The following is a 57,251-nucleotide window of genomic DNA, read 5'->3' as shown; positions in this document are numbered from 1 at the left end:
TCGGCGAAGGTGGGATGGGGCCGGACGGGGGAGAGCATCTGCTCTGCGGTCAGCCCCAGGGTGACGGCGGTGTTGAGCTCACTGACGAGATCGGTGGCCCGGTGGCAGAGAAGCTGGGCCCCCAGCAGGACGTGGCTCTCCCCGTGGAAGACCACCTTGATGAAGGTGCGCCCGCCCCCCTCGATCACGGTGCGGCCGTTGCCGCCCATCACGTACTTGCCCACCAGGGTGGGGATGCCCTGGGCCTTGCACTCGTCGGCGGTCAGGCCGGTCTGGGCGATCTCCGGGGAGGTGTAGACGCAGGAGGGGATGGGGGAGGACACACGCTCGGGCACATGGCCGTAGAGGAGCTCCACGGCGCGGACGCCCTCGGCCTCGGCCTTGTGGGCCAGCTGGATGCCGCCGATGGCGTCGCCAATGGCCAGAATGCTGGGCACGGAGGTCTCATAGCGGTCATTGACCACCAGCATGCCCCGGTTGAGCTCCACCTCCACGCCATCGAAGAGCCCGGCGGTGTTGGCCCGGCGGCCCATGGCGGCCAGCACGGTGACGCCGGAGGCCGCCTTCTCCTCCTCCTTGTGGGTGAAGTGGACGGTGAGACGGCCGTCCTCCTCCGTCAGCCGGGAGACCATGGCGGAGGTATAGATCTCCACACCCTGCTTTTTCAGCTGCATGGAGACCGACTGGGAGATCTCCCGGTCCAGGTTGGCCAGAATGCGCTCCAGCGCCTCCACGATGACCACCTTGGTGCCCATGGCGGCCCAGACGGTGGCCAGCTCCACGCCGATGACGCCGCCGCCGATGATGACCATGGAGTCCCGGGGAGAGATGTCGTCCAGCAGCTCGTCGCTGGTCACCACCCCAGGCAGGTCCAGTCCCGGGATGGGAGGACGGGAGGGGATGGAGCCGGCGGCGACCAGGATATGCGCGCCCTCATAGGTGTTCTCTCCGGCCCGGACGGTCTGGGGGCCGGTGATGACGGCGTGCTCGGCGATCAGGTCGATCTTGTTGCCCTTGATGAGGGAGGCCATTCCGTCCCGCAGGGTGGAGACCACCTCGTTTTTCCGGGCGGCCAGCCCGGCCCAGTCGGGCTTTACGTCGCCCAGGGCGATACCGGGGATGCCCTCCTTCAGCTCCTGATAGCGCTGGGAGGTGTGCATCAGGGCCTTGGTGGGGATACAGCCCCGGTTGAGACAGGTGCCGCCGGGCTCCCGCGCCTCGAAGAGGGCGACTTTCTTTCCCAGCTGGGCGGCCTTGACGGCAGCGGCAAAGCCGCCGGGCCCGCCGCCGATGACGAGCAGATCATATTGCATGGGTGATACCTCCAGTCATTCAATAAAAGCGGCGCCCACCGAAGAAATAGATTCCGGCGTGTTCTGCGGCAGCGCTTGTCGTTTTTGAGAAGCGTGTCGAACGGGTTCGACACGCAGAAGCGGCGCCCGCCGGGAAGCGGACGCCGCCATGCGGTCAGATCAGGAATTGAAGTCGTAGCGCACCACGGGATGGCGGGCCGCCTTGGTCTCGTCGGGACGGCCGATGACCGTGTGGTGGGGCGCGGTGTGGCAGGCCTCGGGGTCCTCCTTGGCCGTCTTGAGGATCTCCGCCATGACGGCGCAGGCCTCGTCGATGGTCTCCCGGGACTCGGTTTCGGTGGGCTCGAACATGAGCGCCTCGTGGACGATGAGGGGGAAGTACATCGTGGGGGGATGGATCCCGTGGTCCAGCATGCTCTTGGCCACATCCAGCGCGGAGACGCCGGTCTCCTTCTTGAGCTGGGACAGGTCCAGCACAAACTCGTGCATGCAGATGCCGGGATAGGCGCAGACATAGCCGGCCTCTTCCATCTTGGCCTTCATGTAGTTGGCGTTGAGGACCGCGGTCTGGGCGGCCTCCCGCACGCCGGAGTTGCCCAGGGTCATCAGATAGGCCAGGGCGCGCAGGACCACCAGGAAGTTGCCGAAGAACATCTTGACCTGGCCCACGGACTGCTCTCCGCCGCCTCCGCCGATGGCCGAGCCGGGCAGGAAGGGCTTGAGGATGTTCTTGCAGCCCACCGCGCCGGAGCCGGGGCCGCCGCCGCCGTGGGGGGTGGAGAAGGTCTTGTGCAGGTTCAGGTGGCACACGTCAAAGCCCATGTCGCCGGGACGGGCCACGCCCATCACCGCGTTCAGGTTGGCGCCGTCGTAGTAGCACAGGCCGCCTGCGTCGTGGACGATCTTGGTGATCTCCAGAATGTTCTTGTCGATCTTGCCGATGGTGTTGGGGTTGGTCAGCATCAGGGCGGCCGTGTCGGGACCGACCGCGGCGCGCAGGGCGTCCAGGTCCACCATGCCGTCGGGCGTGGAGGGGATGGAGCACACCTCGTAGCCGCACATGGCCGCCGTGGCGGGGTTGGTGCCGTGGGCCGAGTCGGGGACGATGACCTTTTTCCGGGCGTAGTCGCCGCGGGAGTCATGGTAGGCCTTGATGAGCAGGATGCCGGTAAACTCACCGTGGGCGCCGGCGGCGGGCTGGAAGGTCATGGCATCCATGCCGGTGATGCCGCACAGGTACTTCTCGGCCAGGGCGTAGACCGTCTGGCAGCCGGAGACCGTGTGCTTGGGCTGGAGGGGATGGATGTCGGTGAACTTGAAGAGGTTGGCAATGACCTCGTTGATCTTGGGGTTGTACTTCATGGTACAGGAGCCCAGGGGATAGAAGCCGTCGCACACGCCGAAGGAGCGGCGGGCCAGGGCGTTATAGTGGCGGGAGAGATCGTTCTCGCTCACCTCGGGGAGACGGGGGGCCGAGCTCCGGCGGAAGGCGGCGGGGATCTCCACGGCGGGGACCTCCGCGGTGGGGTTGAGGTTCAGGGTGGTCTGATAGGGGGTGAGGACCTTGTTGCCGCGGCCGGGCTTGCTCAATTCAAAAATCAGTTTCATTTTCCGTACGCCTCCTTGATGACGGCCACAGCCTCGTCCAGGTCAGCCTTGGTGCAGTACTCGGTGACGCACCACAGCACGCCCTCCCGCAGGCGCAGGCCGCCCAGGATGCCCTTCTTCTCCAGCGCACAGAGGACCCGGTAGGTATCGGGCAGGGTGGTGACAAATTCATGGAAGAACTCGCCGGGGAACACCAGCTCGACGCCCTCGATCTTGCACAGCTCGGAGGCCAGATAGTGGGCCTTGGCGTAGCACTGGTTGCCCACCTCAGCCAGACCGGCGGGGCCCATCTCGGCCAGGTAGACCGAGGCGGTCAGGGCGCACAGGGCCTGGTTGGAGCAGATGTTGGAGCTGGCCTTCTCGCGGCGGATGTGCTGCTCGCGGGCCTGCATGGTGAGGACGAAGGCGCGCTCACCCTTGTCGTCGGTGGTCTCGCCCACGATCCGGCCGGGGAGCTTGCGCATCATGGCGGTGGTGCAGGTCATGAAGCCCAGGTAGGGGCCGCCCCAGGAGAGGGGCATGCCCAGAGGCTGGGCCTCGCCCACGGCGATATCGGCGCCGTACTCCCGGGGGCTCTTGAGCACGCCCAGGGTGGCGGGGTTGACGCCCATGATGTACTTGGCTCCGGCGGCGTGGACCGCCTCGCCCAGGGCGTCGCAGTCCTCCAGCATGCCGAAGAAGTTGGGCTGCTGCACGTAGAAGCAGGCGGAGTCCTCGCCCAGCAGGGACTTGAGGGCCTCCAGATCGGTGACGCCGTCCTTGGCGGGCACGGTGATCACCTCGGTGTTGGAGCCGTAGCAGTAGGTCTTGATGACGGCCAGCGCGTCGGGGTGGGTGGTCTCGGAGACCAGGACCTTGGTGCGCTTGCGCTCCTTGCACATGGCCACGGCCTCGGCGGCGGCGGTACCGCCGTCGTAGACGGAGGCGTTGGACACGTCCATACCGGTGAGCTCGCACATCATGGTCTGGAACTCAAAGATGGACTGGAGCACACCCTGGCTGACCTCGGCCTGATAGGGGGTGTAGGCGGTGACAAAGATCTCATTGCTGGTGATGCGGGAGACGGCGGCGGGGATGTAGTGGCGCTCGGCGCCGGCGCCCCGCAGGATGGTATGGAAGCGGGTGTTGTGTTCCGCCAGAGACTCCATGGTCCGGCGGATGTCCAGCTCGGACTTGGGGGCGGGCAGGTTGAGGGGGCCCTTGATCATGACCTCCTCCGGCACATCCACGTAGAGGTCGTCCATGGACTTCATGCCCAGGACCTCCAGCATGGCCTGCCGCTCTTCCGGGGTAGAGCACAGATAACTCGACATAGATTACTCCTTTTCCGCGGCGCAGTGGGCCTCGTAGGCGGCGGCGTCCAGCAGCTCCTCCACATCACTGACATTCTCGACCTTGATGAACCAGGCGCCATAGGGATCGCTGTTGACCTTGGCGGGATCGTCCATCAGCTCCTCGTTGACGGCCACGACGGTGCCGGAGACGGGGGAGAGGACGTCGGAGACCGCCTTGACGGACTCCACATCGGAGAAGGCCTCGCCGGCGGAGACGGCGTCGCCCTCCTGGGGCAGGTTGACAAAGACGATGTCGCCCAGCTCGTCCTGGGCAAAGTCGGTCAGGCCGATGACATAGGTGTCGCCCTCCTGGCGAACCCACTCGTGAGACTTGGCGTACTTCAGATCAGCAGGAAAGTTCATAATAATTTCTCCTTTATCGATATGATTTTTGATTTTTTATGTACATAGTTTTGGTTCAAAGGAAAGAGGATCACTGGGCCCGCTTGTAGAAGGGAGTCTTGATGACCTCGCACTCCACCTTGCGGCCGCGCACGTCCACCAGCAGCTTGGTACCGGGCTCCTTGTACTCCACGGGGACCATGGCCATGCCCACCGCGTAGCCCAGGTAGGGGCAGTGGGTGCCGGAGGAGACGAAGCCCACCTTTTCCTCGCCGGCGTATACGTCGCAGTGCTCCCGGATGATACCCCGTCTGGTGACCTTCAGGCCAACCTTGCGGCGGGAGACGGGACGGGCCTGCTCCAGAGCGGCCTTGCCGATGAAGTCGGGCTTATCCATCTTGACGAAGATGCCCAGCACCGCCTCGTAGGGGTTGATCTCGGCGGAGAGCTCGTGGCCGTAGAGAGGCATGCCGGCCTCCAGGCGCAGGGTGTCGCGGGCGCCCAGGCCGCAGGGGATGAGTCCCTCGTCCTTGCCGGCGGCCAGGAGCTTTTCCCACAGGGCGGGGGCATCGGCGGCGGCGCAGTAGATCTCAAAGCCGTCCTCACCGGTGTAGCCGGTGCGGGAGACCAGGGCCTGGATGCCGTCCACCTCGCCCTGGGCGATGAAGGTATAGTTGCCGGCCGGGATGGTCTTGGAGAGTTTGGAGAGGACCGCCTCGGCCTTGGGACCCTGGAGGGCCACCTGGGCCACGGAGTCGGAGATGTTCTCCATGGTGCACTCGCCGGAGAGATGCTCGGAGATCCACTGGGCGTCCTTTTCGCAGTTGGCCGCGTTGACGACGATGAGATAGGCCTCGTCCGAGCACTTGTAGACGATCAGGTCATCCACCACGCCGCCGCTCTCATAGCACATGAGGCTGTACCGGGCGTAGCCGGTCTGGAGGTCGGTGTAGTCGTTGGTCAGCAGGCGGTTGAGATTGGCCAGGGCGTCCTTGCCCCGGAGGACCAGCTCGCCCATGTGGGAGACGTCAAAGAGTCCGCAGGCCGTGCGCACCGCCATATGCTCGGCGACCACGCCGCTGTACTGGACCGGCAGCAGCCAGCCTGCAAAGGGGACAATTTTACCGCCTGCCGCCACGTGGCAGTCGTAAAGTGGGGTTTTTCGCTCCATGATCATGACCTCCTGTGATAATGTAAACTAGAAAAATTAGAAATTATACTGACGGTTACTGAATGGTATGAAAAAAGCGCATAGCAAATGCTATACGCTCTGTCATAACCTGAAAGTTTCCCTCACATAGATGAGGTTGCATCTTCGGTGCGAGGAAAAAACTTCCACGCTTTCCAGAGTCTCGTCAATGGCCGATCCGTTTGCCTGAGAGATTTTCTGATTCCCCTTCGGCGGCGACTGTCCTCGCACTCTCTCGGTCATGTCATCCGAACGATATAGAATTTTTCAATATAAGGAGTTTAAACTATTGAGTTTTATTTTGTACTTATAAGTATAATACAAATCCAAGAAAAGTCAACCGTTTTTTTGAAATTCCCCCGGAGAAATCGGAGGGGGGACTCCGGCTGCCCGGAGCGGGGGGGCAAAACGGGCCGATTTGCGCGGGGAAAAAGTTGTGGTATAATAGGAGGCAATCCCTTTGGATTCCGTTAAAAAGGAGGATGTCGCATTGCTTTTATCACAGCCGCAGGATCTGATCCATGCGTTTTTGACGCTGCCGGCCCGTTATCCCATGCTGGCAGCCTGGTTTACCTCGGTGGTCCGCTTTGTGTTCCCGGTGCTGGCGCTGGGGATTCTGGCCGGGGCCATCCGCTCCCTGTTAAAGGTCCCCCATCTGCCGGAGGTGTGGGCCTACCTGACCCTGCCCAACGGGGCGGAGGAGCCCCTGACCCACTGGGAGAACATTCTGGGGCGGGGAAAGTCCTCGGACGTAGTGCTCAACTACCCGGTGGTCTCCCGCCAGCACGCGGCGCTGATCCGTGCCGAGGATGACACCTGGACCGTCCACGACCTGGACTCCAAGGGCGGGGTACGGGTCAATGGAAAGCCGGTCCAGGGCAGCGCGCCGGTGACCTTTGGTGACGTGCTCAGCCTGGGCGGAGTGGAGACCGTGCTGCTGCCGGTCTCCCAGGAGGAGCAGGAGGAGCGGCGGCAGCGCCGCCGGAGGGTGGAGAAGCCCTCCTCGCCCTGGGGGCCGCTGGTGCTCCTGACGGTCTTTCAGGTCCTGGCCGCCCTCCAGCTGGTGGTAGCGGCGGGGGAGGAGGCCGAGGTCTCCCTGCCCCTGGCCTTCTTTACGCTGACCGCTCTGATGTGGATCTACTTCCTCACCCTGCGGGCACTGCGGCGAGTGGGCTTTGAGATGGAGCTCATTGCCTTTTTCCTGTGTACCCTGTCCCTGTCGGTGACCGCGTCCTCCGCGCCCCACGCCCTCTTCAAGCAACTGGCCGCCATGCTGCTGGGGCTGGTGCTCTTCCTGGTGCTGGGGATCTTTCTCCGGGACCTGGAGCGGGTGAAGAAGATCCGCTGGGTCATGGCGGTGGGGGCCATCTGCCTGCTGGGTCTGTCCCTGGTGGTGGGGCAGGTGAAATACGGCGCGGCCAACTGGATCAGCATCGGCGGCATCTCCTTCCAGCCCTCGGAGGTGGCCAAGATCTGCTACATCTTTGCCGGGGCCGCCACGCTGGAGCGCCTCTTCCGGAAGCGGAACCTGGGCCTGTTCATCGTCCTGACCGGAGCCTGTATGGGCTGCCTGGCGCTGATGAGCGACTTTGGCACCGCGGCCATCTTTTTCATCACCTTCCTGGTGATCGCCTATCTCCGCTCCGGAGACTGGGCCACCCTGGCCCTCATCTGCGGCGCGGCCGTCTTCGGCGGGTTCATGCTGCTCTCCCTCAAACCCTACATCCTGCGGCGCTTTGCCACCTGGGGGCACGCCTGGCAGTACGCCTCGGACGGAGGCTTTCAGCAGACCCGCACCATGTCGGCGGCGGCCTCCGGCGGTCTGGTGGGCGTGGGACCAGGCCGGGGCTGGCTCTACCGGGTCCCGGCCGCCGACACCGATCTGGTGTTCGGCATGCTCTGCGAGGAGTGGGGCCTCGTCATCGCCGTCCTGGCGGTGTGCTGTATCCTGACCCTGGCGGTCTTTGCGGTGCGGGCCTGCCGGGCGGGGCGGTCCAGCTTTTATATCATTGCCGCCTGTGCGGCCACCTCCATGATGGTGTTCCAGACGGCGCTGAACGTGCTGGGCGCGGTGGACATCCTGCCGCTGACCGGCGTGACCTTCCCGTTCGTGTCCAACGGCGGCTCCTCCATGCTCTCGTCCTGGGGCCTGCTGGCCTTCCTGAAGGCTACCGACACCCGGCAGAACGCCAGCTTTGCCATCCGCCTGCCCGGGCGGAGAAAGGGCCCTGAGCGGCAGGAGCACCTGGCCCGCCGCTCCACCCGGGGCCGGAGCAGAGTGATCCCCACCGGAGAGGACGAGGATCTGGTGGACTTTGATTTTGACTTTGGGCCCGGATACGGCGGATACGGAGCGGAGGCGGACGATGAAGAAGATTGAAAAACGGGCGGTAGTCTGCCTTCTGCTGGCCCTGGCCATGCTGCTGGGCCTGGGACTGTTCTGCGTGCGCTTTGCGCTCAGCGGCGGACGCTGGGCGGGCTTCGCCGCCAACCGCCATCTCTACAACAGCCAGGGACAGCTGGCCGTGGGGCGGGTCCTGGACCGGGACGGCGATGTGCTCTCCTGGGTGGACGAGGCGGGAAACCGCCGCTATTACGACAATGCCACTGTGCGGGAGGCCACCCTCCATGCGGTGGGCGACCCGTCGGGCAACATCGGCACCGGCGCGCTGGTGGCCTTTGCGGATAAGCTCTCGGGCTACAATCTGCTCACCGGCGCATACAGCCCCCTGGGCGAGGGAAACGACCTCTACCTCACCCTGGACGCCCGCTACAACTACATCGCCTACCAGGCCCTGGGCGGGAAAAAGGGGACGGTGGGCGTCTACAACTACAAGACCGGAGAGATCGTGTGCATGGTCTCCTCGCCCAGCTTTGACCCGGCCAATCCGCCGGTGATTGAGGAGGGGGACGAGCGCTATGACGGGGTCTACCTGAACCGCTTTCTCTCGGGGACCTTTACGCCGGGCTCCATTTTCAAGACGGTGACCCTGACAGCCGCCATTGAGGAGATCCCCGATCTGTTCAGCCGGACCTTTACCTGTACAGGCTCCACCCAGGTGGGGGGCGAGGTCATCACCTGTCCCCACGCACATGGGGAGATGGACATCTACGGGGCCTTTGCCAATTCCTGCAACGGGGTGTTCGGCCAGCTGGCCGCCGAATTGGGCGCGGAGACCATGGAGCGCTATGTGACCCAGGCCGGACTGACCAGCCAGTACAAGGTAAACGGGATCCCCACGGCGGCAGGCCGCTTTGACGTGGGGACCACCCCCAACCAGCTGGGCTGGGCCGGTGTGGGACAGTATAACGACCTGGTCAACCCCTGCGCCATGATGGTGTGGATGGGAGCAGTGGCAAACGGCGGGAAGGCTGCCGTCCCCCAGCTCATCCAGAAGACGGAGACCCCGCTGGGTACCCCCGCGTCCTTCTACCTGAAAAAACAGACCGCCTCTCTGGTGGACCGGGACACCGCCAGCCGTCTGGCGGATATGATGGCCAACAATGTGGCCCAGACCTATGGCAGCAGCCGTTTCCCCAACATGGACATCTGCGCCAAGTCGGGCACAGGGGAGGTGGGTGGCGGCAAGGCCCCCAACACCTGGTTTGCGGGTTTTCTCCGCAACGAGGACGCCCCCTATGCCTTCGTGGTCCTGGTGGAGGAGGGAAGCAGCGGCTCCGACACCGCCGGAGCTGTGGCCTCCAAAGTGCTGGATGCCATCGTCAACGGATATTGAAAAGAGCCGGTCCGGAGTTTTCTCCGGACCGGCTCAGCGTGTCGAACACGTTCGACACGCTTCTCAAAAATGCAGGCATTTTTTCGAGGGGATGCAGTCCGCTGCGCGCACTCGCTGGCGCTCGCACACTTGCGGCCTGAGGGGAGTGTTTTCCGACGTACACGCCGCCGGAAAACACGATTTTGACCTTCTTCCGCCGTCTGTGGACGGCGGAACTCTGCGAGGCTCTTGCAGCACAAAACGCAGAAACACACTTTAGCCGGTCCGGAAATATTCCGGACCGGCTTTTTGTATTTGGGTGCTCAGCCCGCAAAAAAGGCGCGGTTGCGCAGGACCGCCGGATCGTCCGGCCGGAATGCCCCGGCCCGCTCGTTCCAGGCCGCAGCCTGCTCCCGCTCCCCCAGACGGTGGTAACAGACGCACAGCTGCATGGCGGGGAGATAGCCGTAGCAGTCCGGCCGGACAAAGGCGCCCGAGCGGTCGTCCCGGGTACAGGAGAGGGCCTGCTCATACCAGCGGATGGCAGAGCGGTAATCCTCCCGCTCCAGAAAGAAATTGCCCAGGTCACAGCAGATCTCGGCCCGGGGCGAATCAAAGGCCAGGGACTCCAGCAGGGCGCGCAGGGCACAGCGGGGGCGGTGCAGGGCGCTGTAACAGGCCGATAGGACCCGGCAGGCCTCCAGATTGTTCTCCCGCCAGCCCCAGCCTACGGTCAGAAAGAGCTCCAGCTCCTGTACGGCGTCCTCATAGCGGCCGTGCTCGTAGAGCTCCCGGCCATAGTAGAACTGTTCCCGGGGGGAGAGGTTGCGCCCGGAGGCGCGCAGCCCCTCCAGGATGCGCAGATTCCGGTCCGGATCGCCGGGGCGCTCCTTCCGGTGGGTGACGGCCGCCTCGGTGTATACCACGCGGCCCAGCGGTGGGATGGCCTCGTGGACCGCGCCGCTCCAGCGCAGCCAGGGCACGTTGCGCACGATGCGCTCCCGGTAATAGGAGAGGACGGGGGCCCCGTCCGCGTCCAGAGTCTGATAGCGGGCCATGACCACATCGGCCTCGGGCAGGTCCTGTTCCTTCACGGCGAGAAAGGCGTCCCGGTCCTCCGGGAGCAGCACGTCGTCCGCGTCCAGCCACATACAGTAGGAGCCGGAGGCCCGTTCAAAGGAAGCATTGCGTGCGGCAGAGAAATCGTCCTGCCAGGGGAAGGAGAGGACCTGGTCGGTAAAGCGGGCGGCGATCTCCCGCGTCCGGTCCTGGGAACCGGTGTCTACCACGATCAGCTCGTCCCAGATCCCCCGGGCGCTGTTCAGACAGCGTTCCAGTACGGCCTCCTCATTTTTTACGATCATACACAGCGAGATGGTCTCCATCGGCGCGGCCTCCCATCCTGATTTACTCTATCCTATGCCGGGATGGGCGGATAAAACACAGCCCCGTCCGGTTCTTCAGAATCGGACGGGGCTAATATGCTTGGAACTAGAAGAGGATCACGCTGCGGGAGGGATGGATTCCTCCACGGCAGGCGTTTCGCTGGGCTGGGGAAGGGCGGGAACGGCGGAGGGCACCACGGGGACGGCAGCGCCGTCGCCCCTGCGGTCCAGCGTGACCGAGGAGCCGCTCAGAATGTCGGAGGCGCCCTCCCGGATCTCGTGCTGGATGGTGACCGTATCGCCCACGTTGAGGATCACAGCGGTGGGATTCTGGGCAGCCGACACGGTGTAGAAGGTCTCATCGCCCTCCAGACGGAGGAAATAGTAGGTATTTCCGTCCAGGACCGCCGAGCGGATCTCCGCGATCACGCCGCTGACCTGGGTCTGGGGCAGCTCCTCCTCTGAGGTGACCCCCTTCTGGGCCAGGAGCTGGATATACTGCTGCTCACAGGCCGTGACCGAGCTGCCGGTGGCCACGATGTCATACCGGGCCACGTTGACCATGGCATAGCTCTTGACCAGGTTGGCGGCGTCCTTGAGGGGGATGAAATAGGTGGGCTCATCGGCGATGTTGAGGAGCAGGGGGAAGGTGGCCGTGTAGCCCAGGTCCTGCACCACGCCCTGGGCGGAGGCCTTGGCCGCCTCCTCGGTGGCGCCGGGGGCCTTGTAGAACTTGGTCTCCTTGGTGCGCTGGTTGGAGAGCAGGAAGCCCAGGTTGGACTGGTCGGAGTTGATGGAGGTGACGCCGGTGTACATGTACACGTCGTCGTTGAGGGCGATGTAGTTGTAGCCCTGGGTGACCACCGTCACATCCCGCTGACCGAAGATGGAGTTGATGAAGCCGTTGACCAGCGTTCCGTGGTAGTTATACTGCTCCATGATGAGGTTGGGGTTGCAGACATTGTCCACCCAGGAGGGGACCTCCTCATAGTACTGACACTCGCCGGTGATGGCGTTCATCAGCACTGCACCCTTGGTGTCGGTGCCGCCGAAGAGACCGATGGTCTTGATGATCCGGGGGGCGATCCAGTAGGGCGTGCCCTCCTCGTCGATCTCAAAGCGGGGGGTATCGAACATGTAGGTGGGATAGGAGAAGCGCAGGTGGCGCATGACGTTGCGGTTGAGGGGCTCGGAGAAGGAGTACTTCATCCCCTCGGAGAGGCGCACCACCTTGGCCTCCTGGGTCACCATGTCCACCACCACATAGGCGGGCAGGCCCTGGGTGCGGTTGGTGAACCACTTGATGAGGTCGGCGTAGGCGATGGGGGCCACGCGGACCGGGCGGCCCTGGTAGTTGATCTGGGTGGACTCGTTGGAGTAGTCAAACTGGCTGACCATGTCGCTGAGGGTACCCATCTGCCGGTCACCCAGGTAATTGGCCGAGTCCTTGTCCAGGGTGGGGATCTCGTCGAAGGAGATCTGGGTGATCTCCTTGGCGAAGTCGCCGGTCTCCACGGTCAGCAGATCCCGGTAGGCCCCCGCCCGGAAGATGGGCATGGAGATGACCTGGCCCACCAGGGCCACGGCGATCAGGGCCAGGAACAGCACGCCGATGGGGAGACACTGCTGCTTGATGAAGCGGAAATACTCCTTGAAGTGCTCCTTGGGCATGGCGGCCTGGTCCAGACCCGACGAGAAGCCGGAGGTGATCAGGGCCGAGATGACATAGGTGATGCACAGCAGGCCGATGAAGCTGTAAAAATCACCGGACTGGGGGTTGAGGGCGGGCAGGGACACGTAGAAATAGACCAGACCCACCACCAGGGTGACCACCAGATTCAAGAGGATCTTTCCCGCTTTACTGCGGGGGGAACGACGTTTTTTGCCGTTTGCTGACTGATTCAAAATACATTCTCCTTCTGTTGTACCAAAAAGTTCCGGTGCGAATACTCCTTAGTATAGCCGTTCCATGGGGAAAAAGCAACAGAGGGAGGGCGGAAGAAAGATTAAAATTTGGTGAAAGTTCAGAGCTCCACCGGCGGACGGCCGGGCAGCAGGGCGTCGATCTCGGCCCGGCCGTAGGTGTAGGCCGCCAGGTCCTCCCGGCCGCAGGCCTGGAAGGGGCGGGAGGCGGCGGTCCCGGCCAAAATCTGCTCGCTCAGGGTGAGCATGTCCCGGAGATAGGGGAGGCCCAGCCGGGGATTGCGGGGGGAGCGGGGATCGATCCCGGGGACGGGAAGGATCTGCTGCTGGTAGCGGTGCCCGGGCAGGAGGAGCAGATCCTCCCGCTCCCCCAGAAGCGCCAGGGTCCGGCGCAGCGTGTCCCGGTAGACCTCCACAGCGTCGGGGAGGAAGAGGAGCCAGACATAGCTGGAGCCGAAGGCGTCCCCGGTGAAGAGCCAGCCCTGCTCCGGCTCGTAGAAGGCGAGGCTCCCCCGGGTGTGTCCCGGAACCGCCAGGACCTGAAAGTGATAGGGGGGCAGGGCGATAGACTCGCCCCCGGTGAGAAGGCGGGATGGGGCGGCCGTCTGGATGGGATCGCGTTGGGGCAGATGGTGGAGGCAGTCCTCAAACTGGCGCAGAGCGCCGATGTGGTCGAAGTGGTTGTGGGTGATGGCCACCTGGATGGCGCGCCCCCCGGCGATCCGGTCCACCAGGGCGCGCAGGGCCTGCCCCGGGTAGGGCGGCCCCAGATCAACGACCAGGACCTGGCTGGGGGTCTCCACCACATAGACGCTGGAGGGGCTGTGAAAGCTCCCGTCCGGCTGCGTCCCGGGCGGATGGTCGGCCGTGGCGTCCTGGATGTGCCACAGCCCCGGGCACAGCCGCTGGGCCGTATAGGGCGGATACTCCAGCGGCGCGGGGATCACAGCGCGGCACACTGGGCTTCGATGGCGGCCTCTCCGGCCTTCATGGCCTGGAGGGTGCGGTCCAGCAGGGTATCCAGCTCCCAGCCCAGCAGCTCCGCGCCCTGCCGGATCACGTCCCGGGAGCAGCCGGCGGCGAACTTCTTGTCCTTGAACTTCTTCTTCAGGCTGGAGAGCTCCATATCCTGCACCGACTTGGAGGGGCGCATGAGGGCGGCCGCACCGATGAGCCCGGTGAGCTCGTCGCAGGCGAAGAGCACCCGCTCCATCTCGTGCTCCGGCTTGACCTGCGCGCCGGTCATCCCCCAGCCGTGGCACACCACCGCGTGGATGAGAGCGGGAGAGGCCCCTGCCTCCTCCAGCAGCGCGGGGGCCTTCACACAGTGCTCCTCGGGCCAGCGCTCAAAGTCGATGTCGTGCAGCAGGCCGGCCATGGCCCAGAAGGGGGCCTCCTCCGCATAGCCCAGGGTGCGGGCGTACCAGTCCATCACGGCCTCCACTGTAAAGGCGTGGCGCAGGTGGAAGGGCTCCTGATTGTAGGTGCGCAGCAGAGCCAGGCCCTGCTCTCGTGTCAGTTCCATCGTTGTCTCTCCTTTGTATCGTTTGATCCATGCTGCCGGGGGCAGTTCCCCTCCATCATAGTACGACCGCGCACAAACCGCAAGCCCCGATTGCCGGGGCTTGCGGTCAGCGTGTCGAAGGTGTTCGACACGCTTCTCAAAAATGCAAGCATTTTTTCGAGGGGATGCAGGCCACGGCGCGCACTCGCTTTCGCTCGCACACTTGCGGCCTGAGCAGAGTGTTTTCCGACGTACATGCCGCCGGAAAACACGGTTTAACTCTCTTCCGCCGTCTGCGGACGGCGGAACTCTGCGAGGCTCTTGCAGCAAACATCATAGGAATGCACTCGATTGACAGACGGAACCGCAAGCCCCGATTGCCGGGGCTTGCGGTCAGGAGGGGATCAGGTATCTTCTTCTGTGTCGGGAGCGGTCAGCAGCTGCTCCTGGGTCAGCCCCATCAGCACATCGATGGAGGAGGCAGAGAGGCGCTGTATGGCGCGGGAGTCGTTGAGGAGGGCAAAGCGGTAAGTGCCGTCCCCGTCCATCTGGCCCACGGAGAGGGTGAAGCTCTGGCCGTCGTCATAGGACACCGTCAGCACCAGCGCGGGTTCTGTCAGCCCGCAGGAGGCGAGGACGCTCTCCTCCGCGTCATAGTCGTAGCAGGAGGAGAAGCCCAGGAAGGAGAGCTCATCCAGCAGGAGGGAGAGGGTCTCGTTGTCCTGGGGGACGGCGTTGCCGTTGACCGTCCAGTGGTACTCGGTCACGGTCTCCACAGAGCCGGTGTCCTCCGATTCCACCGACAGGGTCTCGGTGTCCTTGGTCAGGAGGAGGGTGGTGCCGCCGCTCTCCCACTGGATGGACTGGATGTTGTCCTCCCGGACCGAGGGGATGCTCTCGGGCTCGGCCAGGTCCATCAGACCGATGGAGAGGGTGTCGAGGAGGGAGGAGGAGATGGTGTATACCGTCTCCCCGCCCTCCAGCGCCGCGTAATAATCGCTGTTTACCGCCGCGCCGATCAGAAGGGTGGCCCCCATCCCGCCGCTGTCCGCCACCTGGATGGTGTAGGCGGGGGAGTCCAGACCATAGGCGGAGAGGGGTTCCGGGTCGGAGATGGCGCGCACCGCCTCCACGTGAGAGAGGTCCTCGGCCAGGCTCTCCACCGCGCTCTGGTCAGCGGGGAAGGTGCTGTCCTCATTCCACTGCCAGACGCCGTTCTGCTTGGTGAAGGAGAGACTCTCGCCGTCCGTCCCAAGGAAGGAGAAGGAGGACGGATCGGAGAACGCGGTGACCGAAATGGTGTCGGTGGCCGGAGGATGGCTGCTGTTCCACATCCGCAGGGCCAGATAGGCCCCGGCGCAGAGGGCCAGCAGGCCCAACAGGACGGTTAGGGTAGTTTTCTGACGGTTCATCACTGTCTCCTCCGTTTCCACCAGACGATCAATCCCGTCACCAGAATGACCAGGGGCAGGACCACCAGGTACAGTGCGCTCCACAGTCCGGGATTTGGAATGGTATTGTAGGTGACGGCCAAACTTTTGGCCGGGATGGAGAGGTTGGAGCCGTCCTCGAACCCGGCGGTCAGCAGGTTGAGGAACAGCGTCTCGTTGACCAGATTGGGATAGGAGGAGAGAATGTCCCCGTCGATCAGGGAGTTGGAGCCCAGCACGGTGAGCCGTCCGGTGGCGCCGTCCGTGCCGGCGCGTTCTGATACGGCGGCCAGCAGATAGGTGCCGGGGACCTCCTGGCCGTCCAGCGTGACGGCAGAGGCGTGGGAAGAGGTGGTGAGGACCGGGGTGATTACAGCGTCGGTGTCCTCCTGCTGGGTAAAGCCGCGGCTGTTGGTGAGCAGGGTCAGGTCCTGCTCGCTCATGCCCTGGGTCACCTCGGTCCCGGTGGAGATGGCCCCGGCGATGGCAAACAGGGAGCCGAACTGGGGATAATACCGCTCCTCATCTGCGATATACCCGTCCACCAGGGTCAGGCCGTAGCTCTCCAGCAGGGCGCTCCAGTTGGGGAAGTTCTCCTCGCTGTCCGAGCAGAGGAAGACCATCTGTCCGCCCCCGGAGAGATAGTCCTCCAGCAGCGTATACTCCTCCTGGGAGAGATCTGCGGTGGGCCCGTTGACCAGCAGCAGGTCGCAGTCCTCCGGTATGGTCCCCGTCAGGAGGGGGGTGACCGTCGCCATCGTGAATCCGGCCTTTTCCATGGCCTGGGAGATGGGGGCGGAGAGCTCGCTCTCCCCGTGGCCGGAGAGGGTGTAGAGATACTTCTCACTGCCGCCGGTCACGGAGCGGATGGCGGAGGTGAGCAGTCCCTCCGCGTCAAAGGAGTCCTCCGTGGAGGAGAACATGCTGTACGATTTGTAAATCTTCTGTGAAAGCCGGAAAGAGCGGAGAAAAGATCGTGGGCCGCAGCCAGTTCCGGCTGCGGCCCGCGGTGTAAGGTATGGAAATCAGCACCACTTCCAGCGCTTTGGGTCCAGGGAGCCCAGGACACTGCCCCAGTGGGTCAGATCGTCGGGGGAGGAGAGGGTGATGGAGCGGGCAGAGTTGTTGATGGGGATGAGTCTGCAAATCCCGCTTCGGATAGACAGATAGCGGATGTAGCAGTCGCCGTGGACGGAAAAGAGTCCCAGCTGCCCGTTGGACACCCTGCCGTACTGCAAGAGAAGGATGTGGCCCGGGTGGAAGGCGGGCTCCAGGGAGGTGTCGGACAGCAGGAGAGCAAAATCGGCCGCGGCAGCCAGGGAGTGGGCGTCGGCCTGGACCAGCTTGGTCTGGAACTGGTGCCCCATGGACCCGCCCCCCGGGTTGGAGACGGGAAGATAGCAGGGGAGGAGGCGCTGGGACAGAACGGGGCCGGAGGGGACGACCGGCTGGCTGAACTGCTCCAGCGCGGAGATCAGCGCCTTGCGGTCGCAGGGCGCCAGGCTCCGGTAGCGCTGAAACAGGATGGACTCCTCCCGGTTCAGGAAGAGAAAGCCGTCCTCCTCGCTGTAAACCCCGGTATCGCACTCCAGAGGGATGGTGTCGTCCATCAGATAGCGGGTGGAGACCTGGAAGCACGCGGCCAGGGCGCGCAGGGCGGGCAGAGAGGGGCTCTTGGTCTGGCCGTTGAGGATCTTATTCAAGGTACCGATCGGAATGCCGGAGCGGGCGGCCACGGTCTCCGAGGTGATCCCGTCCCGCTTTTTCAAATAGGCTAATTTTTTCACCATAGACATGATGGCATCCTCCGCATTTCAATTGTGTGCGGGTATGTTTTGCTGGAATTAACCGGAAGTGGTAAAAAAAGTGTGTATTAAAACCAAATTTTGGACGGCTCATTGACATCGGATCGGAAATACAGCATATTGAATAAAGCAAAAGAACAAAGCAGAATTTAAATGGTAAAATATAACAATTGAAAAACGGGGAGGGATGTGCAGGCTGTTTGCACCGGGCAACGCACACCGGGACTTCCATAAATCGGTTCTCTCCATACATCGGTATGGCGGCAGCGCAGGTCCAGGAGACCGGCCGGGTCACAAGCATATTATACCGTGTGAAACAGAAAACGGATAGAGGAAAATCACAAGAAGCAGTTCGTGGACATGGAGAGAGCGGCCTGCGCTCAGGCCGCGAAAAAAGAAATAGGAAAGAGGATTTATGATGGAAACATGTTGTGTCAATTACCGTGTGGTTGCAGACCAGAGCAGGATCCCCGCGATGTACGGGATCGAGGGAGAAGGGGTGCCGGTGATCCAGTGGCTGTCCACCGAGTGTCAGGCGGTGGAGCACCTGGTGCGGGTGTGCAACCGGCTGGGGCTGTCCTACCTCCATATGGGAGATGTGGCCGAGGATTTTCGAAACGGCGGGCTGATTGAGGGTTGACCATCCCAGGCAGATGCGCTAAACTAAACGTACATGATGCATGATTCCACGGAAAGCCATCCTTCGGGGTGGCTTTCCGTATGTGCGTATCTGGAACGAGAAGAGGAGAGAGAAACATGTTGCAAAGATTGCGTCTGTGGGTCAAGCGGGAGCCGGTGCTGGCCATCTCGGCGGCCTGTGCGGTGCTGTCCATGGCCCTTACGCCACCGTCCGCGGCCTATCTGGGCTATATCGACACCCGGGTTTTGATCCTGCTGTTCGGACTGATGGCGGTGGTGGCGGGATTCCAGGACTGCGGGGTCTTTGAGGTGCTGGCCCAGCGCCTGCTCTCCGGCCGCCACCGGATGCGCACCCTCACGCTGCTGCTGGTCCTGATGCCCTTTTTTGTCTCCATGCTGGTGACCAACGACGTGGCCCTCATCGCCTTTGTGCCCTTCGCCATTCTGGTGCTGGAGCGGGTGGGGCGGCTGGAGCGCCTGATCCCCGTGGTGGTGCTCCAGACCCTGGCGGCCAACCTGGGCAGCATGGCGACGCCCGTGGGCAATCCCCAGAATCTCTACCTCTATAATCAGTTCCAGCTGGGGGCGGGCGAGTTCTTCGGCGTGGTGGGCCCCCTGACCGCGGTCAGCGGCCTGGCGCTGGCGGCGGCGTGCCTCTTCTGGGGCAAGCAGGAGACCATCCAGGTCACCTTCCCCGAGCGGGTGACCCTGCGCAAGCGGGGGCGGCTGGTGCTGCTGTGCGTGCTCTTTGCGCTGTGCCTGCTGTGTGTGTTCCATGTGATCCCGGCTCCCGTGCTGCTGGCGGTGGTCCTGGTGAGCCTGCTGCTGGCCGGACGGGACCTGCTGCCCCGGGTGGACTATGGCCTGCTGCTGACCTTTGTGTGCTTTTTCATCTTTGCCGGGAACATCGGGGCCAATCCCCAGCTGCGCGCGGTCCTCACCGCCGCGCTGGAGGGGAACACCGCCCTGGTCTCCGGTCTGGCCAGCCAGATCATCAGCAATGTGCCGGCGGCCGTGCTCTTCTCCGGGTTTACCCAGGACTGGCGGGGGCTGCTGATCGGCACCGACATCGGCGGACTGGGCACACCGGTGGCCTCCCTGGCCAGCCTGATCTCCATGCGGCTGTATCTGCGCACGCCGGGGGCCGAGCTGGGCCGGTATATGCGCTTCTTTTTGGCAGCGAATGCCATTGGACTGGTGCTGTTAGCGGGTGCTGCCGCGATTTTTGCCGCTTTTTAAGGGAATAGGGTTGCAATAGTACAAAAAAGAAGGTAAAATAAGAAGCTACTCTGTATAGGAAACAACTTTGGGAAAAGAAAGCGACGGTAGTTCGGCTATGAATCGTACTTTGGAGCATATCCTGCCACGCGTGCAGAAGCCTGCGCGCTATACGGGCGGAGAATATAATGCGGTGGTCAAGGATCGGGATCAGGTGGATACCCGTGTGGCCCTCTGCTTCCCGGATACCTATGAGATCGGCATGTCCAACCTGGGTGTGCGCATTCTCTACGGCGTGATGAACGAGATGAAGGGTGTCTGGTGCGAGCGGGTCTTTGCCCCCTGGGGGGATATGGAGGAGGAGATGCGCCGGGAGGGCATCCCCCTCTACGGACTGGAGAGCGGAGACTCCATTGCCGACTTTGACATCATCGGCTTCTCCCTGGGCTATGAGATGGCCTACACCAATGTGCTCAACATGCTGGACCTGGCCGGGCTGCCCCTGCGCAGCGCCGACCGGGATGAGTTTGCCCCCCTCATTATCGCCGGGGGCACCTGCGCCTTCAACGCCGAGCCGCTGGCTCCTTTTATCGACATCTTCTCCCTGGGCGAGGGCGAGGATGTGACGGTGGAGCTCATCGAGCTCTACCGGAAGGCCCGGGAGGAGTGCTGGACCAAGGAGGAGCTGCTGGTGGCTGCCGCCCAGATCCCCGGTCTCTATGTCCCCTCCCTCTATGAGGTGGAATACAACGAGGACGGCACGGTCAAGTCCATCACCCCCACCAAGGGGGCCCCTGCCACCGTGACCAAGCGGATCGTGCAGGACCTGAACCGCTCCTATTTCCCCACCAAGACCATCGTGCCCTCCACCGAGATCGTGCACGACCGGGTCATGCTGGAGGTCTTCCGGGGCTGCATCCGCGGCTGCCGCTTCTGCCAGGCGGGATACGCCTACCGCCCGGTGCGCGCCAAGGACCCCGCCCTTCTGGTGCAGCAGGGCATTGAGTCCTGCAAGAACTCGGGCTATCAGGAGATGACCCTCTCGTCCCTCTCCACCAGTGATTACCGCCGCCTGCTGGACCTGTGCGACGGCCTTCAGGAGTGGTGCGATCCCAACGGGGTGAGCCTGTCCCTGCCCTCCCTGCGGGCGGACAACTTCTCCTGGAATCTGATGGAGCGGCTCCAGCACGGCCGCAAGACCGGTTTGACCTTCGCGCCCGAGGCGGGTACCCAGCGCCTGCGGGACGTCATCAACAAGAACGTCACGGAGGAGGACATCCTCAACTTCTGCCGCACGGCCTTTGCGGGGGGCTGGTCCACCGTAAAGCTCTACTTCATGCTGGGCCTGCCCACCGAGACCGACGAGGACGTGCTGGGCATCGCCGACCTGGCGGAAAAGGTCTACCACACCTGGCGGGAGGTCACCCCCAACCGGAGCCGGGGCGTGAAGATCACGGTCTCCACCGCGTTCTTTGTGCCCAAGCCCCATACGGCCTTCCAGTGGGAGGCCCAGATCAGCCGGGAGGAGTATGAGCGCCGGGTCAAGCTCCTGCGGGATCACATGCGGGGACGCTCCATCGCCTACCACTGGCACGACCCGGAGACCAGCGTGCTGGAGGCGGTGCTGGCCCGGGGCGACCGCCGTCTGGCCGATCTGCTGGAGACGGTATGGCGCAAGGGCGCAAAGTTCGACACCTGGGACGAGTATTTCAACTACGACCGCTGGATGGAGGCCTTTGCCGAGTGCGGCATCGACCCGGCCTTCTATGCAAACCGTGTCCGGGACAAGGACGAGCTCCTGCCCTGGAGCACCACCTCGGTGGGAGTGAGCAGCCGCTTCCTCTGGCGGGAGCGGGAGCAGGCCTACCGCGGGGTCATCACCCCCGACTGCCGGAAGCAGTGCACCGGCTGCGGCGCGGACAAGCTCTACCCCGGAGGCGTGTGCGACGCCGAGTGTTAATTTCGGAATAAAGGAGTGGATCGGCCTATGACGACCCATAGACTGGCCTTTTCCAAATTGGATACAGCCAAATTTATCTCCCATCTGGACCTGATGCGCACCTTCCAGCGGGCCTTCCTCCGGGCGGATATTCCCATCAAGCATACGGAGGGATTCCATCCCCACGCGTTCGTGTCCATCCCGCTGCCCCTGTCGGTGGGCTACTCCAGCGTGTGCGAGGTGCTGGAGTGCCAGATTCTGGGAGAAAATCCCGACCTGGAGCGGGTCCCTGAGCGGATGAACGCCGTCCTGCCCGCGGGAATCGAGGTCAAGCGCTGCTACGAGGCCCAGCGGGCCGTAAAGGAACTGGCCTATGTCAACTATATCGTGACGCTGGAGTATGAGGCGGGGGCCCCCTTCGGCGCGGACACCGCCATTCAGGAGCTCCTCTCCCGGGAGAGCCTGGTGGTGCGCAAGCGCTCCAAGAAGGCCAAGAGCGGCTTTACCGAGGTGGACCTCATCCCCCTGATTCACAAGGCCACTGTGGAGGAGCGCCGGGACAGCGTGACGCTGGACCTGATCCTCCGGGCCCAGAACCCGGGCCTCAACCCGGAGCTCATCGTGTCCGCCATCCGCAGCGAGTGCCCCGAGGCGGCGCCGGATTTTGCCCTCTTCCACCGGCGCAGCGTGCTGGATGAAGGGATGCAGGTCTGGGAATGACAGCCTAGTCAATTGTCAACAGGCGGTCGAAGAAGGTTCTTGCCAAGAGGTCCTCGTCTTTTTGCGCGGGGAAAAGCCCTCGGCAAGAGTTTCGCCGCCCGCAGGCGGCGAAAGAAGGTTGAAATCGTGTTTTCCGGCGGCGCGCACGTCGGAAAACACACTTCTCAGACCGCAAGTGTGCGAGCGCCAGCGAGTGCGCGCAGCGGGCTGCCTCCCCTCGAAAAAATGCCTGCATTTTTGAGAAGCGTGTCGAACTTTTTCGACACGCTTCAAAAGACTTCCTCTCCGCGGAGAGGAAGTCTTTTTTCATCGAAAGAGGTCAAATGGGCAGTTTCTTCTTGTCTAACGAGGAAAAGTAAGATACAATAAAACAAATGGATATTCTTACCTTTCCATAGATCCGGTTTGCCGGATGGAAGAAAAGGGCGTGAGTGAGTTGCGGGAGAGAACAACGGTTCTGCTGGTGGATGACTGTGCGGAGCATCGTGTGGCACTGCGTAAGGTACTTGCTTCAGCATATGAGGTCATTGAGGCCGCCGATGGAAACGAAGCCCTCCAGATGACAGAGACCTATTTTACACAGCTGGTAGCCATTCTCCTGGATGAGGGAATGCCCGGGATCGATGGGCTGGATGTACTGCAGATCATGCAGAGTAAGGGATGGCTGAACAATATCCCGGTCTTCCTGGTGACCGAGGAGGAGTCGGACGAGACCATGGCCCGGGGCTATGAGCTGGGTGTGGCGGATATTCTGGTCCGTCCCCTCAAGCCCGAGGTGGTCAAGCGCCGGGTGGCCAATATGGTGGAGCTCTACCGCCACCGGTTTGAGCTGGAGCGCGTGGTGCTGGAGCAGACCGCCCGCATCCGGGAGCAGGAGGAGCGGCTGCGCCAGACCAACAAATCCATCATGGAGGCCCTGAGCGCGGCCATTGAGTTTCGCAACTGCGACTCGGGCTTTCATGTCCGCCGCATCCGGCAGGTCACCCGGCTGCTGCTTCTGGATGTGATGGAGCACTATCCCGAGTATGGACTGACCCAGGAGCAGACGGATGCCATATCCGAGCTCTCCATCATGCACGACATCGGCAAGATCGCCGTGCCCGAAAACATCCTGACCAAGGACGGACGGCTGACGGCGGACGAGTTTGAGCGCATGAAGGCCCACACGATCTACGGCGGGGAGCTGGTGCGGCACATCATCTTCCCCCAGGGTGAGCGGGTGCAGCGGTATTTTTATGAGATCTGCCGGCACCACCATGAGCGGTGGGACGGCGAGGGCTATCCGGACGGGCTCAAGGGGGAGGAGATCCCCATCTGGGTCCAGGCGGTGTCCATTGCGGACGTCTACGAGGCGCTGGTGAGCCGGCGGGTCTATAAGCCGGCCTACGCCGCGGAGGAGGCCGTCCGGATGATCCTGGAAGGGGAGTGCGGCGCCTTCAACCCCAAGATCCTGGCCTCCCTGCGCCGGGTGGCCGTCCGGCTGATCGCGGAGGTGAGCGGGGAGGCGGCCGAGGAGCCGCCGGAGGAGCGCCCCAAGGCCCGTGTGGCCGCCCCGGCGGAGCCCGCTGCGGCAAGCCCTGTGCAGGAGGAGAAGGAGAGCGCCCAGCGCAGCGAGGCCCAGACCCTCTTCCTGCTGGAGCAGGAGAAGTACCGCATCATTGCCGAGCTCTCCGAGGACATGGTCTTTACCTACAATCAGCTCTTCGACTCCATGGAGTTCAGCGAAAAATTCTGCCGTGTCTTCCAGGTGCCCGCTTACATCAGCGAGTACAGCAAATACCGCCCCTCGGCCCGTACCTTCTACCCGGAGGAGTATGAGGCCCTGATCCGGTGCCGGAACCGGCTGACCTGGGCGGTGCCGGAGATGGAGATGGACCTGCGCCTGCCCCTGCCGGACGGGACGCGGCCCTGGTTCCACCTGGTCCTCCATGTGATTCTGGACCACCGGGACCGGACGCGGGAGCTGGGCTATGTGGGGAAGCTGACCAACATCAACCGCATCAAGCGGGAGGCCACCGAGTGGCAGAAGCGGGCCAATACGGACGCCCTGACCCAGCTCTACAACCGGGCGGGCGCCCATATCCTCTTTGAGGAGCTGCTGCTGGAGGGGAAGAACACCCACACGCCGCTGACCGTGGCCTTTATGGACATTGATCACTTCAAGAGCCTCAACGACACCATGGGGCATGAGGCGGGAGACCAGATCCTCACCGCCTTCGGGCAGAGCATCCGCCGCCTGTTCCGGCCGGACGACATCGTGTCCCGGTTTGGCGGGGATGAGTTCCTGGTGGTAATGAAGAATATGGGAGATCCCACCTTTGTCCGGGAAAAGCTCAAGCAGCTCTGCCGCCAGCACCTTCAAATCGCCTGCGCGCGGGAGCCGCTGGAGATCAGCTGCAGCATCGGCGTGGCCTTCTACCCGAAAGACGGCCAGGAGTTTGACGATCTGCTGCGCAAGGCGGACCAGGCCCTCTATCAGTCCAAGCGCGCCGGGCGCGGACAGGTGAGCTTCTACGCCCCGCCGGAGAAACTGTCATAGCAGAACAAATCACCCCGAACCCGGGCAGACGCGCCGGATTCGGGGTGATTTTTTTGTGGGGGATAGGGGATAGCTTACTCCAGATCAATGGGGTCCACTTCGATGGGGAGGGTCTCCCGCAGGGCCTTCGTCAGCCGGGAGAGCTTCCAGATGGACCACAGATCGGCAAGGCCCAGGAAGAGGAACACGGCGCCGATGAGCATGGCCACCGCCTCCGCCGCCACAAAGGGCCGCCACAGGAGGACCGCACCCAGGACGACGCCCAGGATCGTCAGCAGGAGGGAGACCCACCAGTAGGGATATTCCATCCGGTAGAGGGCGCGGACCCGGTTCAGGGCCACCAGACTGTCAATGATCACATACACGCCCATGACCATGGAGAGGATGGAAAAGACGGCCAGCGGCTGGAGAAGAAAGAAGAGTCCGGTGGCGGCGGCGATGATGCCGAAGAGGAGCTCCAGACGGAAGCCGCCCATCTCCCGGTCCCGGAGGAGGAACCCGACAATGGTCACCAGCCCGTAGAGGAGCAAGGCAGCGCCCAGAAGGCGGCACAGGGCCACGCCGCCCACACCCGGCCAGATCAAAAGGACCAGACCGAGGATCACATAGAGGACGGAGGCCAGGAGAAAACTGACTCTGGCCCGTTTCAGCGTATCAACCATGGTACGACATCCTTTCATGCATCCGTAAAACCAGCGAAGGGGTTGCGGTTAGTATGTGCCAAAAGGCGGGATACTCCGCGCTCACTCGGTGGGAGCGCCCTCCCAATTTTTGCACAGATCCACCCAGCCCGCGCTGTGGGCGTACTCGGCCAGCTCCTCGCAGGTCAGCTGGATGGCGGAATTGGCGCTGCCCGCGGCGGGATAGACCGTCTCAAACCGCTGGAGGGAGCGGTCCAGGTACGTGGTGACATCCGGGTTGGTAATGCCGAAGGGGCACACACCGCCCACCGCGTGGCCGGTGAAGGCCTCCACCTGCTCCGGGGTGAGCATTTTGGCTTTGGTGTGGAACTGGGCTTTGAACTTGGTGTTATCCACCTTGGCGTCACCGGCACAGACCAGGAGCACGCACTTACCGTCCACCAGGAAGGAGAGAGTCTTGGCGATCCGGGCGGGCGCCACGCCCACTGCCTGGGCGGCCAGCTCCACCGTGGCACTGGAGACGTCAAATTCCAGAATGTCCTCCTCCCGGCCCAGGGTGCGGAAGAACGCGCGGCACTGCTGAATGGACATGGTCAGTTCCCTCCCCGGCTCTGGGCCTTGGCGAGAAAGCGCTCATTCATGATGAGGAACCGCTCATGGGTCCCGCCGCCGATGGGGCCTGCCTCGTCATAGGCGCGGACAGAAAAGGTGAGCTTTCGGCCGTCGATTGCGGTGAGCTCGGCCTCGGCGTAGACCTTCTGGCCGATGGGGGTGGCGGCGTCATGGGTAATGTTCAGGCAGGTCCCCACGCTGCCCTGGCCCTCTTCCAGGCCGCCCTCACAGGCGTTGACCGCGGCATTTTCCATCAGCGCCACCATGGAGGGAGTGGCAAAGACGGGGAGGAGGCCGCTGCCCACGGCGGCGGCGGTGTTCTCCATGGTGACAACGGTCTCGGCACGGCCCTTACAGCCGATTTGAAGCGACATAAAACATCACACTCCTTATCATTACCAAATATTGTACACGGTTTCGCCACCCTTTGCAAGGCGCGAGAAAAGAAAAAGCCGCCGTCTCCCGTTTGAGGGAGACGGCGGCTTTCAGAGGGAAGGGGAGGGCGATCAGATGCCCAGCTCATTCCACAGGTCGTTATACAGGGTGCGGGTCTCTTCGGGGAGGCCCAGGTAGGACTCACACTTGTCCAGGATCTCCTGGGGCGCGGCCATGACCTCGTACAGGGCGGGGTCCAGAGGCTCGCCATTCTGCTCCTCATAGTAGGCGGGATACTGCTCCAGCGCCTCCTTGTTGGGAGTGGAGTACCAGATGAAGTCCATGTTCGCCAGAGAGGCCTCGGTGGAGGTGATGAAGTTGATCCAGGCCTCGGCCTCCTCCTTGTGCTCAGCGTCCTTCAGTACGCACATGGCGTCCACAAACCAGTTGGAGCCATTCTCGGGCACGGCCCAGCGCAGGCTGGGGTTGTTCTCATACATGACCAGATAGTCGCCGGCGTAGTAGGTGCACACGGAGGTCTCGCCGCCCTCCATCTTGTCATAGATCTCGTCCATGAAGAAGCCCTGGTACACGCCGTTGTTCTTGGCATCGGCGATGAGCTGATAGGCCTCCCGGATCTCGTTCTCATCCGTGGTGTTGATGGAGTAGCCCAGCTTCATCAGCGCGATGCCCAGAGCGTCCCGGGGATTGTTGATCATCGCGGTCTGACCGGCATAGGCGGGATCAAACATGATGTCCCAGCTGGTCACGTCCTCTTTCACCACATCAGAGTTATAGATAATACCCAGAGTGCCCCAGGTGTAGGGGACGGTGTACTTGTTCTCCGGGTCATAACTCAGATTCTTGAACCGGTCATCCACGAGAGAGAAGTTGGGAATGTTGTCGAAGTTGAGTTCGGCCAGCATATCCTCTTCGATCATCTGGGAGATCATGTAGTCCGAGGGAACGATGACGTCATAGTTGGCGCCGCCGTTCTTGATGAGGGCGTACATGGCCTCGTTGCTCTCAGCGGTCTGATAGTTGACCTTGATACCGGTCTCTTCTTCGAACTGGTCGATCAGTTCGGGCTCGATATTCTCGCCCCAGCCGCACACATTGACCACCCGGGCGTCTGCGGAGTTCCCGCCGCCGGAGCATCCGGCCAGCAGGGCGGTGGTTACAGTGAGGGTCAGCGTCAAGGCAAGCTTCTTTTTCAATTGATCATTCCTCCAGTGTGGGTAGATTTATCTCAGGGCCATACCGCGGCCGGGAGAACGGGGAAATCAGGACCGGGCGGCATTCTTGGCCTTGGCCTGGTGCGCCTCGCGCACATTGACGATCACCAGCAGGATCAGCACGGTCACAAAGAGCAGGGTGGACACGGCGTTGATCTTGGGGCTGATGCGCTTTTTGGTCATGCCGTAGATGGTCATGGCCAGGGTGGAAGTCGAGGAGCCGGCTGTGAAGTAGCTGATGACAAAGTCATCCACGCTCATGGTAAAGGCGATGAGCATACCGTTGACGATGCCGGGCTTGATCTCGGGGATAATGACCTTCCAGAAGGCCTGGCGCCAGGTGCAACCCAGGTCCTGGGCGGCCTCCACCAGGTGCTTGTCCATCTGCTGGAGCTTGGGCATCACCGCCAGCACCACATAGGGGGTATTGAAGGTGATGTGGGCAATCAGCAGAGTGGGGAAGCCCAGATAATACCGGGTGGGGAGGTTGGTGCCCAGGGTGTTGTTGAGCCACTGGGCCGCCGTACCGAAGAGGCCGAAGGCGGCCACGAAGAAGAGGCACAGGGACACGCCCATCACGATCTCCGCACTCATCATGGGAATGTTGTTGATGGTGATGAGGGGGTTGCGCCAGCGCCGGCGCATGTTGTAGAAGCCGATGGCGGCAAAGGTGCCGGCCACCGTGGCCACCACCGTGGCGATCACCGAGACCAGCAGGGTGGTGTAGATGGAGCTCATGATAGCGCTGTCCTGAAAGAGCTCCACGTACCAGTCCAGGGTGAAGCCCTGCCACACAGTCCGGCTCTTGGAGTCGTTGAAGGAGAAGATGATGAGCAGGAAGATGGGGGCGTACAGGAAGAAGAAGACCAGGCCCATGAACAGGCGGTCCAGGATGGAGCTGCGCTGTTTCATAGCATCACCGCCTGTTCCTCGCCCTCACCGAAGCGATTCATCACATACATACAGATCAGTACCACCAGCATCATGACCAGGGAGATGGCGGAGCCCAGCTGGGCGTTGTAGGCGGAGCCCAGGAACTGCCGCTCGATGAGGTCGCCCAGCAGCAGCTCGTTGCCGCCGCCCAGCAGGCGGGAGATGGCAAAGGTGGACACCGAGGGTACGAACACCATCGTGATGCCGGAGAGCACGCCGGGCAGGCTGAGGGGGAAGATGACCTTCCGGAAGACCCGGCCAGTGCTGGCGCCTAGGTCCCGGGCGGCCTCCAGCAGGGAGTGGTCCAGCTTCATGATGACCGAGTAGATGGGGAGGACCATGAAGGGCAGATAGTTGTACACCATGCCCAGCACCACCGCCCCGGAGGTGTTGATCATCTTGAAGTATTCCATGTTGGTGTCCCGGGCGGTGTTGAGGGAGAGACCCAGAAGGTCGTTGAGCCCGGCACACAGATTGTTGAGCCAGCCGTTGATCAGATTGCCCAGATCGATGATGCCCACCGCCTGGAAGAACTGATTGAGGAGACCCGTATTCTCCAGGATGGACATCCAGGCGTAGGTGCGCAGCAGGAAGTTCATCCACATGGGGAGCATGATGAGGACCATGGCGATCCGCTGAAAGCCGGGGCCCTCCTTGGCCATGATGTAGGCCAGGGGGTAGCCGATGAGCAGGCAGATAAAGGTGGCGATGAGCGCCAGCTCGAAGGAGCGAACGAACACCACCCAGTAGGTGCTCATCTTGGCGAAGTTATCCAGGGTAAAGCCGCCTCCCGCGCTGGAGAAGGCATAAATGACCACCAGGAAAATGGGGGCGACCACGAAGAGGGCCATCCACACCACATAGGGGCCGGCCAGAAGGGAGAGCCTATTCTTCATCGCCTTCCTCCTGCTCCTCCTCGGCGTCAGGATCATAGTCCGCGTCGCTGATCTCCTCGTACTCCTCACTGTAAGAGCTGTAATCGCCGAACATGCCGGAGTACTGACTCTTCTTCATGACATGGATGCCGTCGGGATCGATCTTGATTCCGATCACGGCGCCCACCGGGCAGAAATCGGTGGTCTGGATGAGCCACTTGAACCCGTAGAAATCCACGATGATGTCGTAGTGGACGCCCTTGAAGGTCACGTTGGTCACGGTGCCGCGGAGCTGGCCTTCGCTCTCGGGGACGATGTCGATGTCCTCGGGGCGGATGACCACATCCACCGGCTCGTCCTTTGCAAAGCCCTTGTCCAGGCACTGGAACTTCCGGTTGAAGATCTCCACCACGCCGTCGGCGCGCATGATGCCGTCGATGATGTTGGACTCGCCGATGAAGTCGGCCACAAAGGCGTTTTTGGGCTCGTTATAGATGTCCTCGGGGGTGCCGATCTGCTGGATCTTGCCGCCGTCCATGACCACCACGGTGTCGGACATGGCGAGAGCCTCTTCCTGATCGTGGGTGACATAGATAAAGGTGATGCCCATCTGCTGCTGGATGCGCTTGAGTTCGTTCTGCATGTCCTTGCGCAGGCGCAGGTCCAGGGCGCCCAGAGGCTCGTCCAGGAGGAGGACCTTGGGCTGGTTGACCAGGGCGCGGGCGATGGAAACGCGCTGCTGCTGGCCGCCGGAAAGGGAGGCAATGGAGCGTTTCTCGAATCCCTTGAGGTTGACCACCTCGAGCATCTCCATGACACGGCGCTGGATCTCTTCCTCGGACAGCTTGATCTTCCGCTGCTTCTTTCCGTCCGATTCGGTCTTGGGGATGCGCAGGCCGAACGCGATATTTTCAAAGACGTTCAGGTGCGGGAAGAGGGCGTACTTCTGGAACACCGTGTTGACCGCCCGCTTGTGGGGGGGCACATCATTGATTTTGGCACCGTCAAAAAGCACCTCTCCGGAAGTGGGTTTCAAAAACCCGCCGATGAGGCGCAGGGTCGTCGTTTTGCCGCAGCCGCTGGGACCAAGCAGTGTCAAAAATTCTTTGTCATTGATGTAGAGATTGATGTGATCCAAGATGATGTCGTCGTCAAACTGGACAAAGCAGTCGGACAGGCGGATCAGCTCCTTAGCCATGTATCCTCCCCCATTTCAGTCGAAATAGAGGCGTACCCATCCGGCGAATGGGTACGCCCCTTTGTGTCGAGACAACTATATCTGTTTCTGTGGGAAATGTCAATATGAATCGACATTTTTTTCAGAGTCTTTACCTGGGGCGGAAGCTGGTGGAACAGAATGGATAAAGTGTGTTCACTTGTCTCCAAAGTACTCGTCCACAAAGTCCACGTGCTCCACCTGGAAGGAGCGGCCGTTGAGATACTCCAGAAGCCCCCCGTCGGTGGTGAAGTCAAAGGAGAGCCGGTAGGAGTAGAGGGCCTGGAAGGAGCGCCCGTACTGCTTGTTGTCCCGCTCCCGGCCGTACTTGCCGTCGCCCAGGAGGGGGTGGCCCGCGGCGGCAAACTGGGCGCGGATCTGGTGGGTCCGGCCGGTGAGCAGGTCGCACTCCACCAGGGAGAGCCCTCCCTTCACCTTTAACGTCTTGTAGACCGTGGCGGCCGTCTTTCCGCCCGGGATGGGGTGGTCAAAGACCCGGACCTGCTTCTTGCTCTCGTCCTTGAGGATAAATCCCTCCAGCTTGCCGCTGGGCGGGTTCATCCTGCCATGGATAATGGCCAGATAGTACTTGGAGAGCTCCCGGTCCTTGATCTTCTGGTTCATGATGCGCAGGGTCTCGGCGTTTTTGGCGGCAATGACGATGCCGCCGGTGTTCCGGTCGATGCGGTTGCACAGGGCGGGGGCGAAGGAGTTTTCCCAATAGGGGCTCCACTCCTTCTTTTGATAAAGGTAGGCCTGGATGTGGGTGATGAGGGTGTTGACCCGCTCATGCTCATCCGGGTGGACCACCAGGCCGGGACGCTTGTTGACCAGAAGAAGGTTTTCGTCCTCATAGACCAGGTCCAGATGGGGCTTGAACACCGAGAGAAAGGCATTCTCCGGCGTGGGGGCGTCAAAGAACTCGTCATTGATATATAGTTGAAGGAGATCCCCCACCTGGAGACGGACATCCCGCTTGGAGCCCTTTCCGTTGACCTTCACCCGCTTGAGGCGGATGTACTTCTGGGCCAGGGGAGCGGGGAGGAGGGGAAGGGTCTTGGCCAGCCAGCGGTCCAGCCGCTGACCCGCGTCATTCTTGCCGATGGTAAACTCTTTCATAGGTGATCCTCACAGTAGCGGGCCGGAGAGGGGCCCGGTGGTCTTGCAATTGGTACGAGTATAGCATAAAATCCCCCTGAGCGCAAAGGTTCTTCGTACACCTTTGGGGGTTGCATTCCCCCAAAAGAATGTGCTATGATATACGGGACGGCGGGCGTAAAGTAGTACAGCTTACCGTCCTATGAAAAAATACGGATTTTTTGCGAAAAAGTATTTGACAATATCCGTAGTATTCGTTATAATGTCTGCTGTGACATTGTGAGAGGTGTGCCATGCGACTGAATCTCCGCGACATCATCCATCAGCCGGGCGCCAGCGTGCCCTTCTCCTTCCAATTGGAGCTCTCTGAGCTGGACTTTTTCGGAAGCAAGCCCTTCGCCCATCCGGTGGAGGTCTCCGGCCAGGTCCGCAATCAGGCCGGGGCTCTGGTGCTGGAGGGGGAGGCCCATACCACGCTGGAAGTGGTCTGTGACCGCTGCCTCAAGCCCTTCTCGGAGGAACTGGTCCTCCCGGTGGAGCATCTGCTGGCTGAGACGCTGGAGGATGAGGAGAACGACGACATCCTGCTGCTGGACGGCGGAGAGCTGGACCTGGAAGAGGTCTTCACCACCGATCTGGTCCTCGCAATGGAACCCAAGCACGTCTGTTCGGAGGAGTGCAAGGGGCTGTGCCCCAAGTGCGGCGCCAATCTGAACGACGGCCCCTGCCAGTGCAGGGCTGAAGTTGATCCACGTTTTGCTGTCCTCGCACAGCTGTTGGATAAAGAGTCTGATGACTGAGAAATATTGCCCGGCCAGGGCATTGACCTAAGGAGGTGTCATAAATGGCAGTCCCTAAGAGTAAAGTGTCCAAGCAGCGCCGTAACAAGCGCCGTAGCTCCGTTTGGAAGCTGGAGACCCCCGGCATCACCACCTGCCCCAAGTGCGGTGCGTTCCGGCTCCCGCATCGGATGTGCAAGTCCTGCCTGAGCTACAACGGCCATGAGTTCGGCAAGACCGAGGCTGTGGCCGAGGCGAAGTAAATAGCCTGAAAAGAGGAGAGGGGAAGTGTCCCCTCTTTCTTTTTGCCCGGAAATGGAAGATCACACCAGAGAGTACTTGCGGCTTTTCCGGGTCTGTATTACAATGTATCTATATATGTCCCCTTCACCGTTGGGCCGCTGGGCGGTCCGGCGGCGGGGGAGAGTGAGGGAGCGCTATGAGCCTGACAAAGATCCAGAGCATCGATCCGGGCAGTCCGGCCCACCGGGCGGGCCTGCGCCCGGGTGAGACGGTCACGCAGGTAAACGGACACGCCATCGTGGATGTGCTGGACTACAAATTCTATACCTATGACCCCAGCCTGGAGCTGGTGCTCCGGGCGGCGGACGGAACGGAGCGGACGGTCTCCCTGGAGAAGAACGTGGGCGAGGATCTGGGGCTCAATTTTGAGACCTATCTGATGGATAAGGCCCGCTCCTGCGCCAACAACTGTATCTTCTGCTTTGTGGACCAGATGCCCCCCAACATGCGCGAGACGCTGTATTTTAAGGATGACGACGCCCGGCTCTCCTTCCTGATGGGGAATTATATCACGCTGACCAACCTGTCCGAGCGGGAGATCCAGCGCATCATCGACCTGCGGGTCAGCCCCATCAACATCTCGGTCCACGCCACCGATCCGGAGCTGCGCCGGCAGCTGCTGAAAAACCGCCGGGCCGGGGAGTGTCTGGACATCATGCGGCGCTTTGCCGGGGCGGGCATCACCATGAACTGTCAGGTAGTGGCCTGCCCGGGCATCAATGACGGCCCTGCCCTCCAGCAGACCATGGAGGAGCTCTCCGCCCTCTGGCCGGGCGTGAACAGCGTGGCAGTGGTGCCGGTTGGCCTGACCAAGTTCCGGGAGGGCCTGTGTCAGCTGGAGCCCTATACGCCCGAGGGCGCGGCCGCGGTCATCGACCAGGTGGAGGTCTTTGCCGCCCGCTCTCTGGCCGAGCGGGGGACCCGGATGGTCTGGTGCTCCGACGAGTTCTATCTGAAGGCGGGCCGTCCCCTCCCCGATGAGGAGAGCTTTGAGCGCTTTGTCCAGCTGGAAAACGGCGTGGGCATGCTGCGCCTGCTGGAGAGTGAGTTCCATGCCGCCCTTCTCAGCGTGGAGGGGGACGAGGAGCCCTCCTCCTTTACCATTGCCACCGGACTGGCGGCCGCCCCCACCATTGAGAAACTGGTGGAGGAGGCCCGCGGGAAATGCCCCGGCCTCCAGGGCCAGGTAGTCCCCATCGTAAACCACTTCTTTGGAGAGAATATCAATGTGGCCGGACTGGTGACCGGAAGGGACCTGATCGAACAGCTCCGGGACCGGACCCTGGGAGAGCGGCTGCTCATCCCGGTGAACATGCTCCGCCATGAGGAGAACGTGTTCCTGGACGACACCACCATCGAGGCGGTGGAGGAGGCCCTGCACGTGACGGTGGTCCCCGTGGAGCAGGACGGCGGCGCGCTGCTGGATGCTCTCTTTGACGTGGACTGGGACGACGGCGGTGCCGTGGAGTGGGTCTCCTGCGAGGACGAGGAAGACGAGGACTCCTGGGACGACGCCTATGAGGAAACCGACGGGGAGGGGGATGCCTTCCCGACCGATACGGAAGACTATTACCGCTATAACCCGCCGCGCAGACGGCGGACGGAAGAGGAGTGTGAGCCGAAATGAAACCGTTAGTCGCCATCGTGGGCCGGCCCAACGTGGGCAAGTCCATGCTGTTCAATAAGCTGTGCGGACAGCGGCTGTCCATTGTGGAGGATACCCCCGGCGTCACCCGGGACCGGCTGTACGCCGAGTGTGAGTGGCGCAACCGCAAATTCAATATCGTGGACACTGGCGGCATCGAGCCGGGCACCGACAACGAGATCCTGGCCTTCATGCGCGCCCAGGCGGAGATCGCCATCCAGAACGCCACGGTCATCATCTTCGTGTGCGACATCAAGACCGGACTCACCGCCTCCGACCACGAGGTGGCCAAGATGCTCCTGAAGTCGGGCAAGCCGGTGGTCCTGGCCATCAACAAGATGGACCAGGTGGGCCACACCAACCCGGACATCTATGAGTTCTACAACCTGGGTCTGGGCGATCCCATCCCGGTCTCGGCCGTCCACGGCCACGGCACCGGCGACCTGCTGGACGCCTGCTTTGAGTACTTCCCCCCCGAGGAGGAAGAGGAGCTGGACGACGACGTCATCAAGGTGGCCATCATCGGCAAGCCCAACGTGGGCAAATCCAGCCTGGTGAACCGCATCCTGGGCGAGCAGCGGGTCATCGTCTCCAACATGGCGGGCACCACCCGGGACGCGGTGGACAGCTACTTTGAGAATGACAAGGGCAAGTACCTGCTCATCGACACCGCCGGTATGCGGAAGAAGTCCAAGGTGGACGATCCCATCGAGAAGTTCTCCGTCCTGCGGGCCACCATGGCCATTGAGCGCAGCGACGTGTGCCTCATCCTGATCGACGCCAACGAGGGCGTCACCGAGCAGGACACCAAGGTGGCGGGTCTGGCCCACGAGGCGGGCAAGGCTTGCATCATCGTGGTCAACAAGTGGGACGCCGTGGAGAAGGACGACAAGACCATGGACCATATGCGGGAGGAGGTCCGCCGGGATCTCTCCTACATGCCCTACGCGCCCATCCTCTTTATCTCGGCCCTGACCGGCCAGCGGGTCCCCCGTCTCTTTGAGCTCATCAACTATGTCAACGACCAGGCGGCCATGCGCATCACCACCGGTATGCTCAACACCCTCCTGGCCAACGCCACCGCCCGGGTGCAGCCCCCCAGCGACAAGGGCCGCCGCCTGAAGGTCTTCTATATGACCCAGGTGGGGGTGCGTCCGCCCCACTTTGTCTGCTTCTGCAACGACGCCAAGCTCTTCCACTTCTCCTACCAGCGCTATCTGGAGAACCAGATCCGCAACACGTTCGGCCTGGAGGGAACGCCCGTGCGTCTCACCATCCGGCAGAAGAGCGACAAGGAGGGGTAAGGGATGCTGGACTCCTTTCGCGCGCTGGTCAACGGCGGGCCGGACTGGGCCATGAACGCGCTGCCCAACCCCATCCTGCTGGCCGTTCTGGCGGTGGTCATCGCGGTGTTCTCCTACTTCCTGGGCTGCTCCAACGGAGCGATCATCGTGTCCAAGTATATCCTGCACAACGACGTGCGAAATCACGGCAGCGGCAACGCGGGCCTGACCAATTTCCACCGGGTCTTTGGCGGAAAGCTGACGCTGGTGGTCATCCTCTCCGATGTGGTGAAGGCCATCGTGGCCATCTGCCTGGCCCTCTTCGCCGTGTGGCTGGTGGGCTGGCCGGGCCTGTCGGTGGGGGCCAAGTACTGGGCGGGCCTGTGGTGCCTGCTGGGACACATGTTCCCCTGTATGTTTGGGTTCAAAGGGGGAAAGGGCATCCTCTCCGGCGGTGCCATCGCCATCATGATGGACTGGCGTATTGCGCTGGTGGTCTGGGGGGGATTCCTGATCCTGGCCATCCTGACCAAGTATGTGTCCCTGGGCTCCTGCTGGGCGGGGGCCAGCTTCCCCTTCGCCACCTGGTTTGTGTACCACAGTGTGGCGCTCACCCTGCTGGCCGCGCTGATCGGCGGACTGATCCTCTGGAAGCACCGGGGGAACATCCAGCGTCTGATCCAGGGAAATGAGTCCAAATTCAGCCTGCATAAAAAGAAGGAGGGGTCCCAATGAAGACGGCGGTATTGGGCAGCGGCGGCTGGGGCACGGCTCTGGCCATGGTGCTGCTGGAAAACGGAAATGAGGTCACGCTCTGGTCCTATCAGGAGGCCGAGTCCCGGGTCCTGCGGGAGACAGGTGAGAATCCCATGCTCAAGGGCGTGCCTCTGCCCCGGGAGCTGGCGCTGACCAGCGACCTGAACTGCGTCCGCGGATGCGCCATGGTGGTTCTTGCCACCCCGTCCTTTGCGGTGCGGACCACCGCCCGGAGCCTGAAGGGCGTCCTGGACCCCGGAACCGTGGTGGTATCGGTCTCCAAGGGCATTGAGAAGGACACCTCCCTGACCCTCACCGACGCCATCGAGCAGGAGCTGGGGCCGGACCATCCGGTGGTGGCCCTGTGCGGTCCCTCCCACGCGGAGGAGGTGGGGCGGAAGGTGCCCACGGCGGTGGTATCTGCCTCCCGGAACCAGAAGGCCGCCGAGCTGGTGCAGGATCTCTTCATGAACGAGCGCTTCCGGGTCTATACCTCTCCCGACATCGTGGGCGTGGAACTGGGCGCCGCCCTCAAGAATATCATCGCCCTGTGCGCCGGCTGCTGCGACGGCATGGGCTTCGGCGACAACACCAAGGCGGCCCTGATGACCCGGGGACTTACCGAGATCGCCCGCCTGGGCGTGGCCATGGGCGGACGGAAGGAGACCTTTGCGGGCCTCACCGGCGTGGGCGACCTGATCGTCACCTGTACCTCCATGCACTCCCGCAACCGCCGCTGCGGCATTCTGATCGGGCAGGGCGTCCCGGTGCAGGAGGCCATCCAGCAGATCGGCGCGGTGGTGGAGGGCTACTACGCCACCGCCACCGGAAAGGAGCTGGCCGAGAAGATGGGGGTGGAGATGCCCATTACCGAGGCGGCCTACTCCGTTCTCTATGAGGGGAAGGACCCCCGTAAAGTCATTACCGAGCTGATGACCCGGGCCAAAAAGCACGAGATCGAGGACAGCTGGCTGTAACGGTCTTCAAAAAAGCCCTCGGCAGAGTTTTGCCGCCCGCAGGCGGCAAAAGAAGGTCCAAATCCGTTTTTTCCGAGGACATGTGCCTCGGAAAAAACACTTCTCAGCCCACAAGCGTGCGCGCTTTGCGCGTGCGACGCAGGGGGCTGTATCCCCTCGAAAAAATGCTTGCATTTTTGAGAAGCGTGTCGAAGTTTTTCGACACGCATAAAAAGGCAGACAGCCTGTGGCTGTCTGCCTTTTTGATCCTCGCGTTTTGATTACTTGCGCAGGGCGATCTCGTGGCGCTTGGGGCCGGTGGAGACAATGGAGATGGGGTAGCCGATGTGGCGCTCCAGGAAGTCCACATAGTCCTTGGCGGCCTGGGGGAACTGGCTGTAATCGGTGATGCCCCGCATGTCGCACTTCCAGCCGGGCAGAGTCTCGTACACGGGCTTAGCCTTCTCCAGCAGAGCGGGCACGGGGAAATCCGTGGTGACCTTGCCGTCGATCTCGTAGCCGGTGCAGACCTTGATCTCATCCAGGTAGCCCAGGCAGTCGATGGCGGTCAGGACCACCTGGGTGGCACCCTGGACCATGCAGCCGTACTTGGTGGCCACGGCGTCAAACCAGCCCACCCGGCGGGGACGGCCGGTGGTGGCGCCGTACTCGCCGGCATCGCCGCCCCGGCGGCGCATCTCCTCGGCCTCCTCGCCGAAGATCTCGCTGACGAAAGCGCCCGCGCCCACGGAGGAGGAGTAGGCCTTGGTGACCACCACCACGTCGCGGATGGCCGTGGGAGGCACCGCGCCGCCCACCGTGCCGAAGCCGGCCAGGGTGTGGGAGGAGGTGGTCATGGGGCAGATGCCCAGGTTGGGGTCCTTCATGGAGCCCAGCTGGCCCTCCAGCAGGATCTCCTTGCCCTCGGCCAGGGCCTGGTGGACATAGGTCACCGCGTCGCCCACATAGGGCTTGAGGCCATCCCGATAGCCCATCAGCTCTTCAAAGAGGGCGTTGGGATCCAGGAGGGGCTTGTGATAGAGGTGCTCCATGAGCACGTTTTTCAGGGTGCAGATGTGCTCCAGCTGCTCCTTCAGGCGGGCCTCGTCGTAGAGATCGGCCACCTGAATGCCGATCTTGGCATATTTGTCCGAGTAGAAGGGAGCAATACCGGACTTGGTGGAGCCAAAGGCCTTTCCGGCCAGGCGCTCCTCCTCATAGGTGTCCAGCAGAATGTGGTAGGACATGAGCAGCTGGGTGCGCTGATCCACGATCACGTGGGGAGCGGGGACGCCGCCGTCCTCCAGGGTCTTGAGTTCCTTGAGAAACGCGGGGACATTCAGCGCCACGCCGTTTCCGATGATGTTGGTGGTGTGGGGGTAAAAGACGCCCGAGGGGAGCTGATGCAGGGCGAATTTACCGTAGTCGCAGATGATGGTGTGGCCGGCATTGGCACCGCCCTGAAAGCGGATGACCACGTCGGACTTTTCGGCAAAGAGGTCGGTGATTTTTCCCTTACCCTCGTCGCCCCAGTTTGCGCCAACAATTGCTTTGACCATAATGAGCCTCCTGCCGCGGGGATTCGCGCATTGGCCTTTTCCCGCGCGCAAACGTCGCTGCCTGCGGACGTTGTCCCCAAAACAGCGGTGATATTATATCGCGTTTTTTCTGGGATGACAAGGCGTAAAAGTCGAAAAAATCACCTTATTTTTTCGTGACAGCAGCAGAAAAGGAAAAGCGCGGGGCGCCGGCCGAGGGGGCCGCGAGGGTGTCCGGCGCGAACCAGACGGTCACTCCTTCCGGGGTGAGAAAGAACTGCTCCGGCTGAAAATACCGGCGCAGCATGGCTGCGGAATCGGGGCGGAAGGGCTCACCCGAGGCGGTCCGGGCGGCCATTTGATTCGAAATTTCTTCCAGCAGCCGATGCTTCCAGCGGCGTCCCCCTGGCAGGAAGCCGCGCAGGGGAAGGGGGGACCCATCCAGGAGGGACCAGGTATCCCCGTGCTGCTGGGCGCGTTGGACCCCGGACCGCTTCTCCTCCACCTGCCAGGTCAGACTGAGGACCTTCGGGGTTTGCAGGGTGAGGGTATAGTCCAATGTGGCCTCCCACGGGGAAAAGGAGGCTCCCTCCGCCAGGGCGGCCTTCTGGGCGGCGCAGGCCCGGGTATAGAGGACGCCGGTCCAGCGGCTTCGCCAGGCGTCGGAGAGCTGGCGGTAGTAGCGGTTGATCCTGCGCGCGCCCCGGCTGTCGCTCACCAGGCGGGGCAGACAGCAGGAGATGCGCAGGACGGGCGCGCCATTCAGCTTCAGCTGCTGCACAAAGCGGCTGGGCTGTATGGGGATCTGTCCGCCGTGGATGGATATGGAAGTCATGGGTCAGGCCCCCTTTTTCATTCAAACAAACTCTGTACGCAGTATATGGGAGGAGATGTTAAAAGGTGTTTCTGTGAAAAAAATCGGAAAACCTGTTTACTTTGCCGATTCACTTTGGTAAAATACATATGGCCCTGTTGTTGAGCCGATCCGGTACGGGGCAAGCTTAAAAAAGCGGGAGGTAACCGTTTTGCCTAAAAACATGAAAAAGGAGCAGGGAGACCTGCTTTATGAGACCATTTTGTCTCTCAAGGATCTGGATGAATGCAAAAAGTTCTTCTCCGACCTGTGCACCATGGCGGAGCTGCGCGCCATGGAGCAGCGCTTTGAAGTGGCGCTGCTTCTCAGCGATGGAATGATCTACAACGACATTCTGGAGCGCACCGGCGCCAGCAGCGCCACCATCAGCCGTGTGAACCGCTCGCTCCAGTATGGCGCGGACGGCTATCAGACCGTTCTTCCCCGCGTCAAGGAGAAGCTGAAAGCCAATGGCCAGCTATGAGTTTTTGGCCGGGTGCTATGACGAGCTGACCACCGATGTGAAATACGCCCAGTGGGCCGACTATCTGGAGAAGCATTTTGCCCGTGCCGGGATCGGGATCCATACGGTATTGGATCTGGCCTGCGGCACGGGCAGTCTCACCTGGGAGCTTGCCCGCCGGGGCTATGAGATGATCGGCGTGGATCTCTCGGAGGAGATGCTGGCCCAGGCCAATGAAAAGGGCGTGGAGCAGGAAGTGGCCGAGCGGCCCATTTTCCTCCATCAGTCCATGGACCGGCTGGACCTCTACGGGACCATCGACGCCTGCGTGTGCTGCCTGGACAGCGTGAACTATGTCACCCGTCCGGCGCTGCTGCGCAAGGCCTTTGAGCGGGTCCATCTCTTCCTGATGCCGGGGGGCATGTTCATCTTTGACATCAACACGCCCGAGAAGCTGCGTGGACTGGACGGACAGGTCTTTCTGGACGAGACGGAGGACACCTACTGCGTCTGGCGGGCGGAGTACTCCAAGCGGAGAAGGATCTGCACCTACGCCATGGATCTCTTCTGCCGGACGGAGGACGGCCTCTGGGAGCGGGGCGAAGAGCTCCACGAGGAATATGCCTATGAGCCCGACGAGCTGGAGGAGATGCTCCGTGCCGCCGGGTTCCGGAAGATCACACGCTATGGAGAGCGGATCATGCGCCGGCCCCGGGCAGGGGAAGAGCGGATCTTCTTTGTGGCACGAAAGGAATTATAAGGAATATGTCAGATCAAATTGTACGGGTGCTGGCCAAAGATGCACCGATCAAGGCCAGTGCCATTTCAGCGCGGGACCTGGTGGAGCGCTCCCGGCAGATCCATAAGACCCTGCCGGTGGCGACCGCTGCCCTGGGCCGGGCGCTGATGGGCTGCTCCATGATGGGCAATCAGCTCAAGGAGGAGCACGGCACCGTCACCTTGCAGATCAAGGGCGGCGGACCGCTGGGCTCCATCACGGTCACGTCGGACAGCGAGGGAAATGTCCGTGGCTATGTCCAGAACGGTGAAGTGGAGCTGATGGAGAAGGTCCCGGGCAAGCTGGACGTGGGCCAGGCGGTGGGCGTGGACGGCACGCTGACCGTCATCAAGGACATCGGCCTGAAAGAGCCCTATGTGGGCAGCATCGGCCTGCTGTCGGGGGAGATCGCGGACGACATCACCGCCTATTTCGCGGAGAGCGAGCAGATCCCCTCGGCCTGCGCCCTGGGTGTGCTGGTGGACACCGACCAGAGCGTACTGTGCGCGGGCGGATATCTGATCCAGCTCCTGCCCGGCGCGGATGACGAGGTCATCAGCAAGATCGAGCGGGGCGTCCATGCGGTGGGGCCGGTCACCACGGCGCTGAAGGAGGGCATCTCCGCGCTGGAGCTGGTCCGCCGGGTCCTGAGCGATTTCGAGCTGGAGGTCCTGGAGGAGTCTCCGGTGGAGTACCGCTGCTATTGCAGCCGGGAGCGGGTCAGCCGCGCCCTGATCAGCATGGGGCGGGAGGAGCTGACCGCCCTGCTGGAGGAGCAGGGGAGTGCGGAGCTCACCTGCCAGTTCTGCGATGCGGTCTATCATTACAGCCGGGAGGACCTGGAGAAACTGCTCTCTGAGATCTGACCGGACAGGCCGCCGGACGGGATTTTTACCCGGCCCGGCGGCCTGTAAAAAGGCCTTAAAAAAATATGAAAAAAGTGGTTGACATCTCGGGGAAAGCCTGCTATAATAACATCCGTCGTGTGAGGCACGACAGCGAAAGAGAATGAATGAGGGAGCATAGCTCAGCTGGGAGAGCGCATGCCTTACAAGCATGATGTCACAGGTTCGAGCCCTGTTGTTCCCACCAGTATGGCGCGGTAGTTCAGTTGGTTAGAACGCCGGCCTGTCACGCCGGAGGTCGAGGGTTCAAGTCCCTTCCGCGTCGCCATATGCCTCTGTAGCTCAGTTGGTAGAGCAGGGGACTGAAAATCCCCGTGTCGCTGGTTCGATTCCGGCCGGAGGCACCAAAACCCTCTGAGATACATATTGTATCTCAGAGGGTCCCGAAAGGGTCTGCACGATGCAGGTGTAGCTCATCTGGTAGAGCGCCACCTTGCCAAGGTGGAGGTAGCGAGTTCGAGCCTCGTCACCTGCTCCATGTACGAAAGTACATACAAAAGAGAACAGTTCCGCTGTTCTCCATATGGCGCCATAGCCAAGCGGTAAGGCAGAGCTCTGCAAAAGCTTTATTCCCCAGTTCGATTCTGGGTGGCGCCTCCAAAAAAAGAAGCACCTGCAAAGCAGGTGCTTCTTTTTTTGGATACCTGGGGAATTTGAAATGCTCGGGGCAAGTGAATTGCCCCTGCGCCAAGGTTTTGCCTGCGGCAAAACGCTTGTACGGCGCAAAAGCGCCGCCCCGCTGTGCGGGGCCCCGGTCTTGTCCGGCATCTATAGTTAACGGACAAGACAAAGAAACACCAGCCAATCGGCTGGTGTTTCTTTTTGTACCTGGGAATTTTAAAATGTTCGTTTAGCCAAAACGTTTATAAGGGGCATCGGTCTGCTGACCGGTGTCCCTTGCTGTATTTTGGTGATTTGTTCCGGGCGGAAAGTCCCATGTAAAGCGGAGTGAATCAGAAGCTGCACCCAGTTCTAGCTCTGTTTTCAAACCATGCCTTTTATTTACAGTGCGATCGAAATTTCCATTCTGAAAAATAGAAGAAAACCAAGCGGAAAAGCTGGACAAACGGCATAAAATGCGGGGGAATGCAATTCTGCGGCGGGATATGCGCCACGGCGCTGATTTTACAGGTGTTTTGCATAAGATGCGTTGTACAGTTTACACGGAGTTTTTAGAATAGTAGATGGACCGAGCCACGGGCGAGATCTCCCGGTTGGAGCGGTAATCTATAAAAAGGGATGGATAGAGACATGCACTGGAAACGCAATTTTTCTGGTATGCTGGCTGCGACTTTGCTGATCGGCACGATGCCTGCGGCGATGGCCTGGGAGGCCCCCGCGGTGGACGGCTGGCAGGAGGCCGGAAGAGAGGGCGTCGCCGCGCGCTTTTTTGTGGGCAGCGATACGCACATCGGCCGGGGCGGCGCGGATGAGAAGGTCGCCAATGCACTGGATGTGTTTTATCAGGTAGACCCCCAGGCCGACGGAGTGCTCTTTGTGGGCGACCTGACCGACAGCGGCTCGGAGGCGCAGTATGACCGGCTCATGAGCATCATCAATGAGAGCGACCTGGGCGCGGCCGGAAAAGTCGTTCTCTCCATGGGCAACCACGACATGGGCGGGGGCATTGACCGCTTTGAGTCCAAGACCGGGCAGGAGTCCAGCGAAGTGCTGGACCTGGGCGGGATCACCGTCATCAAGATGACGCCGGTGGGCGGAAGCAATTACACCGGAGACTATGACATGGTCAAGGCGGCGCTGGAGCAGGCCGATCCCGATGAGCCGGTCATCGTCATGGGCCACCACGGCATCCGCGATACCGCATATGTGACCAACGAGTGGTACGGCAACTACGGGGAGGGCACGGACCGGGACCTGACCCAGCTCTTTGAGCAGTATCCCCAGGTGATCCACATCTCCGGTCACTCCCACTCCACGCTGGAGGACGCCCGCTCCATCTATCAGGATGACGGCTATACCGCCATTCAGGACAGCACCATCGGCGCCTATTTTGAAAATGAGAGCGGCAAGGTGGACCCGGTCACCGGACAGGCCTCTACCTATCCCTACGATGCGGATTACTCCTCGCAGGCCCTGCGGGTGGATGTGATGGAAGACGGCACGGTGGAGATCTACCGGATGGACCTGACCGAAGGGACGTATATGTACGAGTCCGAGCCCTGGGTCTTTGACGGCGGAAACGATGGCGAGCGTCCCTACACCGAGGAGCGCACGTCTTCCGCGGCGCCCTCCTTTGCGGAGGGGTCTGTGGTGACCGTCAGCGATGTGACCGGCGACTCCATGGTGGTGCATTTCCCCACTGCCGCGGAGGCGACCGGGGACAATGCAGACATGATCCATGAGTACTGGATCACGCTGACCAACACCGCCGATCAGAGCAAGGTGGTCCGCAAGGTGTTTTCCGACTACTATAAAGAGGACCGCCAGAGCGAGATGTCCGTGAAGATCACCGATCTGAATGGCAACACCACCTATTCTATCCAGGTGGAGGCGGTGACCTCCTTTGATGCCATCAGCAATCCCATCGTGGCCGAGGAGGATGTGACCACCGGCGCCGGTTATGTGCCCACCTATCCCGCCGAGGCCATCTTTGACGTGGACTTTGCAGAAAAGGACAATGGCGCCGATGCCGCCGGCCACACCCAGACCGTGTTTGGCGAGCCCTCCTACCGCGTGGATGAGGAGCTCAACCGCACCGTGGCTGTGTTCGACGGCCAGAACGACGGCCTGCGCTACTCCATGACCAGCGAGGACTACGCCAAGCTCACCAAGAACTACACGGTGGAGCTCTTCTATAAGCCTCTGGACAACAAGAACAACAACCCCATGGGCAATACGCAGGTCTCCGGCTTCTGCTTCGAGCAGAAGGGCGGCACCAACACCCTTCAGTTCTGGTCCCATATCGGCGGCAGCTACAAGACCCCCGAGGTGGATGTGGCGGCCAATGAATGGAACCACATCGTGGGTACCTATGACGGAGAGAACGTCAAGATCTATCTCAACGGCGAGCTGAAGGACTCTGTTCCCGCCTCCGGCAGCATGAAGGAGCCCCCTCACTACCTCTTCCTGGGCGGCGACACCACCTCCGGCGGCGAGCTGGAGTACCAGGCAAACTGTGAGATCGCGCTGGCCCGGGTGTACACCGGCACGATGACGGCGGAAGACGTGCAGAAGGCCTATGAGGCCGCCGTGACCCCCGTGGAAGAGCCCGAGGAGACCGCTGTGACCGTCTCGGTCAGCGGCCCGGAGAAGGCGGGCCAGAACGCCCGCGTGCCCTACACCTTCGCACTCAACGGCGATGTGACCGGGCTCAAGACCGTGCATCTGACCTTTGACATCCAGGGACAGGGCATGTTCACCGACACCCAGGCCCTGGAGGCCGCCGAGGGCTTCCAGCTGCTGGGCCAGAAGAAGACCGCTCTGGAGGATGGCGTCCGGTATGACGTGGTTCTCAGCTACGGCCTGTCCGATGCGGAGGCCATGGCGGAGCTGAAGGAGATGCTGGAGCTGTATGTCCGCACCACGGAGCAGAGCGGGGAGGTGCAGGTCACCCTGCGCAATGTTCTGGTCAACGACGGCGTTCAGGCTCAGGTGGATGAGGCTGCGTCCGCGGTACACACGGCGGTGAGCGACCTGTTCGATGTGGACGGCGACGGCGATCTGGATCTCAACGACATCGCGGCGGCTCAGGATTACTACCAGGCCAAGGAGGGCGATGCCAACTGGACCGAGGCCCAGAAGGCGGACGTCAACCAGGACGGCGCAGTCAACCTGCAGGACCTGGTGGAGCTGGCCAAGGCCTACCTGGACGTGGTGTAAGGCCTGCTTATCTCCAAGAGAACGCATAAAAGATTCCCCCTGCCGCAGTCAAGCGGCAGGGGGAATTCGTTTATGGGGCGGAGGACTGCATCTCCTCCAAGGTCTGGCAGGAGCGCTCGGCCAGGATTTGCAGGGTGTGGAGCAGCTGCTCCTGGGTCTCAGGGGGAAGTTCCCGGGTCAGAGAGTCGGTCCAGTGGTCCCGCAGGCGGTAGACCCGTTCGATCAGGGGACGGGCCTGCTCTGTGACATACAGATGGCGTACCCGCCGGTCGTGGGGGTCGGGCTCCAGATAGACATAGCCCTGCTCACTGAGCTTCTGCACGGCCTTGGTGACCGTGCCCTTGTCGAAATGCCCCAGCTTGGCCAGGTCATACATGGTAATGCCCTCGTGCTCCGCGATGCGCAGGAGAAAAAACTGCTGCCCGCTGCCGATCTGATCGGGCTCCAGGGTGAGATCAAAATACCGGTTGGTATTGCGCTGCAAGATGGAGATATACCGCAGGATGGTAATAGACTCGTGTTTCATGGATTTGCCTCGTATGGATGGAGCGTCACGGCCTGCTCAGAGGGAGTAGAGGCCGTCCCCACAGCAGGTGAAGGGACGCTGGTAGAAGGCGCGGACCGCGGCGGTCATGTGGGCGATATCCTTGGTGCCGGCCGTCTCCACGGCGGAGTGCATGGCCAGCTGGGCCAGGCCGATGTCCAGCATGGGGGAGGAGATGCTGTGGCCCTGGAGATTGCCCAGGGTGGAGCCGCCGGGCATATCGGCCCGGTTGGCAAAGCGCTGGACGGGGATCTGAGCCTCCCGGCAGATCTGCTCAAAGAGGGCGGCGCTGACGGCATCCGTGGTATATTTCTGGGAGGCGTTGACCTTGATGACCACGCCGCCGTTCATGCGGGGCGCATTCTGGGGATCGGACTTTTCCGGATGATTGGGGTGGATGGCGTGTCCGTTGTCCGCCGAGAGGATGAGGGAGTTGGCGGCGATCTGCCAGGCGTCCTGGGCATCCTGTCCCAGACAGTGCAGGATGCGGTGAAGGGTGTCGGACAGGAAGGTCCCCTCCGCGCCCTGGCGGCTGGAGGAGCCCACCTCCTCGTTGTCCAGCATGCCCCACACACCGGCAACAGCGGGCTGGGGCTCACTCTCCAGGAAACCCAGAAGGGTGGTGGCGGCGCACTCCAGATCATCGATCCGGGGACTCATGAAAAAGGCCCCGTCCGGTCCGATCCGGGTGGCCTTCTGCCGCACGGCCAGGCAGAGATCCCAGGTCAGGATGTCGGCGGGCGCGACGCCGGCCTCTTGGGCAATCAGCTCCAGCAGGGCCGGACAGCCGGCCTCGCCGTAGAGGGGCTGGAGATCCACCTGGGGGTCCCATTTGCGCCCGTCGTTGACGCCCCGATCAAAGTGGATGGCGACGCTGGGGATGGTGAGAAGATCCCGGTCCAGATAGACCAGGCGGCTGGCCAGACCCTCCGCTGTGCGGACCACCACCCGTCCGGCCAGGGTGAGGGGACGGTCCAGCCAGGTGCCCATCAGCATACCGCCGTAGCCCTCGGTCTCCAGCTTGGTGTACCCGGCCTGCTCCACACAGGTGTTCTTGACCCGCCAGGTGGGGGCGTCGCTGTGGGAGAGGGCAAGGCGCCAGCCGCGGATGGGCTGGACAGGGAGCCGGAAGGCCAGCACGGCCGAGCCGTTTCGGGTGACATAGTAGGAGCCGCCCGGCGCGAGGGCCCAGGGAGCGGATTCCTCCAGCCGGAGAAAACCCGCCTCCTCCAGGCGGCGGACGGATTCCGCCGCCGCGTGCCAGGGGCTGACGCCTGCATCCAAAAAGGAAAATACAGAGGAGATATGATCCATCAGTTCCAGATCCTTTCTAACAGAGAAGGTGATATCCGCTTGGGAGCGGCCCTGGAGAGGGCCGCTTGTTCTATTATACAGGGGATACTTGGAAAGAGCAACGTGTGGGCAGGGAACGGAGGATAAAACAAAAGAGAGACATGACTCACGTCACATCTCTCTTTTGGTACGGCTGAAGGGATTCGAACCCCCGACCTTTTGGTTCGTAGCCAAACACTCTATCCAGCTGAGCTACAGCCGCATACCGTTTCGCGATTACTTATCGCTGACAGCTCAATTATATTAGCACATCATTTGGAAAAATGCAAGCCTTTTTTTGCAAAAAAATAAAAAAAGAAAAAGCACGTACTGCGACGTGCCCGCTGAGATGGTCTGCCCCTGCGGCGGGGAACCGCTGCTCCCCGCCGCAGGACAGTGTGAATAGAAAAGAGAGGGAAGAGAGAGGAGGAGTTTTTTCTGTGTCATTTGCTTCCTGACGAGGATATCTTACCAGCTTTGCGCGGGAAATGGATGGACAGTTTGCAAACGGTATATGAACTTTCTGTGAACGCCGATCAGACCAATGTAATGAAATCGGAACTGGCCCATCCCACCATCCCGTCAAACCGGACGGAATACCAGTCCTGCCACTGCCCCAGGACGGTGAGGGGCGCGCCGTCGTAGGCCTTGGCCAGGACGGAGGAGGCGGTGTCCGGGCGGTCCCGGATGTTGAGATAGCCCCAGTTCACATCCACCACCGCCGGCCTGGGGGGCTGTGGCTCCAGGAAGGGGAGGGAGAAGTACTCGGTCAGAGCCAGCACGATGCTGCGGGCGATGGCGTCCAGATTGCCCTTGACCCAAGCCGCGTCGTCGGGGTTGTCGTGATACCCCAGCTCCAGGAATACGGAGGGGGCCCGGACCCGCCGCACTTCGCCAATGGAGGTGGTGGGCTCCGCCCGGACCTTGTTGGGGAGGGGGTAGACCGTCTTCAGGTTATCGGCAATCAGATTGGCGACCTCCTGGCCCTGGATGCTGCCGGGGAAGTAAAAGACCAGCACGCCCCGGACCTGTCCATAGCGCCCCTCCGGCGCCGCGTTGGAATGGAGGGCCAGGTGCAGGTCATAGGTCCCGGCGTTGGAGGCGCGGATGGAGGAGAGGGCGGTCATATCCGGCGTATTGCGGACATAGCGGATGCCGCTGGCCGAGAGATAGGGCACCATGGCGTCGGCCAGACGGTTCATCCACTCCTCTTCGGTGCCCCCGGTGACATACAGGTTGTTCTCCTGGGTGGAGGGGGAGAGATAAATGATGGGCATAGGAACAGACCTCCTTTTAGCCCATCCTATGAATCGGGGGAGAAAGCGGTGCTAACGGGCGGGATCGATGCGCTCCGGGCAGGCGTAGAGGTTCATCCGCTCCCCGCGGATAAAGCCCGCCAGAGTGATCCCATGGGCGCGGGCCAGCTGGATGGCCCGGTCGGTGGGGGCCCCCTTGGAGAGCACGATGGGGATGGCGGCCCGGGCGGCCTTTTCCATCATATCGGCGGAGAGGCGCCCGCTGACCGCCAGAACACAGCGGCACAGGGGGATATGGTGGAGCAGGGCGTGCCCGATGATCTTGTCCACGGCGTTGTGGCGGGCCAGATCCTCCCGGGAGATGAGAGAACCGTCCGGGAGGGAGAGGGACACGCAGTGTACCCCGCCGGTGCGCTGGAAGAGGGCGGAGGCACTCAGGTTCCGTCCCATGATGGCGTAGGCCGCCGAGGCGGGCAGGCGGATGTCCTCCGGACGGTCCGGGGCTGAGGGCGCGGTCGCGGGGGTACGCGTCACATAGGCGGTGTGCCGGTCAGGGGAGAAGGAGAGGGTATGCAGCTCCCCGGCCGACGACAGATATCCCCGGCAGAAGAGGTTCCCGGTCACCAGCTCCTCCAGGTGGGCGGGGGAACAGGAGAGCAGGAGGGAGTCGGTCCCGTCGATCTCCACCCGGAGGGGATGCTCGACCACCACCTCGTCCTGCCCGGGGGTGTCGGTGGAACGGGAGACGTGGACCACGTCGCACAAAACAGAGAGAGCGTCAGTCATACAAAATCCTCGTAGAAAAAAGGGGCGGCCATGGGAACTCCCGTGGCCACCCACAGACGGTCAAAAGGTGTACTGCTGCGATCAGTGCTGCAAGAGCCTCGCAGAGTTCCGCCGTCCGCAGACGGCGGAAGAGAGTCAAATCGTGTTTTCCGGCGGCGTGTACGTCGGAAAACACTCTGCTCAGGCCACAAGTGTACGAGCGTCAGCGAGTGCATGCGGTGGCCTGTATCCCCAGGGTGGGTTGGTGGTTATGCCTTTGTGATCTGGATGGCGCAGACCTTGTACTCGGGGGCCCGCGCGATACGGTCCAGCGCCGCGTTGGTCAGCCAGTTGCAGTTCCCCTCCAGGTAGTGGAAGGGCATCCAGCACTCGCCGGGGGAGGTCTTGCCGCTGACCCGGGCCGTGGTCTCGATGGTACCCCGGCGGGAGGAGACCCGGATGGTGTCGCCGTCGGCGATGCCCAGGCGCGCGGCGTCCTGGTCGTTGAGCTCCAGGAAGGAGCCGCCGGCGATCTCCACGATCTCGGGCGTCTTGTCCGTCATGGCACAGGCGTTGTAGTGGTAGAGGATGCGTCCCGTCATCAGGAGGAAGGGATAGCTCTCATCGGGCAGCTCCATGGAGGGGACGTAGGCGTAGGGGGCGAAGAGGCCCCGTCCGCGGCTGAACTGTCCCACGTGGAGGATGGGGGTGCCGGGATGCTCCGGCGAGGGGCAGGGCCACTGGAGACCCTGGCCGTGGAGCTCCTCGCTGTCCAGCCGGGCGTGGCTGATGCCGCCGTAGCTGGGCGTGAGGGAGGAAATCTCCTCCATGATCTGAGCGGGGGTGAGGTGGGGCTGGGGATATCCCATCCGGTTCATGAGCTCGGTGAAGATCCAGGTGTCGGGCTTGGCATTCCCCGGGCTGGGGACCGCCTTGCGGACCCGCTGGACCCGCCGCTCGGTGTTGGTGAAGGTGCCCTCCTTCTCGGCGTAGCTGATGCCGGGCAGGACCACGTCGGCCAGCTTGGCGGTCTCGGTGAGGAAGAGCTCATCCACCACCAGGAAGTCCAGCGCGCTCAGGGCGCGGCGGACGTGGTTGGTGTCGGGATCGGTGCGCATGGGGTCCTCACCGAAGATGAACAGGCCACGGATGGTCCCCTCCAGCATGGCGGGGAAGCAGTCGGTGGCGAACATGCCCGGCTCGGCGGGGAGGGAGACCCCCCAGGCCTGCTCGAACTTGGAGCGCACCTCGGGGTTGGTCACCTTCTGATAGCCGGGGAAATCGGTGGGGGAGGCGCCCATGTCGCAGGCGCCCTGGACGTTGTTCTGTCCGCGGATGGGATTGACGCCGCAGCCGGGACGGCCCAGCTTGCCCACCAGCATGGCCAGGTTGGACAGGGACATTACGCCCTCGGTGCCGCTGGAGTGCTCGGTCACGCCCAGGCAGTAGAGGATGGGGGCACGGTCAGCCTTGGCGTAGAGCCGGGCGGCGGTGCGCAGATCCTCGGGATCGATGTGGCAGATCTCGGCCACCCGCTCGGGGGTGTAGTCCTTGACCAGATCCCGCAGGGCCTCGAAGCCCTCGGTGCGCGACTCGATGAAGGACCGGTCCTCCAGGCCCTCCTCCAGAATGACGTGCATCATTCCATTGGCGAAGGCCACGTTGGTGCCGGGCTTGAGTTTCAGATGGACGGCGGCCTGCTTGGACAGGCCGATGTTGCGGGGATCGACGACGATCAGCTTGGCGCCGCGCTGAAGCGCCTGGCGGATCTGCATACCGAAGACGGGGTGAGCCTCCTCGGGATTGGAGCCGACGAGCAGGATCACGTCGGACTCACGGGTCACATCGGCGATGGTGTTGGTCATCGCGCCGGACCCCAAAGTGGTTGCCAGACCGGCAACTGTGGGGGCGTGTCACACACGTGCGCAGTTGTCGGTATTGTGATTACCGAAACAAGTGCGCACCATCTTCTGAAGCATGTAGATGTCTTCGTTGGTGGAGCGGGAACAGGCAAAGCCGGCCAGCGCGCCGTTGCCGTACTCCCGCTTGATGGCCTGGAACTTGGAGGCCACCAGGTCCAGCGCCTCCTCCCAGGAGGCTTTGCGGAATTCTCCGGTGGAGCGATCCTTGATGAGGGGATCGGTCAGACGTCCGTTGGAGTGGATGAAGTCATAGGAGCCGTAGCGGCCCTTGACGCAGAGGGTGTTGTGGTTGGAGGGGCCGTCCGCGGCCTCTACGCCCACGACCTTGTTGTCCTTGACCATCAGATAGTACTGACAGCCCACCGCGCAGTGGGGACAGGTGGTGAGGACTTTCTTCTCCACCTGCCAGGGACGGTAGTTCTGCTTGCGCTTGGAGGTGAGGGCGCCGGTGGGACAGGCGGCCACACAGTTGCCGCAGGACTCACAGTTGCTCTCCCGCCAGGGCATGCCGAAGGCCGGGCTGATGACCGACTCAAAGCCGCGCTCCATGGTGTCGATGGCGCCGCAGCCCACGATCTTGTGGCAGGTGTTGACGCACCGGTGGCACAGGATGCACAGGTTGGGGTCGTAGGTAAAGAAGGGGTTGGAGTCGTCCACAGGACGGTTGCTCATCTCGCCGGGGCAGGAGGTCTCCTTCACCCCGTACTCATAGCACAGGTCCTGGAGCTTGCACTCGCCGTTGGAGGGGCAGGAGAAACAGTTGGTGGGGTGGTTGGAGAGGAGCATGTCCAGAATGCCCCGCCGGGCTTTCACCACGGCCTCGCTCCGGGTCAGGATGGCATCCCCCTCGGAGCAGTGGGCGGAACAGGCGGTGTCCATTTTGGACCGGCCCCGGTTCTGGATCTCCACCGTACAGATCCGGCAGGAGCCGTCGGGCATGAGACCCTTGATGTGGCAGAGGGTGGGGATCTTGACCCCAACCCGCTCGGCCGCCTCCAGGATGGTCGTGCCCTTTTCTACCTCGACGGGGATGCCGTCGATGGTAACGTGCAGCAAACTCATAGCAGTGATTTCCTCCCTTAATCCACGTAGATCGCACCCACCGGACAGCCGGACAGACAGGTGCCGCATTTGATGCACTTGTCCGGGTCGATGGCGTGGGGCTGTTTGACCGTACCGGAAATGGCCTCCACCGGACAGTTGCGGGCGCACTTGGTGCAGCCGATGCACTTGTCCGGGTCTACCTTGTATTGCTTGAGGGCCTCGCAGACGTGGGCGGCACACTTGTGGTCCACGATATGCTCTTCATACTCTTTGCGGAAGCGCTTGAGGGTACTGATGACGGGCAGGGGCGCGCTCTTGCCCAGGCCGCAGAGGGAATTCTTGCGGACGAACTCGGCGATCTCCTCCAGCTTGTCCAGGTCCTCCAGCGTACCCTTTCCGGCTACGATGCGCTCCAGAATCTCCAGCATCCGCTTGGTGCCGATGCGGCAGGGGGAGCATTTTCCGCAGCTCTCCCGCTGGGTGAAGCTCATGAAGAAGCGGGCCACTTCCACCATGCAGGTGTGCTCGTCCATGACCACCAGGCCGCCGGAGCCCACGATGGCGTCGTATTTTTTCACCGTGTCGAAGTCCAGGCCCACGTCCAGGTGCTCCCGGGTGAGGCAGCCGCCCGAGGGACCGCCGATCTGGACCGCCTTGAAATCGCCGCCGCCCTTGATGCCGCCGCCGATGTCATAGATGATCTCCCGGAGGGTGGTGCCCATGGGCACTTCGATCAGGCCGGTGTTGGCGATGGAGCCGGTGATGGAGAAGGTCTTGGTGCCGGGGCTGTTGTCCGAGCCGATGGTGCGGAACCAGTCAGCCCCCCGGAGGACGATGTTGGGGACATTTGCGTAGGTCTCCACGTTGTTGAGCACGGTGGGCTGCTCCCAGAGGCCGTGGTCCACGGTGCGGGGCGGCTTGGTCCGGGGCATGCCCCGGTTGCCCTCGATGGAGGCGGTCAGAGCGCTGCCTTCGCCGCAGACAAAGGCCCCGGCGCCCCGGTTCACATGGAGGTGGAAGGTGACGCCGCTGCCCAGGATATTTTCGCCCAGCAGACCGGCCTCCTCCGCCTGGGCAATGGCATAGTGCAGGCGGGAGACCGAGTTGGGGTACTCGGCCCGGACGTAGATATAGCCCTCTGTGGCCCCCACCGCATAGCCCGCGATGGTCAGGCCCTCAATGAGCTTATAGGGATCGCCCTCCATGACCGAGCCGTCCATGAAGGCGCCCGGATCGCCCTCGTCGCCGTTGCAGACCACGTATTTGACAGGGGCCTCCGTGTGGGCGGCCACCTGCTTCCACTTGGTACCGGTGGGGAAGCCGCCGCCGCCGCGGCCCCGCAGGCCGGAGCGGTCCACCTCCTGGATAACCTGATCGGGGGTCATATCGAAGAGGGCCTTGCTCAGGGCGTCGTATCCGCCCACGGCGATGTACTCGTCCAGGGAGACGGCGTCGATGTTGCCGCAGTGCTCCAGCACCACCCGGGTCTGTCCTGCCATGAAGGGGATGTCCTCGGGCTTGGGGCAGGTCTTGCCGTTCTGGCTCTCGTAGAAGAGGCGCTCCACCGGCTCGCCCCGGCAGACGGTCTTTTCCACGATCTCGGCGCAGTCCTCGGGCTTCACCTTGACGTACTGATAGTGATAGGGCTCGATCCGCACCAGGGGACCCAGCTCACAGATGCCCTGACAGCCGGTGTTGGCGATGCCGATGTGGGGCACGTGTCCGCAGCACTCCACCTCCACATTGGGCAGATCCTGACAGAGCTTCCGCATGGTCTCGGCGATGACCTGGGAGCCGGAGGCAATACAGCCGGTGCCGGCACAGACCAGGATGCGGCAGCGATAGGCGCTCAGGGCCTGCTGGGCCGTCTCCCGGCGCTCCAGAAGGGAATTGCGATCTTCCATCCTCATTGGGCTTCACCTCTCAGTTCCTGCAGCAGGGCCACCGCTTTTTCGGGCGTCATTTTGGGATGTACTTCGTCGTTGACGGTCAGCGTGGGAGCCAGGCCGCAGGCGCCCAGGCAGGAGACCGTCTCCACCGTAAAGAGCATGTCGTCTGTGGTGTGCTTCTGGGCGCTCAGGCCCAGTTCCTTCTGCATAGCGGCCAGAATGGGCGCGGAGTGCCGGACGTGGCAGGCGGTCCCATCACAGACCTTGATGACGTACTTTCCCTTGGGCTCAAAGGAAAAGTTCTTGTAGAACGTGGCGATACTGTATGCCTTGGATTCTTTGATCCCCAGCGCGTCGGCCACATAGGTCAGAAGCTCACGGGGAATATAGCGATAGGCTTCCTGAATGTCCTCCAAGACCGGAATGATCGCGCTTGGCTGCCTGCCGTAGCGGGCAATGAGCTCGTCGGCCTTGGCAAAATAGGACTGCTCTAACATAGACGCTCCTCCTTGCTTCCGGGCGGCCCCGCTGGTTGGACCATGGAACGCCGGGAAGTCAGATTTCTCTACCCTTATACCATACAACATTTTGACGGAATTGACAACTAAAATTTAACCTCATTAGTTTAAAATAAATGGTTTAACAAAAGGCCCGCCATATGATCCATATGGCGGGCCAGGTCGATTATTTCAGCCGCGCTTCCAGGGCATCCAGTTCCTGGGCGAGTACCGGGGGGAGCTTATCGCCGAATTTGGCGTAGAAGGAGCGGATGGCCGCCACGTCCTCCAGCCACAGGTCCCGGTCCACCGAGAGCAGGCCCCGCAGGGTCTCCAGATCGACGCCCGAGTCCTCCAGATCGATGTCCTCGGGCCGGGGCTCATAGCCCAGGGGGGTCTCGTCGGCGTCCACCTCATCGAAGCAGCGCTTCATGATCCACTCCAGCACCCGCAGGTTGTCGCCGAAGCCGGGCCAGAGGAAATGACCCTCGTCATCGGTGCGGAACCAGTTGACATTGAAGATCTTGGGGAGCTTGGCGGCGTCGGTGCACTGCTCCATATCCAGCCAGTGCTGCCAGTAGTCCCCCATGTGATAGCCGCAGAAGGGGAGCATGGCCATGGGGTCCCGGCGGACCACGCCCACGGCACCGGCGGCGGCCGCCGTCGTCTCAGAGGCCATGATGGAGCCCACAAACACGCCGTGCTCCCAATCCCGGGCCTGGTAGACCAGGGGAGCGGTCCGGGCTCTGCGTCCGCCAAAGACGATGGCGGAGAGGGGCACGCCGTGGGGATTCTCAAACTCAGGGGAGATGCAGGGGCAGTTCCGGGCGGGCGCGGTGAAGCGGCTGTTGGGGTGGGCGCCCTTCTCCGAGGAGGTCTTGCCGTTCCAGGGATTTCCCTTCCAGTCCACCGCGTGCTCGGGCGGGTTCTTGTCCAGGCCCTCCCACCACACGGTGTTGTTGTCCAGGTTATGTACCACGTTGGTGAAGATGGTGCCCCGCTGGGTGGTGTGCAGGGCGTTGGGGTTGGACTTCTCGTTGGTGCCGGGCGCCACGCCGAAGAAGCCGTTCTCCGGGTTCATGGCCCACAGGCGGCCGTCCTCGCCCACGCGGATCCAGGCGATGTCGTCGCCCACACACCAGACCTTCCAGCCCGCCTTCCGGTAGTGCTCGGGCGGGATGAGCATGGCCAGGTTGGTCTTGCCGCAGGCGGAGGGGAAGGCGGCGGCCAGGTAGCGGACCTCGCCCGCCGGATTCTGCACGCCCAGGATGAGCATGTGCTCGGCCATCCAGCCCTGCTTCCGGCCCAGGTAGGAGGCGATGCGCAGGGCGAAGCACTTCTTGCCCAGGAGCACGTTCCCGCCGTAGCCGGAGTTGACCGACATGATGGTGTTGTCCTCGGGGAAGTGGACGATGTAGCGGTTTTCCGGGTCCAGGTCCGCCTTAGCGTGGAGTCCCTTGACATAGTCGGGGGAGTCGCCCAGCGCCTCCAGAACGGCGTTGCCCACCCGGGTCATGATGCACATATTGAGCACCACATAGATGGAGTCGGTCAGCTCGATGCCGTACTGGGCAAAGGGAGAGCCCACCACGCCCATGGAGTAGGGGATGATGTACATGGTGCGCCCCTTCATGGCGCCGGTATAGAGGCGGCGGAGCTTGGCATACATCTCATCGGGCGCCATCCAGTGGTTGGTGGGGCCCGCGTCCTCTTCCCGGCGGGAACAGATAAAGGTGCGGTCCTCCACGCGGGCCACATCGTTAACTGCGGTGCGGTGCAGGTAGCAGTCGGGCAAAAGCTCCTCGTTCAGCTTTTCCAGCTCGCCCGTGGCGCAGGCCTGGGCCCGGAGCGCGTCGATCTGTTCCTGACTGCCGTCGATCCAGACCATCTGATCGGGCTGGGTCATTGCGGCCATATCAGCGATCCAGTCCAGGACCGCACGATTCTTCGTAGGTGCCATAGAGAATACCCCCTCGAAAATGCTTTGGTTTTATTTTACAGGATTGGGGGAGAAAAAACAAGCTCTTTTTCTCTACCGCACTAAAGAGAGTGAAAAGGGGTAGATGGAGCACCTTAAATAGTAAAAATAGATACTAAGAATTATATTAAGACTGTTTGGAATTGCTTTGCAGGCGGAAAGCCAGCTCCGCGAAGGCATCAATTCCAAGGCGTTCGCCTCGGATGGTCTCTTCCAGCCCGCATTCTGCCAAAACAGAGCGTAAGAGATCCTTAGAGTATCCTCCGCTGCTGCTTAAGCTGTTCAGTAAGGTCTTCCTGCGCTGGGCAAAGGCGGCCTTGACCACCCGGAAGAAAG

At 62.2% G+C, this 57,251-nt stretch carries 48 protein-coding genes, 6 tRNA genes and 1 riboswitch (2 of these 55 running past the window's edge); of the genes, 22 read left to right on the top strand and 32 right to left on the bottom strand.

Annotated elements, in window-relative coordinates; genetic code table 11:
- The 5 genes from lpdA to gcvT all read right to left on the bottom strand — a co-directional run.
- Positions 1–1,313, bottom strand: partial view of a dihydrolipoyl dehydrogenase gene (gene lpdA, locus INF37_RS11715; RefSeq protein ID WP_193538450.1) — the 5' portion only. 70 nt of this gene lie to the left of the window's left edge; the window shows 1,313 of its 1,383 coding nt (coding positions 1–1,313); its start codon is at positions 1,311–1,313; its stop codon lies off the left edge, out of view.
- A gap of 159 nt (positions 1,314–1,472) precedes the next feature.
- On the bottom strand, positions 1,473–2,921 hold the full coding sequence (gcvPB, locus tag INF37_RS11710; RefSeq protein WP_186963665.1) for an aminomethyl-transferring glycine dehydrogenase subunit GcvPB: 1,449 nt from the start codon (positions 2,919–2,921) through the stop codon (positions 1,473–1,475).
- Positions 2,918–4,234, bottom strand: coding sequence for an aminomethyl-transferring glycine dehydrogenase subunit GcvPA (gene gcvPA / locus INF37_RS11705; protein WP_101692915.1), 1,317 nt, complete (start codon positions 4,232–4,234; stop codon positions 2,918–2,920). The genes gcvPB and gcvPA overlap by 4 nt, the downstream gene beginning before the upstream one ends.
- Before the next feature lie 3 nt (positions 4,235–4,237).
- The gene (gene gcvH / locus INF37_RS11700; protein WP_101692916.1) at positions 4,238–4,618 is read right to left on the bottom strand and encodes a glycine cleavage system protein GcvH; all 381 of its coding nucleotides are present in this window, start codon (positions 4,616–4,618) and stop codon (positions 4,238–4,240) included.
- A gap of 70 nt (positions 4,619–4,688) precedes the next feature.
- Complete coding sequence (gene gcvT / locus INF37_RS11695; protein ID WP_193538448.1) at positions 4,689–5,768, bottom strand: glycine cleavage system aminomethyltransferase GcvT; 1,080 nt, start codon at positions 5,766–5,768, stop codon at positions 4,689–4,691.
- 182 nt (positions 5,769–5,950) lie between these two features.
- A riboswitch (glycine riboswitch) is annotated at positions 5,951–6,034 on the bottom strand.
- A gap of 212 nt (positions 6,035–6,246) precedes the next feature.
- Here gcvT and INF37_RS11690 point away from each other — a divergent pair.
- Together INF37_RS11690 and INF37_RS11685 are read left to right on the top strand one after the other, a co-directional pair.
- Positions 6,247–8,166 (top strand): FtsW/RodA/SpoVE family cell cycle protein, encoded by a 1,920-nt coding sequence (locus INF37_RS11690; protein WP_456239158.1) that lies wholly within the window; start codon positions 6,247–6,249, stop codon positions 8,164–8,166.
- The gene (locus INF37_RS11685; protein ID WP_193538446.1) at positions 8,153–9,523 is read left to right on the top strand and encodes a penicillin-binding transpeptidase domain-containing protein; all 1,371 of its coding nucleotides are present in this window, start codon (positions 8,153–8,155) and stop codon (positions 9,521–9,523) included. Before INF37_RS11690 ends, INF37_RS11685 begins: the two co-directional genes overlap by 14 nt.
- Before the next feature lie 302 nt (positions 9,524–9,825).
- Here INF37_RS11685 and INF37_RS11680 read toward each other — a convergent pair whose 3' ends face one another.
- The 7 genes from INF37_RS11680 to INF37_RS11650 form a co-directional block, all read right to left on the bottom strand.
- Positions 9,826–10,887 carry a tetratricopeptide repeat-containing glycosyltransferase family 2 protein gene (locus tag INF37_RS11680; protein WP_193538444.1) on the bottom strand — a complete coding sequence of 354 codons (1,062 nt, stop codon included), beginning with the start codon at positions 10,885–10,887 and terminating at the stop codon, positions 9,826–9,828.
- Positions 10,888–11,004: 117 nt separating this feature from the next.
- Entirely contained in the window at positions 11,005–12,792 is a 1,788-nt protein-coding gene (locus tag INF37_RS11675) for a hypothetical protein (protein WP_101692920.1), read from the bottom strand.
- A 119-nt stretch (positions 12,793–12,911) separates the two neighbouring features.
- Positions 12,912–13,757, bottom strand: coding sequence for an MBL fold metallo-hydrolase (locus INF37_RS11670; protein WP_193538442.1), 846 nt, complete (start codon positions 13,755–13,757; stop codon positions 12,912–12,914).
- The gene (locus INF37_RS11665; protein WP_101692922.1) at positions 13,754–14,335 is read right to left on the bottom strand and encodes a hydrolase; all 582 of its coding nucleotides are present in this window, start codon (positions 14,333–14,335) and stop codon (positions 13,754–13,756) included. The genes INF37_RS11670 and INF37_RS11665 overlap by 4 nt, the downstream gene beginning before the upstream one ends.
- Positions 14,336–14,718: 383 nt before the next feature.
- Positions 14,719–15,726, bottom strand: a complete 1,008-nt coding sequence (locus tag INF37_RS11660; protein ID WP_193538439.1) for a DUF4340 domain-containing protein — start codon at positions 15,724–15,726, stop codon at positions 14,719–14,721.
- Positions 15,726–16,667 (bottom strand): Gldg family protein, encoded by a 942-nt coding sequence (locus INF37_RS11655; protein ID WP_193538437.1) that lies wholly within the window; start codon positions 16,665–16,667, stop codon positions 15,726–15,728. Before INF37_RS11655 ends, INF37_RS11660 begins: the two co-directional genes overlap by 1 nt.
- 102 nt (positions 16,668–16,769) lie before the next feature.
- Positions 16,770–17,540 (bottom strand): LexA family transcriptional regulator, encoded by a 771-nt coding sequence (locus INF37_RS11650; protein WP_193538435.1) that lies wholly within the window; start codon positions 17,538–17,540, stop codon positions 16,770–16,772.
- Between the two features lie 424 nt (positions 17,541–17,964).
- Here INF37_RS11650 and INF37_RS11645 point away from each other — a divergent pair, with 424 nt between their 5' ends.
- From INF37_RS11645 to INF37_RS11625, 5 genes are all read left to right on the top strand, one after another.
- Positions 17,965–18,189 (top strand): hypothetical protein, encoded by a 225-nt coding sequence (locus INF37_RS11645; protein ID WP_193538433.1) that lies wholly within the window; start codon positions 17,965–17,967, stop codon positions 18,187–18,189.
- Between the two features lie 116 nt (positions 18,190–18,305).
- Entirely contained in the window at positions 18,306–19,427 is a 1,122-nt protein-coding gene (locus tag INF37_RS11640) for an SLC13 family permease (RefSeq protein ID WP_193538431.1), read from the top strand.
- A gap of 97 nt (positions 19,428–19,524) precedes the next feature.
- A complete protein-coding gene (locus INF37_RS11635; RefSeq protein ID WP_101692927.1) occupies positions 19,525–21,366 on the top strand; it encodes a TIGR03960 family B12-binding radical SAM protein in 1,842 nt (613 codons plus the stop codon).
- Between the two features lie 27 nt (positions 21,367–21,393).
- Positions 21,394–22,065, top strand: coding sequence for a TIGR03936 family radical SAM-associated protein (locus INF37_RS11630; protein WP_101692928.1), 672 nt, complete (start codon positions 21,394–21,396; stop codon positions 22,063–22,065).
- Between the two features lie 427 nt (positions 22,066–22,492).
- Entirely contained in the window at positions 22,493–24,604 is a 2,112-nt protein-coding gene (locus INF37_RS11625) for a bifunctional diguanylate cyclase/phosphohydrolase (protein ID WP_193538429.1), read from the top strand.
- Positions 24,605–24,678: 74 nt separating this feature from the next.
- On the opposite strand, the gene INF37_RS11620 is transcribed toward INF37_RS11625, so the two are convergent.
- From INF37_RS11620 to INF37_RS11585, 8 genes are all read right to left on the bottom strand, one after another.
- Positions 24,679–25,266: an HdeD family acid-resistance protein gene (locus tag INF37_RS11620; protein ID WP_101692930.1), complete on the bottom strand. Its 588-nt coding sequence runs from the start codon at positions 25,264–25,266 to the stop codon at positions 24,679–24,681.
- An 81-nt stretch (positions 25,267–25,347) separates the two neighbouring features.
- Positions 25,348–25,836 (bottom strand): YbaK/EbsC family protein, encoded by a 489-nt coding sequence (locus tag INF37_RS11615; RefSeq protein WP_101692931.1) that lies wholly within the window; start codon positions 25,834–25,836, stop codon positions 25,348–25,350.
- A gap of 2 nt (positions 25,837–25,838) precedes the next feature.
- A complete protein-coding gene (locus tag INF37_RS11610) occupies positions 25,839–26,231 on the bottom strand; it encodes a thioesterase family protein (protein ID WP_101692932.1) in 393 nt (130 codons plus the stop codon).
- A 132-nt stretch (positions 26,232–26,363) separates the two neighbouring features.
- On the bottom strand, positions 26,364–27,449 hold the full coding sequence (locus INF37_RS11605; RefSeq protein ID WP_193538427.1) for an ABC transporter substrate-binding protein: 1,086 nt from the start codon (positions 27,447–27,449) through the stop codon (positions 26,364–26,366).
- 66 nt (positions 27,450–27,515) lie between these two features.
- Positions 27,516–28,379 (bottom strand): ABC transporter permease, encoded by an 864-nt coding sequence (locus tag INF37_RS11600; protein WP_101692934.1) that lies wholly within the window; start codon positions 28,377–28,379, stop codon positions 27,516–27,518.
- Entirely contained in the window at positions 28,376–29,296 is a 921-nt protein-coding gene (locus INF37_RS11595) for an ABC transporter permease (protein WP_193538425.1), read from the bottom strand. The genes INF37_RS11600 and INF37_RS11595 overlap by 4 nt, the downstream gene beginning before the upstream one ends.
- Complete coding sequence (locus tag INF37_RS11590) at positions 29,286–30,473, bottom strand: ABC transporter ATP-binding protein (protein ID WP_101692936.1); 1,188 nt, start codon at positions 30,471–30,473, stop codon at positions 29,286–29,288. Before INF37_RS11590 ends, INF37_RS11595 begins: the two co-directional genes overlap by 11 nt.
- A gap of 174 nt (positions 30,474–30,647) precedes the next feature.
- Positions 30,648–31,610 carry an RluA family pseudouridine synthase gene (locus tag INF37_RS11585; RefSeq protein WP_101692937.1) on the bottom strand — a complete coding sequence of 321 codons (963 nt, stop codon included), beginning with the start codon at positions 31,608–31,610 and terminating at the stop codon, positions 30,648–30,650.
- 272 nt (positions 31,611–31,882) lie between these two features.
- On the opposite strand from INF37_RS11585, the gene INF37_RS11580 reads away from it, so the two are divergent.
- From INF37_RS11580 to INF37_RS11555, 6 genes are all read left to right on the top strand, one after another.
- A complete protein-coding gene (locus INF37_RS11580) occupies positions 31,883–32,389 on the top strand; it encodes a YceD family protein (RefSeq protein WP_101692938.1) in 507 nt (168 codons plus the stop codon).
- Between the two features lie 44 nt (positions 32,390–32,433).
- Complete coding sequence (rpmF, locus tag INF37_RS11575) at positions 32,434–32,631, top strand: 50S ribosomal protein L32 (protein ID WP_101692939.1); 198 nt, start codon at positions 32,434–32,436, stop codon at positions 32,629–32,631.
- Positions 32,632–32,807: 176 nt separating this feature from the next.
- On the top strand, positions 32,808–34,298 hold the full coding sequence (locus tag INF37_RS11570; RefSeq protein ID WP_193538423.1) for a DUF512 domain-containing protein: 1,491 nt from the start codon (positions 32,808–32,810) through the stop codon (positions 34,296–34,298).
- Positions 34,295–35,620, top strand: a complete 1,326-nt coding sequence (gene der / locus INF37_RS11565; RefSeq protein ID WP_193538421.1) for a ribosome biogenesis GTPase Der — start codon at positions 34,295–34,297, stop codon at positions 35,618–35,620. The genes INF37_RS11570 and der overlap by 4 nt, the downstream gene beginning before the upstream one ends.
- Before the next feature lie 3 nt (positions 35,621–35,623).
- Positions 35,624–36,334, top strand: coding sequence for a glycerol-3-phosphate acyltransferase (locus tag INF37_RS11560; RefSeq protein ID WP_101692942.1), 711 nt, complete (start codon positions 35,624–35,626; stop codon positions 36,332–36,334).
- Positions 36,331–37,332: an NAD(P)H-dependent glycerol-3-phosphate dehydrogenase gene (locus tag INF37_RS11555; protein ID WP_101692943.1), complete on the top strand. Its 1,002-nt coding sequence runs from the start codon at positions 36,331–36,333 to the stop codon at positions 37,330–37,332. The genes INF37_RS11560 and INF37_RS11555 overlap by 4 nt, the downstream gene beginning before the upstream one ends.
- Before the next feature lie 260 nt (positions 37,333–37,592).
- Here the strand turns inward: INF37_RS11555 and INF37_RS11550 are convergent, their stop codons facing one another.
- Positions 37,593–38,870, bottom strand: coding sequence for an adenylosuccinate synthase (locus INF37_RS11550; protein ID WP_101692944.1), 1,278 nt, complete (start codon positions 38,868–38,870; stop codon positions 37,593–37,595).
- 145 nt (positions 38,871–39,015) lie between these two features.
- Positions 39,016–39,684: an RsiV family protein gene (locus tag INF37_RS11545; protein WP_193538420.1), complete on the bottom strand. Its 669-nt coding sequence runs from the start codon at positions 39,682–39,684 to the stop codon at positions 39,016–39,018.
- A 190-nt stretch (positions 39,685–39,874) separates the two neighbouring features.
- Here INF37_RS11545 and INF37_RS11540 point away from each other — a divergent pair, with 190 nt between their 5' ends.
- From INF37_RS11540 to INF37_RS11500, 9 genes are all read left to right on the top strand, one after another.
- Positions 39,875–40,186 (top strand): YerC/YecD family TrpR-related protein, encoded by a 312-nt coding sequence (locus tag INF37_RS11540; protein ID WP_101692946.1) that lies wholly within the window; start codon positions 39,875–39,877, stop codon positions 40,184–40,186.
- The gene (locus INF37_RS11535) at positions 40,173–40,925 is read left to right on the top strand and encodes a class I SAM-dependent DNA methyltransferase (RefSeq protein ID WP_101692947.1); all 753 of its coding nucleotides are present in this window, start codon (positions 40,173–40,175) and stop codon (positions 40,923–40,925) included. Before INF37_RS11540 ends, INF37_RS11535 begins: the two co-directional genes overlap by 14 nt.
- A gap of 5 nt (positions 40,926–40,930) precedes the next feature.
- Positions 40,931–41,809, top strand: a complete 879-nt coding sequence (gene hslO / locus INF37_RS11530) for an Hsp33 family molecular chaperone HslO (RefSeq protein WP_186963635.1) — start codon at positions 40,931–40,933, stop codon at positions 41,807–41,809.
- A 150-nt stretch (positions 41,810–41,959) separates the two neighbouring features.
- A tRNA-Val gene (locus INF37_RS11525) sits at positions 41,960–42,035 on the top strand.
- A 4-nt stretch (positions 42,036–42,039) separates the two neighbouring features.
- Positions 42,040–42,116: transfer RNA gene (locus INF37_RS11520), tRNA-Asp, on the top strand.
- Positions 42,117–42,119: 3 nt separating this feature from the next.
- Positions 42,120–42,195: transfer RNA gene (locus tag INF37_RS11515), tRNA-Phe, on the top strand.
- A gap of 55 nt (positions 42,196–42,250) precedes the next feature.
- Positions 42,251–42,326 (top strand) — tRNA-Gly (locus tag INF37_RS11510).
- Positions 42,327–42,373: 47 nt separating this feature from the next.
- Positions 42,374–42,448 (top strand) — tRNA-Cys (locus INF37_RS11505).
- A gap of 651 nt (positions 42,449–43,099) precedes the next feature.
- Positions 43,100–45,688: a LamG-like jellyroll fold domain-containing protein gene (locus tag INF37_RS11500; protein WP_193538418.1), complete on the top strand. Its 2,589-nt coding sequence runs from the start codon at positions 43,100–43,102 to the stop codon at positions 45,686–45,688.
- Positions 45,689–45,758: 70 nt separating this feature from the next.
- Here the strand turns inward: INF37_RS11500 and INF37_RS11495 are convergent, their stop codons facing one another.
- The 10 genes from INF37_RS11495 to rsmA all read right to left on the bottom strand — a co-directional run.
- A complete protein-coding gene (locus INF37_RS11495; protein ID WP_101692950.1) occupies positions 45,759–46,214 on the bottom strand; it encodes a MarR family winged helix-turn-helix transcriptional regulator in 456 nt (151 codons plus the stop codon).
- Between the two features lie 36 nt (positions 46,215–46,250).
- Entirely contained in the window at positions 46,251–47,546 is a 1,296-nt protein-coding gene (locus tag INF37_RS11490) for a M18 family aminopeptidase (RefSeq protein WP_193538416.1), read from the bottom strand.
- A gap of 164 nt (positions 47,547–47,710) precedes the next feature.
- Positions 47,711–47,787: transfer RNA gene (locus INF37_RS11485), tRNA-Arg, on the bottom strand.
- 313 nt (positions 47,788–48,100) lie between these two features.
- The gene (locus tag INF37_RS11480) at positions 48,101–48,841 is read right to left on the bottom strand and encodes an SH3 domain-containing protein (RefSeq protein ID WP_193538414.1); all 741 of its coding nucleotides are present in this window, start codon (positions 48,839–48,841) and stop codon (positions 48,101–48,103) included.
- Between the two features lie 51 nt (positions 48,842–48,892).
- The gene (locus tag INF37_RS11475) at positions 48,893–49,606 is read right to left on the bottom strand and encodes a formate dehydrogenase accessory sulfurtransferase FdhD (RefSeq protein WP_193538412.1); all 714 of its coding nucleotides are present in this window, start codon (positions 49,604–49,606) and stop codon (positions 48,893–48,895) included.
- A gap of 248 nt (positions 49,607–49,854) precedes the next feature.
- Positions 49,855–52,569, bottom strand: coding sequence for a formate dehydrogenase subunit alpha (gene fdhF, locus INF37_RS11470; protein ID WP_207730489.1), 2,715 nt, complete (start codon positions 52,567–52,569; stop codon positions 49,855–49,857).
- A 17-nt stretch (positions 52,570–52,586) separates the two neighbouring features.
- A complete protein-coding gene (locus INF37_RS11465) occupies positions 52,587–54,461 on the bottom strand; it encodes an NADH-ubiquinone oxidoreductase-F iron-sulfur binding region domain-containing protein (protein ID WP_101692955.1) in 1,875 nt (624 codons plus the stop codon).
- Entirely contained in the window at positions 54,458–54,937 is a 480-nt protein-coding gene (locus INF37_RS11460; protein ID WP_186963624.1) for an NADH-quinone oxidoreductase subunit NuoE family protein, read from the bottom strand. Before INF37_RS11460 ends, INF37_RS11465 begins: the two co-directional genes overlap by 4 nt.
- 187 nt (positions 54,938–55,124) lie before the next feature.
- The gene (locus INF37_RS11455) at positions 55,125–56,897 is read right to left on the bottom strand and encodes a phosphoenolpyruvate carboxykinase (GTP) (RefSeq protein WP_193538411.1); all 1,773 of its coding nucleotides are present in this window, start codon (positions 56,895–56,897) and stop codon (positions 55,125–55,127) included.
- Between the two features lie 145 nt (positions 56,898–57,042).
- Positions 57,043–57,251, bottom strand: the final stretch of a protein-coding gene (gene rsmA / locus INF37_RS11450; RefSeq protein ID WP_193538409.1) for a 16S rRNA (adenine(1518)-N(6)/adenine(1519)-N(6))-dimethyltransferase RsmA. It continues 655 nt past the right edge of the window; 209 of the gene's 864 nt are visible here — the last part of the coding sequence; its start codon lies beyond the right edge, outside the window — the gene reads right to left on this strand; its stop codon occupies positions 57,043–57,045.

The sequence above is a fragment of the Pseudoflavonifractor gallinarum genome (assembly GCF_014982855.1).
Lineage (GTDB): Bacteria > Bacillota > Clostridia > Oscillospirales > Oscillospiraceae > Pseudoflavonifractor_A > Pseudoflavonifractor_A gallinarum.
This window is presented reverse-complemented; position numbering and strand designations above follow the sequence as displayed.

Excerpts from the sequence above, each read along its gene's own strand:
- INF37_RS11650 (WP_193538435.1), bottom strand. The coding sequence starts at position 17,540 with ATGTCTATGGTGAAAAAATTAGCCTATTTGAAAAAGCGGGACGGGATC.
- rpmF (WP_101692939.1), top strand. The coding sequence starts at position 32,434 with ATGGCAGTCCCTAAGAGTAAAGTGTCCAAGCAGCGCCGTAACAAGCGC.
- INF37_RS11585 (WP_101692937.1), bottom strand. The coding sequence starts at position 31,610 with ATGAAAGAGTTTACCATCGGCAAGAATGACGCGGGTCAGCGGCTGGAC.
- INF37_RS11455 (WP_193538411.1), bottom strand. The coding sequence starts at position 56,897 with ATGGCACCTACGAAGAATCGTGCGGTCCTGGACTGGATCGCTGATATG.
- INF37_RS11620 (WP_101692930.1), bottom strand. The coding sequence starts at position 25,266 with ATGGTTGATACGCTGAAACGGGCCAGAGTCAGTTTTCTCCTGGCCTCC.
- INF37_RS11595 (WP_193538425.1), bottom strand. The coding sequence starts at position 29,296 with ATGAAGAATAGGCTCTCCCTTCTGGCCGGCCCCTATGTGGTGTGGATG.
- INF37_RS11550 (WP_101692944.1), bottom strand. The coding sequence starts at position 38,870 with ATGGTCAAAGCAATTGTTGGCGCAAACTGGGGCGACGAGGGTAAGGGA.
- INF37_RS11545 (WP_193538420.1), bottom strand. The coding sequence starts at position 39,684 with ATGACTTCCATATCCATCCACGGCGGACAGATCCCCATACAGCCCAGC.
- INF37_RS11560 (WP_101692942.1), top strand. The coding sequence starts at position 35,624 with ATGCTGGACTCCTTTCGCGCGCTGGTCAACGGCGGGCCGGACTGGGCC.
- INF37_RS11475 (WP_193538412.1), bottom strand. The coding sequence starts at position 49,606 with ATGACTGACGCTCTCTCTGTTTTGTGCGACGTGGTCCACGTCTCCCGT.
- INF37_RS11680 (WP_193538444.1), bottom strand. The coding sequence starts at position 10,887 with ATGGAGACCATCTCGCTGTGTATGATCGTAAAAAATGAGGAGGCCGTA.
- INF37_RS11685 (WP_193538446.1), top strand. The coding sequence starts at position 8,153 with ATGAAGAAGATTGAAAAACGGGCGGTAGTCTGCCTTCTGCTGGCCCTG.
- INF37_RS11660 (WP_193538439.1), bottom strand. The coding sequence starts at position 15,726 with ATGAACCGTCAGAAAACTACCCTAACCGTCCTGTTGGGCCTGCTGGCC.
- INF37_RS11645 (WP_193538433.1), top strand. The coding sequence starts at position 17,965 with ATGATGGAAACATGTTGTGTCAATTACCGTGTGGTTGCAGACCAGAGC.
- INF37_RS11580 (WP_101692938.1), top strand. The coding sequence starts at position 31,883 with ATGCGACTGAATCTCCGCGACATCATCCATCAGCCGGGCGCCAGCGTG.
- gcvPA (WP_101692915.1), bottom strand. The coding sequence starts at position 4,234 with ATGTCGAGTTATCTGTGCTCTACCCCGGAAGAGCGGCAGGCCATGCTG.
- INF37_RS11615 (WP_101692931.1), bottom strand. The coding sequence starts at position 25,836 with ATGTCCATTCAGCAGTGCCGCGCGTTCTTCCGCACCCTGGGCCGGGAG.
- INF37_RS11610 (WP_101692932.1), bottom strand. The coding sequence starts at position 26,231 with ATGTCGCTTCAAATCGGCTGTAAGGGCCGTGCCGAGACCGTTGTCACC.
- INF37_RS11640 (WP_193538431.1), top strand. The coding sequence starts at position 18,306 with ATGTTGCAAAGATTGCGTCTGTGGGTCAAGCGGGAGCCGGTGCTGGCC.
- INF37_RS11460 (WP_186963624.1), bottom strand. The coding sequence starts at position 54,937 with ATGTTAGAGCAGTCCTATTTTGCCAAGGCCGACGAGCTCATTGCCCGC.
- INF37_RS11665 (WP_101692922.1), bottom strand. The coding sequence starts at position 14,335 with ATGGAACTGACACGAGAGCAGGGCCTGGCTCTGCTGCGCACCTACAAT.
- INF37_RS11590 (WP_101692936.1), bottom strand. The coding sequence starts at position 30,473 with ATGGCTAAGGAGCTGATCCGCCTGTCCGACTGCTTTGTCCAGTTTGAC.
- gcvT (WP_193538448.1), bottom strand. The coding sequence starts at position 5,768 with ATGGAGCGAAAAACCCCACTTTACGACTGCCACGTGGCGGCAGGCGGT.
- INF37_RS11555 (WP_101692943.1), top strand. The coding sequence starts at position 36,331 with ATGAAGACGGCGGTATTGGGCAGCGGCGGCTGGGGCACGGCTCTGGCC.
- der (WP_193538421.1), top strand. The coding sequence starts at position 34,295 with ATGAAACCGTTAGTCGCCATCGTGGGCCGGCCCAACGTGGGCAAGTCC.
- INF37_RS11570 (WP_193538423.1), top strand. The coding sequence starts at position 32,808 with ATGAGCCTGACAAAGATCCAGAGCATCGATCCGGGCAGTCCGGCCCAC.
- INF37_RS11600 (WP_101692934.1), bottom strand. The coding sequence starts at position 28,379 with ATGAAACAGCGCAGCTCCATCCTGGACCGCCTGTTCATGGGCCTGGTC.
- INF37_RS11635 (WP_101692927.1), top strand. The coding sequence starts at position 19,525 with ATGAATCGTACTTTGGAGCATATCCTGCCACGCGTGCAGAAGCCTGCG.
- gcvH (WP_101692916.1), bottom strand. The coding sequence starts at position 4,618 with ATGAACTTTCCTGCTGATCTGAAGTACGCCAAGTCTCACGAGTGGGTT.
- INF37_RS11535 (WP_101692947.1), top strand. The coding sequence starts at position 40,173 with ATGGCCAGCTATGAGTTTTTGGCCGGGTGCTATGACGAGCTGACCACC.
- gcvPB (WP_186963665.1), bottom strand. The coding sequence starts at position 2,921 with ATGAAACTGATTTTTGAATTGAGCAAGCCCGGCCGCGGCAACAAGGTC.
- INF37_RS11465 (WP_101692955.1), bottom strand. The coding sequence starts at position 54,461 with ATGAGGATGGAAGATCGCAATTCCCTTCTGGAGCGCCGGGAGACGGCC.
- INF37_RS11655 (WP_193538437.1), bottom strand. The coding sequence starts at position 16,667 with ATGTTCTCCTCCACGGAGGACTCCTTTGACGCGGAGGGACTGCTCACC.
- INF37_RS11500 (WP_193538418.1), top strand. The coding sequence starts at position 43,100 with ATGCACTGGAAACGCAATTTTTCTGGTATGCTGGCTGCGACTTTGCTG.
- hslO (WP_186963635.1), top strand. The coding sequence starts at position 40,931 with ATGTCAGATCAAATTGTACGGGTGCTGGCCAAAGATGCACCGATCAAG.
- INF37_RS11490 (WP_193538416.1), bottom strand. The coding sequence starts at position 47,546 with ATGGATCATATCTCCTCTGTATTTTCCTTTTTGGATGCAGGCGTCAGC.
- INF37_RS11480 (WP_193538414.1), bottom strand. The coding sequence starts at position 48,841 with ATGCCCATCATTTATCTCTCCCCCTCCACCCAGGAGAACAACCTGTAT.
- INF37_RS11495 (WP_101692950.1), bottom strand. The coding sequence starts at position 46,214 with ATGAAACACGAGTCTATTACCATCCTGCGGTATATCTCCATCTTGCAG.
- INF37_RS11630 (WP_101692928.1), top strand. The coding sequence starts at position 21,394 with ATGACGACCCATAGACTGGCCTTTTCCAAATTGGATACAGCCAAATTT.